Annotated in this window: 48 protein-coding genes, 4 tRNA genes and 1 pseudogene (1 of these 53 cut by a window edge); 32 read left to right on the top strand and 21 right to left on the bottom strand. The window is 65.0% G+C overall.

The window, feature by feature from the left end:
• A pseudogene (locus RUU78_RS01190) lies at positions 1 to 238 on the bottom strand (superoxide dismutase [Fe]); the annotation flags it as partial.
• A 173-nt stretch (positions 239 to 411) separates the two neighbouring features.
• On the opposite strand from RUU78_RS01190, the gene grxD reads away from it, so the two are divergent.
• From grxD to RUU78_RS01225, 7 genes are all read left to right on the top strand, one after another.
• The gene (gene grxD, locus RUU78_RS01195; protein WP_313913035.1) at positions 412 to 729 is read left to right on the top strand and encodes a Grx4 family monothiol glutaredoxin; all 318 of its coding nucleotides are present in this window, start codon (positions 412 to 414) and stop codon (positions 727 to 729) included.
• A complete protein-coding gene (locus RUU78_RS01200) occupies positions 729 to 1,487 on the top strand; it encodes an SDR family NAD(P)-dependent oxidoreductase (RefSeq protein ID WP_313912854.1) in 759 nt (252 codons plus the stop codon). Before grxD ends, RUU78_RS01200 begins: the two co-directional genes overlap by 1 nt.
• A 42-nt stretch (positions 1,488 to 1,529) precedes the next feature.
• Positions 1,530 to 2,129 (top strand): YhgN family NAAT transporter, encoded by a 600-nt coding sequence (locus RUU78_RS01205; RefSeq protein WP_313912857.1) that lies wholly within the window; start codon positions 1,530 to 1,532, stop codon positions 2,127 to 2,129.
• Between the two features lie 89 nt (positions 2,130 to 2,218).
• Complete coding sequence (locus tag RUU78_RS01210; protein ID WP_313912858.1) at positions 2,219 to 3,934, top strand: lysophospholipid acyltransferase family protein; 1,716 nt, start codon at positions 2,219 to 2,221, stop codon at positions 3,932 to 3,934.
• A 337-nt stretch (positions 3,935 to 4,271) separates the two neighbouring features.
• Entirely contained in the window at positions 4,272 to 7,382 is a 3,111-nt protein-coding gene (locus RUU78_RS01215; RefSeq protein WP_313912860.1) for a TonB-dependent receptor, read from the top strand.
• Positions 7,383 to 7,821: 439 nt separating this feature from the next.
• A complete protein-coding gene (gene ppnN / locus RUU78_RS01220; RefSeq protein WP_313912862.1) occupies positions 7,822 to 9,216 on the top strand; it encodes a nucleotide 5'-monophosphate nucleosidase PpnN in 1,395 nt (464 codons plus the stop codon).
• 80 nt (positions 9,217 to 9,296) lie between these two features.
• Positions 9,297 to 9,372, top strand: a tRNA-Asn gene (locus RUU78_RS01225).
• A gap of 453 nt (positions 9,373 to 9,825) precedes the next feature.
• On the opposite strand, the gene RUU78_RS01230 is transcribed toward RUU78_RS01225, so the two are convergent.
• The 3 genes from RUU78_RS01230 to RUU78_RS01240 form a co-directional block, all read right to left on the bottom strand.
• Positions 9,826 to 10,047 (bottom strand): hypothetical protein, encoded by a 222-nt coding sequence (locus tag RUU78_RS01230; protein ID WP_313912864.1) that lies wholly within the window; start codon positions 10,045 to 10,047, stop codon positions 9,826 to 9,828.
• A gap of 103 nt (positions 10,048 to 10,150) precedes the next feature.
• On the bottom strand, positions 10,151 to 10,402 hold the full coding sequence (locus RUU78_RS01235) for a hypothetical protein (RefSeq protein WP_313912866.1): 252 nt from the start codon (positions 10,400 to 10,402) through the stop codon (positions 10,151 to 10,153).
• Between the two features lie 184 nt (positions 10,403 to 10,586).
• Positions 10,587 to 11,135 (bottom strand): GspH/FimT family pseudopilin, encoded by a 549-nt coding sequence (locus RUU78_RS01240; protein WP_313912868.1) that lies wholly within the window; start codon positions 11,133 to 11,135, stop codon positions 10,587 to 10,589.
• A 178-nt stretch (positions 11,136 to 11,313) separates the two neighbouring features.
• Here RUU78_RS01240 and uvrB point away from each other — a divergent pair, with 178 nt between their 5' ends.
• On the top strand, positions 11,314 to 13,344 hold the full coding sequence (gene uvrB / locus RUU78_RS01245) for an excinuclease ABC subunit UvrB (RefSeq protein WP_313912870.1): 2,031 nt from the start codon (positions 11,314 to 11,316) through the stop codon (positions 13,342 to 13,344).
• A gap of 308 nt (positions 13,345 to 13,652) precedes the next feature.
• Here uvrB and RUU78_RS01250 read toward each other — a convergent pair.
• Positions 13,653 to 13,727 (bottom strand) — tRNA-Val (locus tag RUU78_RS01250).
• Positions 13,728 to 13,970: 243 nt separating this feature from the next.
• Here RUU78_RS01250 and RUU78_RS01255 point away from each other — a divergent pair.
• Together RUU78_RS01255 and RUU78_RS01260 are read left to right on the top strand one after the other, a co-directional pair.
• Complete coding sequence (locus RUU78_RS01255; RefSeq protein ID WP_313912872.1) at positions 13,971 to 14,522, top strand: NAD(P)H-dependent oxidoreductase; 552 nt, start codon at positions 13,971 to 13,973, stop codon at positions 14,520 to 14,522.
• Between the two features lie 412 nt (positions 14,523 to 14,934).
• Positions 14,935 to 17,061: a TonB-dependent receptor gene (locus RUU78_RS01260; RefSeq protein ID WP_313912874.1), complete on the top strand. Its 2,127-nt coding sequence runs from the start codon at positions 14,935 to 14,937 to the stop codon at positions 17,059 to 17,061.
• A 100-nt stretch (positions 17,062 to 17,161) separates the two neighbouring features.
• On the opposite strand, the gene RUU78_RS01265 is transcribed toward RUU78_RS01260, so the two are convergent.
• A complete protein-coding gene (locus RUU78_RS01265; RefSeq protein WP_313912876.1) occupies positions 17,162 to 18,328 on the bottom strand; it encodes an alpha/beta hydrolase-fold protein in 1,167 nt (388 codons plus the stop codon).
• 366 nt (positions 18,329 to 18,694) lie between these two features.
• On the opposite strand from RUU78_RS01265, the gene thrS reads away from it, so the two are divergent.
• From thrS to RUU78_RS01330, 13 genes are all read left to right on the top strand, one after another.
• Entirely contained in the window at positions 18,695 to 20,599 is a 1,905-nt protein-coding gene (gene thrS, locus RUU78_RS01270; protein WP_313912878.1) for a threonine--tRNA ligase, read from the top strand.
• Positions 20,600 to 20,644: 45 nt separating this feature from the next.
• Positions 20,645 to 21,178: a translation initiation factor IF-3 gene (gene infC / locus RUU78_RS01275; RefSeq protein WP_313913037.1), complete on the top strand. Its 534-nt coding sequence runs from the start codon at positions 20,645 to 20,647 to the stop codon at positions 21,176 to 21,178.
• Positions 21,179 to 21,364: 186 nt separating this feature from the next.
• A complete protein-coding gene (gene rpmI, locus RUU78_RS01280) occupies positions 21,365 to 21,562 on the top strand; it encodes a 50S ribosomal protein L35 (RefSeq protein WP_133819098.1) in 198 nt (65 codons plus the stop codon).
• Positions 21,563 to 21,577: 15 nt separating this feature from the next.
• Entirely contained in the window at positions 21,578 to 21,937 is a 360-nt protein-coding gene (rplT, locus tag RUU78_RS01285; protein ID WP_133819099.1) for a 50S ribosomal protein L20, read from the top strand.
• 195 nt (positions 21,938 to 22,132) lie between these two features.
• Positions 22,133 to 23,128 (top strand): phenylalanine--tRNA ligase subunit alpha, encoded by a 996-nt coding sequence (gene pheS, locus RUU78_RS01290; RefSeq protein WP_313912885.1) that lies wholly within the window; start codon positions 22,133 to 22,135, stop codon positions 23,126 to 23,128.
• A gap of 45 nt (positions 23,129 to 23,173) precedes the next feature.
• A complete protein-coding gene (pheT, locus tag RUU78_RS01295; RefSeq protein WP_313912887.1) occupies positions 23,174 to 25,552 on the top strand; it encodes a phenylalanine--tRNA ligase subunit beta in 2,379 nt (792 codons plus the stop codon).
• 1 nt (position 25,553) lies between these two features.
• The gene (locus RUU78_RS01300) at positions 25,554 to 25,859 is read left to right on the top strand and encodes an integration host factor subunit alpha (protein ID WP_133819102.1); all 306 of its coding nucleotides are present in this window, start codon (positions 25,554 to 25,556) and stop codon (positions 25,857 to 25,859) included.
• Positions 25,834 to 26,190 (top strand): MerR family transcriptional regulator, encoded by a 357-nt coding sequence (locus tag RUU78_RS01305; RefSeq protein WP_313912889.1) that lies wholly within the window; start codon positions 25,834 to 25,836, stop codon positions 26,188 to 26,190. The genes RUU78_RS01300 and RUU78_RS01305 overlap by 26 nt, the downstream gene beginning before the upstream one ends.
• Positions 26,191 to 26,331: 141 nt before the next feature.
• Positions 26,332 to 26,408, top strand: a tRNA-Pro gene (locus tag RUU78_RS01310).
• 371 nt (positions 26,409 to 26,779) lie between these two features.
• A complete protein-coding gene (locus tag RUU78_RS01315; RefSeq protein WP_313912891.1) occupies positions 26,780 to 27,724 on the top strand; it encodes an AraC family transcriptional regulator in 945 nt (314 codons plus the stop codon).
• Positions 27,721 to 28,335: a hypothetical protein gene (locus RUU78_RS01320; RefSeq protein ID WP_313912893.1), complete on the top strand. Its 615-nt coding sequence runs from the start codon at positions 27,721 to 27,723 to the stop codon at positions 28,333 to 28,335. Before RUU78_RS01315 ends, RUU78_RS01320 begins: the two co-directional genes overlap by 4 nt.
• 59 nt (positions 28,336 to 28,394) lie before the next feature.
• Complete coding sequence (gene pip, locus RUU78_RS01325) at positions 28,395 to 29,357, top strand: prolyl aminopeptidase (protein WP_313912895.1); 963 nt, start codon at positions 28,395 to 28,397, stop codon at positions 29,355 to 29,357.
• Between the two features lie 250 nt (positions 29,358 to 29,607).
• Entirely contained in the window at positions 29,608 to 31,830 is a 2,223-nt protein-coding gene (locus RUU78_RS01330; RefSeq protein WP_313912897.1) for a winged helix-turn-helix domain-containing protein, read from the top strand.
• 96 nt (positions 31,831 to 31,926) lie between these two features.
• On the opposite strand, the gene RUU78_RS01335 is transcribed toward RUU78_RS01330, so the two are convergent.
• Together RUU78_RS01335 and fabR are read right to left on the bottom strand one after the other, a co-directional pair.
• Positions 31,927 to 33,639, bottom strand: a complete 1,713-nt coding sequence (locus RUU78_RS01335; RefSeq protein ID WP_313912899.1) for a CehA/McbA family metallohydrolase — start codon at positions 33,637 to 33,639, stop codon at positions 31,927 to 31,929.
• Between the two features lie 406 nt (positions 33,640 to 34,045).
• A complete protein-coding gene (gene fabR / locus RUU78_RS01340; RefSeq protein WP_313912901.1) occupies positions 34,046 to 34,732 on the bottom strand; it encodes an HTH-type transcriptional repressor FabR in 687 nt (228 codons plus the stop codon).
• A gap of 83 nt (positions 34,733 to 34,815) precedes the next feature.
• Here fabR and RUU78_RS01345 point away from each other — a divergent pair, with 83 nt between their 5' ends.
• The 3 genes from RUU78_RS01345 to RUU78_RS01355 are packed head-to-tail and all read left to right on the top strand — an operon-like array spanning position 34,816 to position 37,776.
• Positions 34,816 to 35,922: a ferredoxin reductase gene (locus tag RUU78_RS01345; RefSeq protein WP_313912903.1), complete on the top strand. Its 1,107-nt coding sequence runs from the start codon at positions 34,816 to 34,818 to the stop codon at positions 35,920 to 35,922.
• A gap of 7 nt (positions 35,923 to 35,929) precedes the next feature.
• A complete protein-coding gene (locus RUU78_RS01350) occupies positions 35,930 to 37,090 on the top strand; it encodes an acyl-CoA desaturase (RefSeq protein WP_313912904.1) in 1,161 nt (386 codons plus the stop codon).
• 29 nt (positions 37,091 to 37,119) lie between these two features.
• On the top strand, positions 37,120 to 37,776 hold the full coding sequence (locus tag RUU78_RS01355; protein WP_313913039.1) for a hemolysin III family protein: 657 nt from the start codon (positions 37,120 to 37,122) through the stop codon (positions 37,774 to 37,776).
• A gap of 119 nt (positions 37,777 to 37,895) precedes the next feature.
• Here the strand turns inward: RUU78_RS01355 and RUU78_RS01360 are convergent.
• From RUU78_RS01360 to RUU78_RS01370, 3 genes are all read right to left on the bottom strand, one after another.
• Positions 37,896 to 37,982 (bottom strand) — tRNA-Leu (locus RUU78_RS01360).
• Positions 37,983 to 38,108: 126 nt separating this feature from the next.
• The gene (locus RUU78_RS01365) at positions 38,109 to 38,687 is read right to left on the bottom strand and encodes a cysteine dioxygenase family protein (protein WP_313912906.1); all 579 of its coding nucleotides are present in this window, start codon (positions 38,685 to 38,687) and stop codon (positions 38,109 to 38,111) included.
• A 30-nt stretch (positions 38,688 to 38,717) separates the two neighbouring features.
• On the bottom strand, positions 38,718 to 39,818 hold the full coding sequence (locus tag RUU78_RS01370) for a homoserine O-acetyltransferase (RefSeq protein ID WP_313912910.1): 1,101 nt from the start codon (positions 39,816 to 39,818) through the stop codon (positions 38,718 to 38,720).
• A 163-nt stretch (positions 39,819 to 39,981) separates the two neighbouring features.
• Between RUU78_RS01370 and RUU78_RS01375 the strand changes: the two genes are divergently transcribed.
• From RUU78_RS01375 to RUU78_RS01400, 6 genes are all read left to right on the top strand, one after another.
• Positions 39,982 to 40,602 carry a methyltransferase domain-containing protein gene (locus tag RUU78_RS01375; protein WP_313912911.1) on the top strand — a complete coding sequence of 207 codons (621 nt, stop codon included), beginning with the start codon at positions 39,982 to 39,984 and terminating at the stop codon, positions 40,600 to 40,602.
• Positions 40,603 to 40,785: 183 nt separating this feature from the next.
• On the top strand, positions 40,786 to 41,685 hold the full coding sequence (locus tag RUU78_RS01380; RefSeq protein WP_313912913.1) for a DUF6689 family protein: 900 nt from the start codon (positions 40,786 to 40,788) through the stop codon (positions 41,683 to 41,685).
• Between the two features lie 15 nt (positions 41,686 to 41,700).
• Positions 41,701 to 42,594 carry an FHA domain-containing protein gene (locus tag RUU78_RS01385; protein ID WP_313912915.1) on the top strand — a complete coding sequence of 298 codons (894 nt, stop codon included), beginning with the start codon at positions 41,701 to 41,703 and terminating at the stop codon, positions 42,592 to 42,594.
• Positions 42,595 to 42,642: 48 nt separating this feature from the next.
• Positions 42,643 to 45,999, top strand: a complete 3,357-nt coding sequence (locus RUU78_RS01390) for a protein kinase (protein ID WP_313912917.1) — start codon at positions 42,643 to 42,645, stop codon at positions 45,997 to 45,999.
• On the top strand, positions 45,989 to 46,765 hold the full coding sequence (locus RUU78_RS01395) for a sensor histidine kinase (protein ID WP_313912918.1): 777 nt from the start codon (positions 45,989 to 45,991) through the stop codon (positions 46,763 to 46,765). Before RUU78_RS01390 ends, RUU78_RS01395 begins: the two co-directional genes overlap by 11 nt.
• On the top strand, positions 46,762 to 47,400 hold the full coding sequence (locus RUU78_RS01400) for a response regulator transcription factor (protein ID WP_313912920.1): 639 nt from the start codon (positions 46,762 to 46,764) through the stop codon (positions 47,398 to 47,400). The genes RUU78_RS01395 and RUU78_RS01400 overlap by 4 nt, the downstream gene beginning before the upstream one ends.
• 254 nt (positions 47,401 to 47,654) lie before the next feature.
• Here RUU78_RS01400 and RUU78_RS01405 read toward each other — a convergent pair whose 3' ends face one another.
• The 10 genes from RUU78_RS01405 to RUU78_RS01450 all read right to left on the bottom strand — a co-directional run.
• On the bottom strand, positions 47,655 to 48,890 hold the full coding sequence (locus tag RUU78_RS01405; protein ID WP_313912922.1) for a cytochrome C biogenesis protein: 1,236 nt from the start codon (positions 48,888 to 48,890) through the stop codon (positions 47,655 to 47,657).
• A complete protein-coding gene (locus tag RUU78_RS01410) occupies positions 48,887 to 49,339 on the bottom strand; it encodes a cytochrome c-type biogenesis protein (RefSeq protein ID WP_313912924.1) in 453 nt (150 codons plus the stop codon). The genes RUU78_RS01405 and RUU78_RS01410 overlap by 4 nt, the downstream gene beginning before the upstream one ends.
• A gap of 11 nt (positions 49,340 to 49,350) precedes the next feature.
• Positions 49,351 to 49,905, bottom strand: a complete 555-nt coding sequence (locus RUU78_RS01415) for a DsbE family thiol:disulfide interchange protein (protein ID WP_313912926.1) — start codon at positions 49,903 to 49,905, stop codon at positions 49,351 to 49,353.
• A complete protein-coding gene (locus tag RUU78_RS01420; RefSeq protein WP_313912927.1) occupies positions 49,905 to 51,884 on the bottom strand; it encodes a heme lyase CcmF/NrfE family subunit in 1,980 nt (659 codons plus the stop codon). Before RUU78_RS01420 ends, RUU78_RS01415 begins: the two co-directional genes overlap by 1 nt.
• A 105-nt stretch (positions 51,885 to 51,989) precedes the next feature.
• Positions 51,990 to 52,451 (bottom strand): cytochrome c maturation protein CcmE, encoded by a 462-nt coding sequence (gene ccmE, locus RUU78_RS01425; protein WP_313912929.1) that lies wholly within the window; start codon positions 52,449 to 52,451, stop codon positions 51,990 to 51,992.
• Entirely contained in the window at positions 52,448 to 52,624 is a 177-nt protein-coding gene (ccmD, locus tag RUU78_RS01430; RefSeq protein WP_313912930.1) for a heme exporter protein CcmD, read from the bottom strand. The genes ccmE and ccmD overlap by 4 nt, the downstream gene beginning before the upstream one ends.
• On the bottom strand, positions 52,621 to 53,376 hold the full coding sequence (locus tag RUU78_RS01435) for a heme ABC transporter permease (protein ID WP_313912932.1): 756 nt from the start codon (positions 53,374 to 53,376) through the stop codon (positions 52,621 to 52,623). The genes ccmD and RUU78_RS01435 overlap by 4 nt, the downstream gene beginning before the upstream one ends.
• A gap of 43 nt (positions 53,377 to 53,419) precedes the next feature.
• Complete coding sequence (gene ccmB / locus RUU78_RS01440) at positions 53,420 to 54,103, bottom strand: heme exporter protein CcmB (protein ID WP_313912934.1); 684 nt, start codon at positions 54,101 to 54,103, stop codon at positions 53,420 to 53,422.
• The gene (ccmA, locus tag RUU78_RS01445) at positions 54,100 to 54,762 is read right to left on the bottom strand and encodes a cytochrome c biogenesis heme-transporting ATPase CcmA (protein WP_313912936.1); all 663 of its coding nucleotides are present in this window, start codon (positions 54,760 to 54,762) and stop codon (positions 54,100 to 54,102) included. The genes ccmB and ccmA overlap by 4 nt, the downstream gene beginning before the upstream one ends.
• An 87-nt stretch (positions 54,763 to 54,849) precedes the next feature.
• Positions 54,850 to 57,265: the 3' portion of a serine/threonine-protein kinase gene (locus RUU78_RS01450; protein ID WP_313912938.1), read on the bottom strand. 491 nt of this gene lie beyond the right edge of the window; the window shows 2,416 of its 2,907 coding nt (coding positions 492–2,907); its start codon lies beyond the right edge, outside the window; its stop codon occupies positions 54,850 to 54,852.

Raw genomic sequence — 57,265 nt, forward strand, 5'->3', positions numbered from 1 at the left:
AGTTCCAGTAGAAGGTGTGGTTCCAGACCTGCGCGGCGTTGTTGAACATGCCGCCACTGGCCTTCTTGATGATCTCTTCCAGCGGGAGGTTCTCGAACTCGGTGCCCTTGATCTGGTTATTCAGATTGGTCACATAGGTCTGGTGATGCTTGCCATAGTGGAAGTCGATGGTTTCGGCCGAGATGATCGGCGCCAGCGCGTCTTTCGCGTAGGGCAGGGGGGGCAGTTCAATCGCCATGGGGCAGTTCCTTGCTGGTGGGCTGGGATTTTCGATTATAGGTAGGTGAGCGGCGCGTGTGCGTGATCGATTCAAGCAGCGTGGCGGTGCGAGGGGCACCGCACCGGCTCAGGGAGTGGCTGATACAATCCGCGGTCTCGGCACACCGCCTACTCCTGCCTCAAGGTATTCCCGTGGACGTACTCGAACGCATCAAGACCGCCGTCGAAGGCAGCCCCATCGTGTTGTTCATGAAAGGGACGCCGCAGTTTCCGATGTGCGGCTTCTCCAGCCGCACGGCGCAGGCGTTGAAAGCGGTCAACGCCGACTATGTTTCGGTCAACGTGCTCGAAGATCCCGAAATCCGTGCCAACTTGCCGCGCTACTCCAACTGGCCGACCTTCCCCCAACTGTTCATCAACGGCGAACTGATCGGCGGTTGCGACATCACCCTCGAGCTGTATGAATCCGGCGAGCTCGAGCGCATCGTCCGCGATACCCGGAAAGGCTGATGGCGACGCTGCCGGCGGGCTGGACGCCTGCTGCGGCCGGATTGAAAGGCCGCACCATTCTGATCGTCGGCGCGACCGGAGGTCTCGGTCGTGCCAGCGCGCTGGCGTGTGCCGAAGCCGGCGCCAGCATCGTTCTACTCGGGCGCAAGGTACCGGCTCTGGAAAAACTCTACGATGAAATCGAGGCGCTAGGCGCTGCGGCGCCGGCCATCTATCCGTTGAACCTCGAAGGCGCGACTCCGGCCGACTACGAGGATCTCGCGGCCACGCTGGAGCGTGAATGCGGTGGCCTGGACGGCATCGTTCACGCTGCGGCGCATTTTGCTGGCCTGCAGCCGCTGCGCGAATTCAAGCCCGAGGAGTGGATGCGTGTGCTGCAGGTCAATCTCAACGGCCCGTTCCTGATGACGCAGGCGTTACTGCCGCTTCTGCAGCAGTCGCCGGATGCGAGCATCGTTTTCATCGAGGACGATCCGGCGCGTGTACTTAAGTCGTTCTGGGGCGCCTACGGCGTGGCCAAGGCCGCGATGACCGGTCTGGCGGCGATCCTGCACGACGAGACCGAAAACTCGCGCGTGCGTGTCGCCAGCCTGCTGCCGCCGCCCATGCGTTCGGCCTTGCGACGCATGGCCTATTTCGGCGAGAACACGCTCGGGCGGCCGGAACCCGCGAACTTTGCCGCGGCGGTCGTCTATCTGCTGAGCAGCGAAGGGCTTGCCGTCCGCGGCCAGACGCTGGATCTGCGCAACATGCATTGACGGCGTCGCCCACGCCGCAGGGGAGTAGCGATGGATAGCCAGATGAGCACGGTGTCGGCAGGCATCCTGCTGTTCCTTATCATGGATCCGCTCGGGAACATCCCCGTGTTTCTGAGTCTGCTCAAGGGGGTCGCGCCCGAACGTCGCCGCCTGGTGCTGTTGCGCGAACTGCTGATCGCACTGCTGGTGCTGTTCGCTTTCCTCCTGGGGGGGCAATACATCCTCAAGTTGCTGCAGCTCAAACAGGAGTCGGTCAGCATCGCTGGTGGCATCATCCTGTTCCTGATCGGCGTAAAGATGGTGTTCCCACCGAAGGAAGGTGGCATCTTCGGTCATGCGGAAGGCGGCGAGCCCTTTATCGTGCCGATGGCGATTCCAGGCGTGGCGGGACCGTCGGCCATGGCGGCGCTACTGCTGCTGACCAACACTCAGCCCGGCAAGTTGCCGCAATGGGCGCTGGCGCTGTTCGCGGCCTGGTTGGCGACCGCGCTCATCCTGTGGTCGGCCACGTATCTGTATCGCCTGCTCGGCGAGAGCGTTCTGACCGCGATCGAGCGGCTCATGGGCATGATTCTCATTGCTCTTTCAGTGCAGATGCTGCTCGACGGCATTGCCAAGTATCTCCACGTGGTGCCGCTTTGAGGCGATCTGTGCAGACTGAATAGAGGCTCGATTCAAACGCCTGTAACATCCGCCGTCGAGCATCGCTCGAACCGTGACGGAGATGGGTCGTGATCAGCGTCGAACGCAGCCTGTACGAAAAATTTCCGCGGCTGGCAGAAGGCGCGGCGCGCCGGTTTTCCCAGCCCATGGTCAGCCTGCTGCGCAAGGTGGTCTGCGAGGAGCAGGTCAATGCCACCCTGGCGGCGTTGGAAGGGCATACCGGTTTCGAATTCATCGAACACGCGCTCGAGCGGTTCGAGTTGAGCTATAGCGTCGCCAACACCGATAGGGAAAACATCCCCGTCGACGGACCGGTCGTGATCGTGGCCAACCATCCGCTCGGGGCGCTCGACGCGCTCAGCCTGTTGCAGCTCGTCGGCAGCGTGCGGCGTGACGTGCGTATCCTGGCCAATGACGTACTGATGCATCTCACGCCGCTGCGTTCGCTATTGCTGCCGATCAATGTCTTCGGCGGCGACGACAGCGCGCCTGGCGGCATGCGCGAGGCCTATCGCGCGCTCGACGCCGGCCAGGCTCTGATCGTGTTTCCGTCCGGCGAAGTGTCCCGCATGCGCCCCAACGGAGTGCGCGACGGACGTTGGTCGCCGGGGTTCCTGCGCATGGCGCGCAAAACCCAGGCGCCCGTCCTGCCGGTGCACATCGGCGCACACAATTCGCCGCTGTTCTATGGTGTGTCCATGCTCGCCAAGCCTCTGTCGGCGCTGCTGCTCGCTCGTGAGATGTTCGGCGCGCGCAAGATGCGGATCAACTTCACGATGGGTCAGGCGATTCCGCCGCAGGCGCTGGAGCGCGAGGGCGCCAGGCCCGAGCAACTGGCCAAGGCCATGCGTCGCCACGTCTACCAATTGGCGAAGCGCCGACCGAACCAGTTCACGACCTCGACGGCGATCGCGCACCCGGAATCGCCCTTGGCCGTCCGCAAGGCCTTGAAGGAACGTTCTGAAGTGCTGGGCGCAACGACCGACGGCAAGCGCATCCTGCTGCTCGACGCGCAGCCCGATTGCCCGGTCATGCGCGAGATCGGCCGCCTGCGCGAGCTGGCTTTTCGTCGCGTCGGCGAAGGTACCGGCAACCGGCGCGATCTTGATCGCTTCGATGCGCACTACCGGCATATCGTGCTCTGGGACGAGGAAGCCCTTGCCGTCGTCGGCGCCTACCGTCTGGGCGAATCCCGTACGATTCTGCGCGAGCACGGTATGGACGGCCTGTATTCGGCTTCACTGTTCGATTACGCACCCGCGGCGGAAACGTTCCTGCAGGATGCGGTGGAACTAGGCCGCAGCTTCATCCAGCCGGCCTACTGGGGGTCTCGCAGCCTGGATTACCTGTGGCAGGGGATCGGCGCGTTTTTGCGCAAGCGCCCAGAGATACGTTATCTGTTCGGTCCGGTCAGCCTTTCAGCCAGCCTGCCACTGCCCGTGCGCGAGCTCATCGTGCACACGCATGGTCGGTTCTTCACTGATCCCGATCAGCTTGCCAAGGCCAAGAACCCGTTCCAGATCTCGCCGTCTATTGCGCGCGAAGCCGATGCAGCACTGGAAGGCAAGGACGCGAGGGAGGCGCTGTCGATGCTCAAGCAGCAACTCGCCGTATCGGACCAGTCCATACCGACGCTCTATCGCCAGTACGTCGACCTCTGCGAACCGGACGGCGTGCGTTTTCTCGCATTCGGCGTCGATCCGCAGTTTGGCGGCTGCGTGGATGGATTGATCCGCCTCGATCTGACGCGGCTCAAGGGTGCCAAACGCGCGCGGTACCTGTGAACGCGCTATCTCAGTAATTCGGATACGTCAAGCGAATAAGTGCGGGAGCCTTTGCCAATCTGTAATGTATTGCTGTTAAACTGCCGTTAATGGGGTCGTCGGCGTACGGATTCGCCGGGTCAGGCTCCTGGGGAAGTTGAATTCAAGGTCACCCGCGAACCGCGCACGACGATGGGATCATCGCCGCGCGGTTTCCGTTTGACCAACGACTGTAACAATTTGCACGCAACCCAAGGGTGAAACGATGAACAAGCGACTCCGTGTCAGAGTCCTCCCGCTGGTGCTCGCATCGCTCCTGGCTTCCTCGCCGGGCTTTGCTCAGAACACGTCAGCGGGTATGTCGGGCCGTATTACCGACAACTCCGGCAATCCGGTAGCAGGCGCGACCGTGGAAATCGTCCACGTTCCTTCCAACACGACGAAGACGGTCACGACCGATGCCGATGGCCGCTTCGTGGCGCGCGGCCTGCGTGTCGGCGGCCCGTTCGTGGTCGACGCCGAGAAGAGCGGCCTGAGCAAGGCTGAACGCGGCGATGTCTACCTGAAGCTGGCCGAAGATACGACGATCGACCTGACCCTCGGCGCGGATGCGGCGACGCTGGAAGCGGTCGAAGTCACGGCAACCACCATGTCGTCGACCTTCCTGGCCGACAACAAGGGGCTGTCCACCAACGTCACCAATCAGCAGATCCAGGCGTTCCCGTCGATTTCGCGCTCGATCCAGGACTATGTCCGCATTGATCCGCGCATCGTTCAGACGGACAAGGAGCGCGGCAAAATCTCCGCCGTCGGCCAGAACTCGCGCTACAACAACATCAAGATCGACGCGGTTTCGACCAATGACGAATTTGGCCTGGAATCGACCGGCCTGCCGTCGCAGACCGGCAGCCAGCCGATCTCGATCGATACGATTGAAGAGTTCAACATTTCCACCGCGAACTACGACGTGACCAATTCGCGCGCGGTCGGCGCGTCGATCAACGCCGTTACGAAGAGCGGTACGAATGAGTTCAAGGGATCGGTCTACTTCACCTACCGCGATCCGGACCTGGTCGGCGACAACGAGGCCGGCACCGCGTTCACGGGCTTTGGCAAGCAGACCAACAAGGGCTTCACCCTTGGCGGACCGATCCTCAAGGACACGCTGTTCTTCTTCATCAACTACGAAGAATTCGAACGTACCAACGTGGCGCCGGACGTCGGCGTGCGTGGTTCGGGCGCGACCAACGAAGCCGGCATCACCCAGGGCCAGATCGACGACATCGTGCGCATCGCCCGCGAGCGCTACGGATTCGACGCCGGTTCGTTGAGCCCGTCGGGCGACCTGACCGACAAGAAGTACCTTGCCAAGTTCGACTGGAACATCAACGACTATCACCGCGCGAGCTTCCGCTACAACAAGACGGAATCCTCGGTGCCGGTGCTGGAGCGCCTGACCGGCGGACAGGTGTCGCTGTCGTCGTGGTGGTACGACAAGACCTACGACTTCGAAAACTATGCGCTGAACATCTATAACGACTGGAGCGAGAATTTCTCCTCCGAAGCGTCGTTCTCGTACAGCAAGTACACCAACGAATCGCTGCGTACGTCCAACCTGCCGGCCATGGCCATCGCGGTCGCTGGCCTCAACGGCGCGCCGAACACCACGGTGTTCATCGGTTCCGAGCGCTCCCGCCAGGCCAATGCCCTCGACGTCAAGACCGTCAGCGCGTTCTGGGCCGGCGATTGGTTCATCGGCGACCATGACATCAAGTTCGGCCTGGACTACAAGAAGAACGACACGTTCAACCTGTTCCTGCAGGACTTCTACGGCAATTACGCGTTTGCGAGCATTGCCGACTTCCAGACTGGCCGCTATTCGCCGCTGCCGTCGGGCTTCACCGGCGGCCTCCTGCCGTCACAGGTCGGTTATCAGCTCAACGCGCCGATTGGTGGCGACGCGAACAACGCCGCAGCCGACTGGGCACTGCAGCAGTGGGGCTTCTTTGCGCAGGACACCTGGCAGGTCACCAACAACCTGTCCTGGCAGTTCGGCGTGCGCCTCGACCGCTTCGTGACCGATGACTTCCCGCTGTACAACGCAGGTGTCGAGCCGGTCTTCAACTATCGCAACGACGCTACGGTCAACGGCCTCGAAGTGTGGCAGCCGCGCACGAGCTTCAACTACACGTTCGACACCTCCCGTCCGACGCAGTTGCGTGGGGGCGTCGGCCTGTTCCAGGGCGGCAGCCCTGGCGTGTGGCTGTCGAACTCCTACAGCAACAACGGCCTGCTGTTCTCGACCTTCCGCGCCAATTCGGGTACGGATTTCTCGGCCGATCCGTTCAACCAGCCGCGTCCGGCCGGTTCGCCGGTACTGCAGACGATCTCGCTGATGACGCCGAACTTTCACGCGCCGTCGGTGTGGAAGAGCTCGCTCGCGCTTGATCACGAACTGCCGTGGATGGGCCTGATCGCGTCCGCCGAGTATCTGTACCTCGACGTGCGTGACGGCGTGCAGTTCAATCACCTCAACCTTGGTCCGTCGACCGGCATGCTCCCGGATGGTCGTGACGCGTTCTGGCAGAATCCGACAACCGGAAACGGCCGCAATCGTGCGCGTAACAATGGTCAGTTTGCCGACGTCCTGTTGCTGCGCAATACGCATGACGGCAAGGCCAGCAACCTGACCCTGTCGCTGGAAAAGCCGTTCTCCAACGGCTGGGCCGGCAAGATCGGCTATTCCTACGGCAACTCGACCGACACCAATGTCGGTTCGTCGTCCGTCGCGCTGTCGAACTGGAACTCGCTGGCGGTCTACAACGCCAATGAAGACGTGGCCTCGACGGCTGCCTCGGAAATCCAGCAGCGTTTCAGCACGGTGCTGAGCTGGCGTCACGCGTTCTTCGGCGACTACAACACCACTGTGTCGGGCTTCTACGAAGCGCGTTCGGGCCGTCCGTACAGCTACACCTTCTCCAACGACGCCAACGGCGACGGCAACGCGGGGAACGACCTGTTCTACGTGCCGGTCGACGCGAACGACGTGATCTTCGCCGACCAGGCCCAGGCAACGGCGTTCTGGAACTACGTGCAGAGCAACGAGTTCCTCAACAGCCATCGCGGACAGGTCATCAGCCGTAACAGCGCGCGCAGCAAGTGGATCAACCAGGTCGACCTGCGCTTCTCGCAGGAAGTCCCGGGCTTCTTCAAGGGCAACAAGGGTGAACTCTGGATCGACATCCTGAACTTCACCAACCTGCTCAACAAGAAGTGGGGCCACATCGAGGAAGCGCCGTTCAACTCCAATGGTGGCCAGCGCCTCGGCGTCGCGGAGTTCGGCGGCATCGACCCGGCGACCGGCAAGTACATCTACCGCTACCCACGTGCGGCGCAGGACTACGTGACCAAGGACAACATCGGCGAATCCCGCTGGGCGGTCCAGGTCGGTCTGCGCTACTCGTTCTAAGCGATGCTTCGACGCGGCGCCGTCGTATCGGTGCTGCGCAAAAACCAAACCTCCGGCAGCGATGCCGGAGGTTTTGTTTTGTGCGAAATTCGCCGGCTCGGGGACTCGGCGAGCGCGGCATGATTGTGTAATGTATAGTTATATTTTTTGTAGCTAAGAATATTTTCGGCAATTCATCCGCGCGGTGCCTCGCCTTCGGAATTCCCGCCTGCGAAGGATGGGGTCTAAATGGAGGTCTGGCTGGGTGCAGTTGACGCGCGGTTAAGCTTGCGGAATGCTGGGGAGACGCATAGAGAGCCCTCCGGGGCGCGGGACACGGAGTCCCGCAATCTTTCAGAGGCCAACGCCCGGCAGGGCTCCGATCTGCCGACGGCGGGCTCGCTGCTGATCCCCGCGGCCGCCGCGAAGGCGTGGTGGCCGCCCGACACGATGGAAGTCCATGAGCCCAGACAGCAAGACCCAGAACCGCCCGACCACCGTGTCGGCCCGCATTTCCCCGGCCGCCGGCCTGGATGTGCTTTCTCGCAACGAAGTAACCCGCTTGCGCGATGCATCCCACGGCGGCGTGCGCGCTCTGCTGCGTCGCTGCGCCCTGGCCGTACTGACTCAGGGTGTCGAGACCGACGACGCGCGAGCCTTGCTCGACCGCTATCCGGATTTCGACATCCAGGTGCTTCAGCAGGATCGCGGCATCAAGATCGAGCTGAGCCATGCGCCGGCCCAGGCCTTCGTCGACGGCCGCATCATCCGCGGCGTCAACGAACTGCTGTTCGCCGTAATACGTGACATTGTATACGTCGCGACTCAGATGGAAGCGGGCGGCTTCGATCTGAACGATTCCACCGGCATTACCCATGCCGTGTTCGAGATCCTGCGCAACGCCCGGGTTCTACGCCCGCACAACGATCCCAATCTCGTCGTCTGCTGGGGCGGCCATTCGATTGCGCGGCACGAGTACGAATACACCAAGCAGGTTGGCTACCAGCTCGGCCTGCGCGGCCTGGATATCGTTACGGGCTGCGGTCCGGGTGCGATGAAGGGGCCAATGAAGGGCGCGATCATCGGCCACGGCAAGCAGCGGCGGAAGAACAATCGCTATATCGGCATCACCGAACCCGGCATCATCGCGGCCGAGTCGCCGAACCCGTCGGTCAATCACCTCATCATCATGCCCGACATCGAGAAGCGCCTCGAAGCGTTCGTTCGCGTCGGTCACGGCATCATCGTGTTCCCGGGCGGCGTCGGCACGGCCGAGGAAATTCTCTACATGCTCGGCATCCTGTTGCATCCGGACAACGCCGGTATTCCGTTCCCGCTGATCTTCACCGGGCCGCGCGAATCGGCTGCCTATTTCGAGCAGATCGACAAATTCCTGCGCCTGACCCTGGGCGAAGACGTCGCCAAGCGCTACCACGTCATCGTCGACGATCCGGCAGAAGTGGCCAAGCTCATGGTCAAAGGCATCGACAAGGTGCGCGACTACCGCCTGGACACCAAGGACGCGTTCTTCTTCAACTGGGCGTTGCGCATCCCGCACGAGTTGCAGGTGCCTTTCAAGCCGACGCACGAGAACATGGCCGGCCTCAAACTCGATCGTGATCAGCCGTCATATCGACTCGCTGCTGACCTGCGTCGCGCATTTTCCGGCATCGTCGCCGGCAACGTGAAGGAAGAGGGCATCCGCGCGATCGAACAGTTCGGCCTGTTCGAAATCCACGGCGAGGCGGAAATCATGCGTGCGCTGGACGCGTTGCTGCAGAGTTTCGTTGCTCAGCACCGCATGAAGCTTCCGGGCGGCAGCGCATACAAACCGTGCTATCGGGTCGTTGTGTAGGCGCCATTGCTGTTGCGCATAAGCGCGAAAAGGGCTTGACGGGGCACCGGCGTATCGGCAAAATCCCGCGCCTTACATATTCCCCGATAGCTCAGTCGGTAGAGCAAGTGACTGTTAATCACTGGGTCGGCGGTTCGAGTCCGTCTCGGGGAGCCAGATGTAGAAAAAGGCCTGCAGAAATGCAGGCCTTTTGTTTTTCGTGATCGCGACAGTCGTTGTTTTCGCGATGCGATCGCTCGTCGCGGATCTCTGGTGTCGTGCTCTGGCGCGCGCGACACTGCGTCGCAATGCAGGACTCGGTCTACACGATGGAAACGCCGCGCGCGAACCGGCGATTCGACGGTCGATGACCGTAGATCATTCGAGGCCGGCGGGAAAAGCCCGTACGTCCGGGTATCGGCGACTGAAGACAGGTTCGCGCGTTACTGGTGGCTGCGTCGCATCGCAGGTGTTTTGCGTTCGTGCTCACGCGGGGCGGGCGCGGGACGCGACTGTTGCGCTAGGCATGCCTGGCAGCCGAAACATCCGAGCGTTCTTCCGCGAACAAGCGGACACCAGCCAACGAACGGTTTTCGCGATTCTGAGCATATAAGGATGGCCGAGCTGGGCTCAGCGCTCGTAGTCGAGGCTGGCCTGATGCTGCGAGATGTAAGCGGACAAACCCGCACCATCGCGCGCACGCTTCTTCATCTCAGCAAGATGGCGTGCGCCAACGCTGGCGCGCGTGTAGCGATAGGTGCCGCCATCGACGAAGCGCACGATGATGGCGTCATCATGGATGGCATAGGCAGAAACGCCCGAGTTGCCGGATAGGTTGCGGTAGTTCTGCATCTGCGTGGATACACTGTCTGCGCCGTTGTCCGCATTCCATTGCGCCGATGGCTTGCAACGGCGCCGACAGTGTATTGCTCCGCAATCGATTGCGCCGTGAAGCTCAAGCAGCGCTCAGCAGGCGCGCGCGCTCCTCGCGAATCAGCGTCTCGTTGAGGCGGATGAATTCGCGCAACAGCTCATCCTGGGGATTGCTGGCCAGTTCCGCGCGGGCGCAGCGTACATAAGACTCCAGGCGCTGGATGGTGCGGATGTCGGCCAGGGTCTGGCGGGCTGCGGCTTGCATGGGCGGGTCCTCTGGCGGTGGAAAAGCCTTGGCGCGCTGCAGCGCGCCGGCCATTGGCTCTATCGTCATGGGCTCTTCATCCGGTCCGTATTGCGGGCTTCCTTGTGCCCATGAGCCCACATCCTCGGAGCGACGCCAGAATGCCGGCTTCCATCTGTCTGCGAATCAGGAAATTGCCGCGTTCATGTCTAGGAAATTTCCGAGAGTGCACGGGCCGCCCGCTTTTCAAAGGCTGTCACGCCGTTTGGCGGACTCAGCCAGTGGCGCAGACCAATGCGGCCTGTGCCGGCGTGGCGCCACCCGTACGGGCGCGGCCGGCGTTGCTGAGTACGATGGTCCTGGCCTTTTCGGCGCCGCGCCGGTCGCAGAACGTCACCGTGACGTTGCTGCCTTCGCTGCTGCCGTCCGGCCGGTAGAGGATGCGCTGGCGCCCGCTGCTGCTGCCGATACGTACCTCGCTGCTCGGCGGCGTGGTCATCAGCAGCGGTTCGTAGGCGTCATGCTGGCCGTCCTGATCCGTGTCCTCGAACAGGATCCAGCCGTTGTGCCAGAACAGCGTTGCTTCGCAGCGTTCGCCGGCCGAGGGGCACGCGACGACCGTGCGGCCACGTTCGACGGCGCTGATACGCGCCTCGGCGAGTACGCTCATCCAATGATTGAGGCTGGCGCGCAGTTGTATGCCGGCACGCAGGTCGGTGAACAGCGGCAGGCTCGCGGTGAGTGCGACAGCGGCCACGGTAAGGGCCATGACAAGTTCGACGAGGCTGAGGCCGCGTTGCGGTGACGGAACTGAGCAGTGCATGAGATGTCGTCCGGTGCAAAGGAGGCGACAGGCTAGGCAGCCGTGGAAGTCGGCGGCAGCGGCAAAAGCCGCGGCGGAAGCTAAGAAAAATCCGAATCGGAACCTTTCGAGTCAGGACAGGCTTGATCGCTACCCCTACTGGCCCCCACCTATACTGCTCGATCGAACGGAGTAGCTCATGACCGATCAGTTTCAACTGGTAGCCCCGTATCAGCCGGCCGGTGACCAGCCGGCGGCCATCGCGCGTCTCGTCGAAGGGTTCCAGTCGGGCGTTGCACACCAGACGCTGCTGGGCGTCACCGGGTCGGGCAAGACCTACACAATTGCCAATGTGGTCCAGCAGGTCCAGAAGCCGACGCTGGTGCTGGCTCCGAACAAGACCCTGGCGGCGCAGCTCTACGGCGAGTTCAAGGAGTTCTTCCCGCACAACTCGGTCGAGTATTTCGTGAGCTACTACGACTACTTCCAGCCGGAGGCCTACGTACCGTCGAGTGACACGTACATCGAGAAGGACTCCTCGATCAACGACCACATCGAGCAGATGCGCCTCTCGGCGACCAAGGCGCTGCTGTCGCGGCGGGATTCGCTGATCGTCGCGACGGTCTCGGCCATCTACGGTCTCGGTGACCCCGACCAGTATCTCAAGATGCGCATGCACCTGATGCGTGGCGAGCATACCGACCAGCGTGAACTCATCCGCCACCTGACCGAACTGCAATACACGCGCGGCGACTACGAACTCAAGCGTGGCAGCTACCGCGTACGCGGAGACGTCATCGACGTTTTCCCGGCCGAGAGCGAAGTCGAGGCACTGCGCATCGAACTGTTTGACGGCGACATCGAGAACCTCTCGATTTTCGATCCGCTGACCGGTGCGCTGCTGCGCAAGGTGCCACGGTTCACTATCTATCCCAAGACGCATTACGCGACGACGCGCGAAAACGTGCTGCACGCAGTGGAGACGATCAAGGAGGAGTTGCGTGAAAGGCTGGACTACCTGCACAAGGCGAACAAGCTGCTCGAGGCTCAGCGCCTGCAGCAGCGGACGCAGTTCGACCTGGAGATGATGGTCGAGATCGGCTATTGCCAAGGCATCGAGAATTACTCGCGCCACCTGACGCGCGGTGTTCCGGGTGATCCGCCGCCGACGCTGTTTGACTATCTGCCGCCGGATGCGTTGCTGGTCGTGGACGAATCGCATGTGACCGTGCCGCAGCTGGGCGGCATGTACAAGGGCGATCGTTCACGCAAGGAAACCCTGGTCGAATTCGGCTTCCGCCTGCCGTCGGCGCTGGACAACCGGCCGCTGCGTTTCGAGGAGTGGGAGGCGCGCGCGCCGCGTTCCGTCTTCGTCTCGGCCACGCCGGCCAGGTACGAACTCGATAAGTCCCAGGGCAGCGTGGTGGAACTCCTCGTGCGGCCGACCGGGCTGATCGATCCCGAGGTCGAGATACGTCCGGTATCGACCCAGGTCGACGATCTGCTCAGCGAGGCGCGTGCGCGCATCGAGCTCGGCGACCGCGTGCTCGTCACGACATTGACCAAGCGCATGGCGGAAAACCTGACCGAATATCTGGCCGACAACGGGGTGCGGGTGCGCTACCTGCATTCGGACATCGAGACCGTGGAGCGCGTCGAGATCATCCGCGATCTGCGCCTTGGCGTGTTCGACGTGCTTGTCGGGATCAACTTGCTGCGCGAGGGCCTGGACATGCCCGAAGTGTCGCTGGTCGCGATCCTCGACGCGGACAAGGAAGGCTTCCTGCGCTCCGAGCGATCGTTGGTGCAGACCATTGGCCGCGCCGCCCGCAACCTGCGCGGCAAGGCGATCCTCTACGCTGACCGGATCACCGATTCCATCAAGGCGGCGATGGGGGAAACCGATCGGCGCCGTGCCAAGCAGGTCGAATACAACCTCGAGCACGGCATCACGCCACGGTCGGTCGTGCGCAAGGTTTCCGACATCATGGAAGGCGCGCGTTTCGATGCCGCGAGCGAGAAGACGCGCGGGAGCGGGCGTGGCAAGTCCGAACGCAAGGTCGCTGAAACGCCGGTGGACTATTCGCTGCTGTCGCCGGACCAGGTCGCTGCGCGCATCAAGAAGCTTGAGACGCAGATGTACAAGCATGCGCAGGATCTGGAATTCGAGCAGGCAGCGCGAGTGCGCGACGAGATCCACAAGTTGCGCAGCGAAGGACTTATCGGTTAGCCCCGCGGCCGCCTTGGCTGCGGTTCTGCCGGGGTCGAGGCGGCGCTGAATGGTTCGGATCGTCACGCGCGACGCGCGCCGCCGGTGCGCTCCATCACAAGCGCGGGAGGCATCCGCACCGCATCGCGGGAGCGAATGCGCGGCTGCGCCCGGATGCGGGCGCACACGCAAATCTGAAGGGCGATCTCGACAGCGGCGGGCGCGAATCAGCGGGTGGCGAACCAGATAGGGGGCGAAAGCCACCACGGCAGGAAAACCGAACAAACAAAAACGGCGCGAGTCCAGGACTCACGCCGTTTTGCTGGAACTGGTGGGCGCGACAGGGATCGAACCTGTGACCCCTACCATGTCAAGGTAGTGCTCTACCGCTGAGCTACGCGCCCGATGAAGGGGCGCGAAATATAGCGGAGTCGTTGCGACGGCACAACCCCTCGAGCATTGTCACCGGAACAGAGACGGTGTGCGCCGGAATTGACGCTGATCGCACGCCGTCGCGGGCATACAGTAAGGCGCGGTCGCGCCACTCCTCAGTGTCCGATCCTGCCCCGCCGAGGAATGCCGGTGTTCGCCGTTCAAGGCGAAGCACGCTGCATCCGGTCCCAAATTACAGTCGCTAAGGAGTTGCCATGAGCCAGTATCGCATCGCCGTGATCGTCGGAAGCCTGCGCAAGGATTCATTCAACAAGAAGCTGGCGACCGCGCTGAGCCGTCTCGGTCCGGCCGATTTCAGCTTCGAGACCTCGCGCATCGACGACCTGCCGCTTTATAACCAGGACGACGACGCCAACCCGGCGGATTCGGTCAAGCGCCTCAAGGGTGAAATCACCTCGGCGCACGGTCTGCTGTTCGTCACGCCCGAGTACAACCGGTCCATCCCAGGCGTGCTCAAGAACGCGCTGGATCACGGCTCTCGCCCGTATGGCAAAAGCGTCTGGAACAACAAGCCGGCGGGAGTCATTGGCGCATCGATCGGCGCAATGGGCACGGCACTGGCGCAGCAGCACTTGCGCAATGTCCTGGCATATCTGAATACGCCGGTGCTGGGGCAACCCGAAGCCTTCGTCCATGCGAAGGAGGGGCTGTTCGACACCGACGGCAACATCGGTTCCGCCAGCCGCGACTTTCTGCAGGGCTGGATGGATCGCTATGCCGATTGGATCCGTCAGCACGCCGCCTGACTCACGGCCACTGCAATCGGGGTGGGTTCCGGTTCGAGCGGCGGGGGCTGGATCTCAGGGCGCGGCCTGCACCGATGCGGCGCCGTTTCCGCACGTCTCAGCGTCTTCAGCAAGCCGGGGGAGCATGCCCGTCGCTGACGGAGCAACGTTCGGCGCGTTTGGCGCAGGTCGGACAGGCATTCCTGTTCGCGTCTCGACGCAATTTGTTACGTTCTGATCGTCGATCTTCGCGATGGCGTGAGTGGCTCCAGGAACGCATGGATCCAGACGAGCAGGCAGGAGCTGGATCCGGCATTTATTGCGATAAGCCGGAAGAATGATTCCATCTAAGTCTCTCGGCTGATGATATCGCTCGCGAACTGAGGACAATCCCGCTTTCCCGGTCTTAACGACTCGCTAACAGGGCTCCTCCATGCGTTCTTCCGCTCTATTGGGTGCGATTCTTCTCGCCTTGGCCACGCCGGTGCTTGCCGAGGCGACGATTGAAGCGGAGGCAAGTGCTGCCGCGTATGCCGCCGAAACCACCGGGGCGAATGAGTCCGCAGGCGGAGGCGGCGAGCAGCCCCTGGAGCAGATCCAGGTCACCGCGACGCGCGCGGCGAAGTCCAACTTCGATGTGGCAACGGCCGTGACCGTCATTGGCCAGGACGAGATCCGCGAGAAGCCGGCGCTGACCATTGCGGATTACCTGCGTGCCCAGCCGGGTGCCTTTATCCAGTCGACCACGCCGGGCCAGGCCATTCCCATCGTACGCGGCCTCAAGGGTTCAGAAGTGCTTCACATGGTCGATGGGTTCCGCATGAACACCGCGTTCTTCCGCAACTCGCCGAACCAATATTTCGCGCTTGCCGATTCGCAGAACGTGCAGCAGATCGAGCTGGTGCGAGGCGCGCAGTCGAGTTTGTACGGATCCGACGCGATGGGTGGCGTCGTACATATCCTGACGCCGGAAGAACGCTTCGAGGGCAGTTCCTGGGATAGCCGCGGCCGTTTCCGCGCGCAGTACACGAGCGGTGATCTGTCGAGTCTCGGCCGCATCGCCGGTGCGGCTGGCAAGGACGGCATTTCGATTTCCGGTGGTGTGACGGTGCAGGACGTGGGCCAGCGCAAGCTCGGCGGTGACGGCGGCCGGCTGCCGTATACCGATTTCAGTTCCTGGGCGGCGGATACGAAGCTGCTCTGGAGTCCGGCGGCAGGGCACGAGCTCATGCTGTCGGCCGCATACCTCAAGCAGCCAAAGACCGCACGCGTAGATGAACTGTTGACGAGTTTCCACCAGACCCGGCCGAGCTCGTCCGAATTCTATTTCCAGCCGCAGGACCGCCTGTTCGTGCAGGCGCGCTATGTGATCGAACAGGACGCCAGCTGGTTCGACCGCGCAGAATTCCATGCGGGCTACCAGGAAATCAACGACGACCGCCGCTCGCGCGATTTCGGGTCGGCGAACCGCGAGCTGGAACAGAACGCGAGCCGGCTGCGCGGCGTCACGGCGACGTTCAACAAGGAAGCGGGCAACCACGCCATCGTCTACGGCGCGGAAGCCTATTACGACACGATCGACAGCTTCCGCGAGCGTCTGAACATCAATACCAACGTCGTCAGTGCGCGCCCGTCGCGGTTTCCGGACGGCTCGACCATGGACAGTTACGCGCTGTTCGTGAACGACAGCATCACGCTCTCGCCCCAGTGGCAGCTCGATCTGGGTGGGCGCTATTCCAGCTTCGACATCGAACTGGCGCCCAACGCGCAGGGCGCCGGCGTAAAGCTCAGTCCTGACGATTTGACCGGCAACGCAGGACTGACCTTCAAGGCCAGCGAAACCGTGCATGTCGTAAGCAATATCGGCCGTGGCTTTCGCGCGCCGAACATTTTCGACCTCGGTGTGTTCGGCAGCCGCCCGAGCAATCGCTTTGCGATACCGAACACCGACCTGAAACCCGAAACGGTGATTACCTACGACCTGGGCCTGAAGTGGGACAACCCGCGCTGGCAGGCCGAGGCTTTCGTCTGGAAGTCGAATTACAAGGACAAGATCACCACGATCGAAACCGGCGATCTGACCGATACCGGCGCGATCATTGTCACGAACGCGAACGTCACGGAACTGGATCTCTGGGGTCTGGAAACGGGAGGTCGCTGGTTCTTCAGCGAGGCGAGCCAGTTCTACGGCGTGCTCAATTTCACGCGCGGCGAGGAGGCGTATCTCGGTGACAGCTACGATGCGGATCGCGTACCACCGCTAAGCGGACGGCTGGGCCTGCTGCACTATTTCTCGCCGGAGCTGAGCCTCGACGTGAATGCGGTCTATGCCATGCGCCAGGATCGCCTGAGCCCGCGCGACCTGACCGACCCGCGCATCAATCCCGAGGGCACTGCCGGCTGGAACACCTGGAATACGCGTCTGGCCTGGGAATTTGCGCCGGAAACCACGCTCACTCTGCTGCTCGACAACATCGCTGACCGCCGCTATCGCGAACATGGTTCGGGTTCGGACGAGATGGGCCGCAGCGCCAGCGTGATCTTCGACTGGACATTCTGACGGCTTGGTCATGCGACCAAGAAAGAGAGAGTAGCGAGGAACGAGTAAGAGCTGCTGCGGGTGCTGCTCTTACTCTGTTCTCATTCTTCTTGTCTGTTTCCTACTTCGTGCTTTTCTTCTTGGGGCCTTCCTTGATCCGGGCGGCCTTGTCCCGGTAGTAGCCTTGCGCGGTGGCCGGCAGCTGGTACTCGGCGGCCAGCGCGACCGCGCGGTCGGCTTCGCGTGCAGCATCTTTCCATTTTGCGTTTCTGGCCAATGCCTCGGCCATGCCCAGATGAGCGTCGGTCGAATTCGGGTTCTCGTCGAGATTGCGCTGGAACAGCTTCAGGGCATCCTTCGGCTTGCTGTCGAGCAGTGCATAGGCGACGCCGGCCAGCGCTTCTTCCGTAATCGGCAACGGCATGCCGACGATGCGCGATACTTTGGAGAAATGCTCTTCGGCGTTGGCCAGTCCCTTCGCGTAGTCATCCGAGGGGAACCGGTAACCCGGGTACAGCCGGCGCAGCGCATCGATTTGCGCGAGCAACGGCACACTCACATGGGTTTCTTCCGGAAACGCAGCGGCCTGCCAGCGTAGACCCGGCGGCGCCTTGTTCTTGAAGGTGTCGGCGACGGACTCGAAATCCGCGAGCGCCGGGCCGGCGTCATCGGCGCGGGCGATATAGGCGAAACCCTTGATAGTGCTGTCCACCTCGAAGGTCTTTTGCAGCGCGCGCTGGGCCAGCTGCTTGTCCCAGTCGAGGCTAGGCGCGATCGCCATGTAGCCCTGGAACAGGGCGGGTTCGGCAGTCAGGCAGTGCAGCACGAACAGTCCGCCGAGCGAGTGGCCGGATAGCACGCGGAAGCCGTTGGTACGGTATTCCTTATCAATCGACGGCAACAGTTCGGTCGAGAGGAAACTCTTGAACTTGTCGGCGCCGCCGCCGCCGGGCGTCGCTTCCCAGTTCGTCGGCGTGAAATCGCGTGTGCGCTGTGTGCTGTCGATGCCGACGACGATCATTTCCGGTATGTCGCCGCTGGCGGCCAACGTGTCGACCGAGGTCGCGCCATGGCCGAAACGCGTCTGACCGTCGAGCAGAAACAGCACCGGATAGCGGCGGTTCGTTGCCCAGCGATACGTGGCCGGCAGGTAAACGCGATAGCTGCGGTCCTCCTCAAGCACCTGGGAGCGCAGCTGATAGTGCTGTCCGATGGCAACGGGCTCTGCGGCATGGATGCTGGCGCAGCACAGCAGAAGAAGCAGTAGGGCGATCAGGGGGCGGAACATGGAACTCTCCTCTGGGCGAGCGCGACGGCAAGGCGCGCGATCTTGAAGCAAATTGCGCCAGTTTCAACTCTCGCCGTCGTCTCGCCGGTCGCGCCTGTCCGGCTCCAGCTGCGGGTCGCATGGCGCCGTCGATGGCGTTGACAGCGCCTGCTGCAGTGCACTAGTTTCCGTTTATCTGCGTCGCCGTCCGCGACGCACCGACTCTGGTGGCCCGCGCCAACGCGCCGGTCGAGGGTGTGACATGAGCACGCGAACTGTCGTCCTGCACTGAAATCCGCGCAGAGCCACCCGAACAAGGGCGCTCGGCGCCCTTTTTTATTGGCCGCGTCTCCCTACGCAACGACGCGGCAATCCGAGGCATAACCCATGATCCGCATCACGCTACCTGACGGCAGCCAGCGCGAGTTCGAGCACGCGGTTTCGGTGCAGGACGTCGCGCTTTCCATCGGGCCTGGCCTGGCCAAGTCGGCCCTCGCCGGAAAGGTCGACGGCAAGCTCGTCGACACCAGTCATCGCATCGACGCCGACGCCGGCCTCGAAATCGTCACGGAGAAACATCCGGACGCACTCGAGGTGATCCGGCACTCCACCGCGCATCTGCTGGCTCAGGCCGCTCAGCGCCTGTTCCCCGACACCCAGGTGACGATAGGCCCCGTCATCGACAACGGCTTCTTCTACGATTTCGCGCGCAAGAATCCGTTCACGCCGGAAGACCTGGAGAAGATCGAAGCCGAGATGAAGAAGATCGTGGCCGAGGGCCTGCCGGTGACGCGTTCGGAGATGGAGCGCGATGCCGCGGTCGACTTCTTCAAGAACAAAGGTGAGATCTACAAGGCCGAGATCATCGCCTCGATCCCGGCCAACGAAGCGTTGTCTCTGTATTCGCAGGGCGACTTCATCGACCTGTGTCGCGGTCCGCACGTACCCAACACAAACAAGCTCAAGGCCTTCAAGCTCATGAAGGTCGCCGGCGCGTATTGGCGCGGCGATGCCAAGAACGAGATGTTGCAGCGTGTCTATGGTACGGCCTGGCTCAATGAGAAGGATCTCAAGGCCTACCTGACCCAGCTTGAGGAAGCCGAGAAGCGCGACCACCGCAAGATTGGCAAGGCGCTGGAGCTTTTCCATCTGCAGGAAGAGGCTCCGGGCCTGGTGTTCTGGCATCCCAAAGGCTGGGCGATATGGCAGGTCGTCGAGCAGTACATGCGCAAGGTCTACCGCGCCAGCGGCTACCAGGAAGTGCGCTGTCCGCAGATCCTCGATCAGACCCTGTGGCAGAAGACGGGTCACTGGGAGAATTATCGCGAGAACATGTTCACGACGGGCTCTGAAAATCGCGACTACGCACTCAAGCCCATGAACTGTCCGGGTCACGTACAGATCTACAACCACGGGCTGCATTCGTACAAGGAATTGCCGATCCGCTACGGGGAGTTCGGTGCCTGCCACCGCAACGAGCCTTCCGGCGCGTTGCACGGCATCATGCGTGTGCGCGGTTTCACCCAGGACGACGGTCATATCTTCTGCATGGAGTCGCAGATCGAGTCCGAGGTCACGGCGTTCCATCGCCAGGCCATGCAGGTCTATGCCGATTTCGGGTTCTCCGATATCGCGCTCAAGATCGCGCTGCGGCCGGACAAGCGCATCGGTTCGGACGACGTCTGGGACAAGGCTGAGGAAACGCTGCGCACGGCGTTGCGCGCCAGCGGCGTGGAATGGCAGGAACTGCCTGGCGAAGGCGCGTTCTACGGCCCGAAGATCGAATACCACATGAAGGACTCGATCGGTCGCGCCTGGCAGGTCGGCACCATGCAGGTCGACTTCTCCATGCCGGGTCGCCTCGGCGCGGAATATGTCGGCGAGGATTCGGCGCGGCACACGCCGGTCATGCTCCACCGTGCGATCGTCGGATCGCTGGAACGGTTCATCGGCGTACTGATCGAGCATCACGCCGGCAACTTCCCTTCCTGGCTTGCTCCGATCCAGGCGGTCGTGATGAATATCACGGATGCTCAGTCCGATGCCGTGGCCGAGGCGGTGCAAACCCTTGTCGCGCAAGGCTTCCGGGTAGAGGCGGATTTGCGCAACGAGAAGATCGGCTATAAAATCCGCGAGCACACGCTCCAGAAGGTTCCGTATCTCCTCGTGATCGGTGATCGCGAAAAGGAAAACGGGACCGTTTCTGTGCGTATTCGTTCGGGCGAGGATCTGGGTTCGATGTCGGTAGCCCAGTTCATGGATCGTCTAAAGGGCGAACAGATCGGGGCTTAAGCCATTGATCGTTCGATAGTTATTGATTTCTGGGAGGACGCGCGTATCGCCGCCACTGCTGAAAAAGCCAACCGCCGCAATCTCGAGATCCGCGTCCCGCGGGTACGCGTGATCGGCGCAGACGGGGAACAGGTCGGGGTCTTGTCGCGCGATGACGCGCTGCGCATGGCTCAGGATCTGGAGCTGGATCTCGTCGAGATCCAGCCCAACGCAGACCCGCCCGTCTGCCGCATCATGGACTTCGGCAAGTTCAAGTTCGAGATGCAGAAGAAGGCCCACGCGGCCAAGAAGAAGCAGAAACAGGTCGAGATCAAGGAACTGAAGTTCCGCCCGACCACCGACGACGGCGACTACGAAGTCAAGATGCGCAACATGAAGCGCTTCCTGGCCGAAGGTGACAAGGTCAAGGTCGTTATCCGCTTCAAGGGCCGTGAAATGGCGCATGTGGAACTCGGCGACGCGATGGTCAAGCGCATCGCTGCGGAGATCACCGAAGAAGCGGTGGTTGAGCAGTGGCCGCGTCTGGAAGGCCGCCTCATGGTCATGATGGTCGCGCCGAAGAAGAAGCAACCGCAGTAAGCGCGCAAGCGTGATGCAGAAATTTCCCGGCGCGGATTGCACCGGGATCTTGTGCCCCGTCGAACCGGGCACTCGTGGAACCCGCCTACGCGTGCGTGGGCTTATTAGCCGATTCGAGCAGGACGGAAAGCGTGGCATCTCGCCACCGCTCGGATCAGTAACGAAAAACCTAAACGGAGCAGTTCCATGCCCAAGATGAAAACCAACCGGGCCGCTGCCAAGCGGTTCCGCAAGACGGCGTCCGGCAAATTCAAGTGCGGCCACGCCTTCAAGAGCCACATCCTCACCAAGAAGTCGACCAAGCGTAAGCGCAACCTGCGCGGCACGAACCATGTTCGGGCCGAGGACGCAGGCCGCGTCGCACGCATGCTGCCGTATCTTTGAGTGGAGGATTGAACAATGGCACGAGTTAAGAAAGGTGTAACGGCGCGTCGTCGCCACAAGAAGATCCTGGCCAAGGCGAAGGGCTACTACAACGCCCGCCGCAAAGTATTTCGCGTAGCCAAGCAGGCCGTGACCAAGGCGCACCAGTACGCCTACATCGGCCGCAAGCAGCGCAAGCGCCAGTTCCGTCGCCTGTGGATCGTGCGTATCAACGCCGGTGCGCGTCAGTTCGGTCTGTCCTACAGCCGCCTGATGAATGGTCTGAAGAAGGCCAGCATCACGGTTGATCGCAAGGTGCTGGCCGACATCGCGGTGCACGATATCGCGGCGTTTGGTGCGCTGGCGGAGAAGGCGAAGACCGCCCTGGCCGCGTAACAGCAGCGTTATATCCTCGGCGATGCGGTGCATCGCCGGCTGCAAACGTGGGGAGCGCGGGCCTAGTCGCCTCGCTCCCCATTTTTTTGTGCGTCCGGAATATTTTTTGTTGCGCCGACTGGCGCGGCGTATTGCTGGACACGAACGATGTTTGCGGCGTACCGCAAGCGAGACCGAAATTTCTGTGGGGTTTGCATGGACGTGTTGCAGACGCAGGTCGACGAATCGCTGGCGCGCATCGGCGAAGCTGCGTCGATCGACCATCTGGAAAGCCTGCGCGTTGGCCTGCTCGGCAAAAGCGGGCTTGTCACTGAACAACTCAAGGCGCTGGGCAAGCTGGCGCCGGACGAGCGCAAGGTCGCGGGCGAGCGCGTCAATCGCGCCAAGGAAAGCCTGCAGAGCGCGATCGCCGCGCGCCGTGTGGTGCTGGAGGAGGCCGCGTTCGCCGAGCGGCTCGCGCGCGAGCGCATCGACATCAGCCTGCCGGGCCGTGTATCCGATCTCGGCGCCGTGCACCCCGTGTCGCGCACGCTCGCGCGCATCACCGATATCTTTGCGCGACTTGGTTATCAGGTCGCCGAAGGGCCGGAGATCGAAGACGACCATCACAATTTCGAGGCGCTGAACTTCCCGCCGCACCATCCGGCTCGCGCCATGCACGATACGTTCTATTTTTCCGACGGCCGCCTGCTGCGTACGCATACCTCGCCGGTGCAGATCCGCGCGATGAGTGCGCAGCAACCGCCAATCCGCATCATCGCGCCCGGCAAGGTCTATCGCAGCGATTCGGACCAGACCCACACCCCCATGTTCCATCAGGTCGAAGGCCTGCTGATCGATGAAACCTCGAGTTTCGCCGACCTCAAGGGCACGTTGGCCGAGTTCGTCCGCGCGTTCTTCGAACGCGATTTCGACATGCGTTTCCGACCGAGCTATTTCCCGTTCACCGAGCCGTCCGCCGAAGTCGACATCCGCTGGGACCAGGAAGACGGCAGCGAGCGCTGGCTGGAAGTCCTGGGCTGCGGCATGGTGCATCCGAATGTACTGCGCAACTGCGGCATCGACCCAGAGCGCTACACCGGTTTCGCGTTTGGCCTGGGTGTCGAGCGATTCGCCATGCTGCGGTACGGCGTCAAGGATCTACGCCAGTTCTTCGAGAACGACCTGCGTTTCCTGCGCCAGTTTGCGTGATGCGGCATCCGCTCTCCTGCCTCCACTTTTTGTGAACGTCCACACATGAAATTCAGCGAAAACTGGTTGCGCGATCTCGTCGACCCGGCGGCCGATAGAAAAGAGTTGTGTCATCGCCTGACCATGGCCGGGCTCGAAGTCGAGGGCGTGGAAGCGCTTGGCGAAGGACTGGACGGGGTGTTCGTCGGCGAGATCGTGGCGTGCGAAAAGCATCCGAATGCCGACAAGCTGCGCGTTTGCAGCGTGTCGATCGGCAATGGCGAGGATCTGCAGATCGTCTGCGGCGCGCCCAACGCACGCCTGGGCCTCAAGGCGCCCGTCGCGACCCTCGGTGCGAGTCTGCCCAACGGCATGACTATCAGGCAGGCGGCGCTGCGCGGTGTCGACTCCTTCGGCATGCTCTGTTCGGCCAAGGAACTGGGGCTCGATGCCGATGCCTCCGGCCTCATGGAGCTGCCGGCCGATGCGCCGACCGGAGCCGCGCTGGCTGGCTACCTCGCGCTGCCCGACGCGAGCATCGAACTGAAGATGACGCCGAACCGGCCGGACTGCCTTGGCCTACGCGGACTGGCCTATGACGTGGCTGCGCTGTTCGGCGTTCCGTTGAAGGACGTCTCGGGCGATGCGGTCGCCACGACATCGGAATCGACGCGCGCGGTACGACTCGACGCCGATGCGGACTGCCCGCGCTACCTCGGTCGTGTCGTCGACGACATCGATCCGGCGGCGCCGTCGCCGCTGTGGCTCAAGGAGCGTCTGCGCCGTGCAGGGCTGCGTCCGATCAGTGCCGTGGTCGACGTCACCGCCTACGTGATGCTCGAACTCGGCCAGCCCATGCATGCATTCGACAATGCGAAGCTCGCTGGCGACGTCGTCGTGCGTCGCGCGACGGCGGGCGAAAAGCTGACCTTGCTCGACGGCGGCGAAGCGACGCTCGATCCGCAGTTCCTCGTCATTGCCGATAAGGCACGTGCGATTGCCTTGGCCGGCATCATGGGCGGCCTGGACACGCGAGTCACCGAATCGACCACCAGCGTCTTCCTCGAAAGCGCGCACTTTGCGCCGGCATCGATCATGGGTCGCGCGCGCAAACTGGGCATGCATACGGATGCATCGCACCGCTTCGAGCGTGGCGTCGATCCGGAACTGCCGCGCGCCGCGCTCGAGCGTGCGACTGGCTTGCTGTTGCAGATCGCTGGTGGCCGCGCGGGGCCGGTCGTCGAGGCGGTCGCGACCGCGCACCTGCCGCAGCGACATGCTGTAGCCCTGCGCCGTCTGCGCCTGGGTCGCGTGCTCGGCATGGACGTGGCGGATGCGGAAGTCGAACGCATCCTGAGTGCCCTGGGTATGGACCTCCAATCGACCGGACAAGGCTGGTCGGTCACGCCGCCGTCGCGCCGTTTCGACATCGAGATCGAAGAAGACCTGATCGAAGAAGTCGTCCGTGTGCATGGCTACGAACGTGTGCCGACGCGTGCGCCCAGTGGCCAACTGCGGCTGAATCTTGCCGCCGAGTCGGAGGTACCGGCCGAGCGAGCACGCGCACAACTGGTCGCGAGTGGCTATTACGAAGCCGTCTGCTACAGCTTTGTCGCGCGCGAGTGGTTGCAGCGCTGGTCGTGCGAGGACGGCGCGGTTGCCCTGGCCAATCCGCTGAGTGCGGATCTCGCGGTCATGCGCACCTCGCTGTTGCCTGGCCTGGTCGAAGCGCTCAAGCACAACGCCAACCGCCAGCAGGAGCGCATCCGTCTTTTCGAGATCGCGCGCGTGTTCGCTGCTGGCAGCGACGGCCCGAAGGAAACCCGCCGCATCGCCGTCGTCGCCTGTGGCCGCGCAGCGCCCGAGCACTGGGGCGGTGACAAGCGCGCGATCGACTATTACGACCTGAAGGCCGACCTCGAAAGCCTGATCGGGCTGGCCGGGGGGCAGCGTCGTGCCGAGTTTCACTCAGTAGACCGACCGGACTTTCACCCAGGCCGCAGCGCAGAAGTCTCCGTCGACGGGACAGTGCTGGGCCATATCGGTGCTTTGCACCCGCGCCTGTTGAAGGCGTTGGACCTCGATCACGACGTTTATGCTTTTGAACTCGATTTCGACGGGCTCACCGCCGGTCGGCTGCCCATGGCCACTGAACTGTCGCGCTTCCCCCAGGTGCGCCGCGATATCGCGGTCGCGCTGCCTGAAGCGGTGTCATGGACTCAGGTTGAAAGCGTGTTGCGCGCGGTCGGTGGAACGGCTTTGCGCGAACTTGTGGTATTTGATCGATACAGCGGCGGGGCGTTAGGTTCAGGTCTAAAGAGCCTCGCTATTGGCTTGATTTTGCAGGACAGTTACCGCACTCTTACGGATCAGGAAGCAGACCATTTTGTGGCCTCGGCTTTGGCTGCCCTGGAACGCGAATGCGGCGGTAGACTGCGGGGGTAGCATGGCGCTGACCAAGGCGGAAATGGCGGAGCGACTGTTCCTCGATGTCGGCCTCAACAAACGAGAGGCCAAGGAATTCGTCGACGCCTTCTTTGACGTAGTGCGTGAAGCTCTGGAAAAAGGGGAACAGGTCAAATTGTCGGGGTTTGGCAATTTCGATCTGCGCAAGAAGAATCAGCGTCCCGGACGTAATCCCAAGACCGGCGAGGAAATTCCGATTTCCGCGCGGCGTGTGGTCACGTTCCGGCCGGGTCAGAAGCTGAAGGTCAGAGTCGAGGCCTATGCTGGATCAGGGCAGCAACAGTGAGCTTCCGGTAATCCCGGCAAAGCGCTACTTCACAATTGGTGAGGTCAGTGAGCTATGCGGCGTCAAGCCGCATGTGCTGCGCTATTGGGAGCAGGAGTTCACTAACCTCAAGCCGGTCAAGCGACGCGGCAACCGCAGGTATTACCAGCGCCATGACGTGCTGATGATCCGGCAGATCCGTTCGCTGCTCTATGACCAGGGCTTCACCATCACGGGCGCTCGGCAGCGTCTGGACGGTCAGCAGCAACGCAACGAAGTCAGCCTGTCGAGCCAGATCGTGCGTCAGGTGCGCATGGAGCTGGAAGAAGTGCTGCAGATCCTGCGCCGCTGATCGGTCCGGCTTCGCCAATCGGTGGATTTGGGGCGGTTGCCTGCGCATTGATCGACTCAGGATCACATGCGTGCGTTTGCGTTGCAGCATTTGTTGTGCGCCGGCTATACTCGGCGGCTCTTGCATCACCGGTTTCCGTGTCGGGGCGTAGCGCAGCCTGGTAGCGCATCTGCCTGGGGGGCAGAGGGTCGTGGGTTCAAATCCCGCCGTCCCGACCAATCGCCGGTTTTGACTGCATGCATCGGGCTATTCAGCCCCGATCGTCTGGGCTCATGAGCCCAATTCCTCTCTCGCCTGAATCTCGTCGCGCCCCCGTGTCGCGCGCGAGAGCCTTGTCATGACTTTCTCGACGTTGCCGAAACGCGCAGCCGCGCTTTCCCACAAGCCTTGCACTACCTCGTTTCGCGCGCATTTGTCTGGACAGCTACGCAAATGTCCGGTCAAGTCGTTGATTTTGTGCGACCTCGCCGAGATTTCGCCGAAACCTCGCCTGCCAATGTTGCGGAATTCGCCCCGAACTCGCCCTGCACTCGGGACTCGCTGGAGGCCTCTTCCTAGTGTCGAGCCGTCCCAACGAGGAGGGTGAGGCATGAACTGCGTGCACTGGCGTCATGAAGGTAATGCGGCGTTTCCGTCCTGGCGCGACCGCGACGACTATCTGGAACGATTCGGCCCGCGAGCCCTGCTCTGGGTCGGCGATCTGCGCGATGCCCAGTCCTGGGGTTGGACGCCCCCGGCGCTGTGCATCGCGTTGCGCGGTCGTGTCCAGGTCGATAGCCGCGGTTGCGGCGTAGAACTCGGCGCGTCTGATGTTGTGCTGACCGAGGGGGGCAACGGCCTGCGCGTAGAGCCGGTTAGCGGCGGTGAAATTCGTATTGCAGTGCTCTGGCTGGCGCCGGCCAGTCTGCGTGGCCGCGCCAGCGTCGATCCGCTGCCGGCCTTCTTCGCCCAGGACGCCGAACTCGCCCTGGCGCTAGGGCGCCTGGCGCAGTCCGCGCACGATCTGTCGGTCGATACGCACGCGGCACTGGACCAGGTGCTCACCCTGCTGTCGCGGCGCCAGCAGAATCTGGCCCAGGCGCTCACCCAGTGTCCTGGGCGGAGTGAGCGCCATCGGCGGCAGCTCTATGCCCGCCTGTTGCGCGCCAAGCACGTGATCGACCACGGCCAAGCCGTGCCGATGGATCTGGCTGCGCTGGCCCAGGTCGCGAGCCTGTCGCCCTCGCATTTCCTGCGCCTGTTCCACCGCGTGTTTGGTGCGTCGCCGCATCGCTATCTCGTGCAGCAACGCATGTTGCGCGCGCGGCGCATGGTGGTCGAGACCAGTGTGCCTATTGGTACCATTGCCCAGCGCATGGGCTTCATCAACCGCTGCGCATTCGCACGGCTGTTCAAACAACAATTCGGTACGCCGGCCACTCGGCTGCGCCGGATGGCCTTGATGCAGGCACGCGCCAGCGTCACGCGGGCGTTCGGAATGATGGGTAGCGGCAGCGCACGAATCGCGTACAGTCATCAGCCGGAGGCGGCATGAGTCAACGCGTGGCATTCATGAAGATATCGCACTGCGCGCGGGGCATGGTCCTGCGCGGGGGACTGCTGATCCTGCTGCTGTCGGCCGCCGGGATCTCGGGCGCGGTCGATCCCCGCGTGGCGCAGGATTCGCGCCAGGCGTTCAAATCGTTCGCGCAGCCGTTGATCGGCAGCTGGGAGTGCAGCTTGCGTACCTGGGATGACCGCTTCCACGAACGCATGGTGGAAACCGTGCAAAAGCGGCGCTTCGAATGGGTGCTCAAGGGCAACTTCCTGCAGGAATCGGTGCACGCCGTGCTGCGCGGCGGCGACACCGTGCATGTCGGTATCAATCTGCTCAGCGTCGATCCGGAAACCATGCATGTGCTGGGCAGCGGCTTCGACGCGATCACGCCCGACCGTCGCATGACGCTGGACGCGGAGCTCGCACCGGATCTGCGCCATCTCAGCGGCAAGGTGCAGATCGTTCCAAAGAACGAGGCCGCCCAGGCGGAGCGCCTGGACTGGCAGTGGCTCGACGAGGGCCGCACCCGTTCACGCCTCTATTCGCGCGCGTCCAACGGCCGTGAATTCCTCAACCAGGAATTGATCTGCAAGCGCGCCGCCGACTGAGCTGCGCGCTGGCTCGCGCGCCGGCTAAACTCGCGGAATTGTCCCGCCAGGATCCGGTCATGAGTTCCGCAAACGGTGTGCGCCGAACGTTGTATCCCGAGATCGAGCCGTTCGACAGCGGCCGCCTGCAAGTTTCCGACCTGCACTGTGTTTACTACGAGCAATGTGGAAACCCGCACGGCAAGCCGGTGGTGTTCCTGCACGGCGGGCCCGGCGCCGGCTGCAATGCGAACTCGCGCCGTTTCTTCGATCCGGCGCACTACCGCATCGTGCTGTTCGATCAACGTGGCTGCGGTCGCTCCACCCCGCACGCCGAGTTGCGCGACAACACCACTTGGCATCTCGTCGCCGACATCGAGCGCCTGCGCGAGCACCTGGGAGTCGACCGCTGGCAGGTATTCGGCGGTTCCTGGGGTTCCACGCTGGCGCTGGCCTACGCGCAGAGCCATCCCGGGCGTGTGACCGAACTCGTGCTGCGCGGTATTTTCATGCTGCGGCGCTGGGAGCTGGAATGGTTCTACCAGCGCGGTTGCGATGCAATCTTCCCGGACGCCTGGGAGTCCTATCTTGCCGCGGTTCCCGAAGTCGAGCGCGGCGACCTGATGAGTGCCTATTACCGACGTCTGACCAGCAGCGACCCGGCGGTGCGTGCGGCCGCGGCCAAGGCCTGGTCGGTGTGGGAAGGCGCCACCAGCTTCCTGTTCCAGGATCCGTCCCACATCGCGGCGACCGGTGAAGACCAGTTCGCCCTGGCCTTCGCCCGTATCGAATGCCATTACTTCGTGCACGGCGGCTTTTTCGAGCACGACGACCAACTGCTGCGCAACGCGCGCCGCCTGCGTGAGATCCCTGCCGTCATCGTGCAGGGACGCTATGACGTGGTGTGTCCGGCGCGTTCTGCCTGGGACTTGCACCGTGCATGGCCCGAGGCGGATCTGCGCATCGTCGCCGATGCCGGCCATTCGGCGATGGAGCCCGGCATCACCCACGAACTGATTGAAGCGACCGACCGGTTCCGCTGAAACGTTCCGCTGAGCCTGCATGTTGCAGCGCTTGCGGGTAGGCTGCGTGAGGACGGACGGAATAGCGCGTTCGCACAGCGGCGGTTGACCGCGCGCCAGTCAGTGCCGACAGTGGCCGTGCGGGCTCCGATCGGCACTGCCTCGACGCAGGTCCGGCGCCGCACGAATGCAGGGAAGTGACGGCGGTCTTCGGCGGCGACATGCGCGAATGCCACGCCGGGTCGGTAATCATGGGTTTCGGGGGTCTTGGGTGAGCTCCAACGTTCGCGTGCTACGACCACAGGAACAGACACGATTTGCCCGCGTCGGCGACTGGTTCGTCGACCTGGCCAGCAATCGCCTGTTGCGTGGCGAGCGTGAGCTGCGTCCCACGCCCAAGGCCATGGCTGTACTGCGCCAGCTCATGCTTGCCAACGGCGCGCCGCAGACGCGCACAGAGCTGCTGGACACGGTCTGGCGCGACGCGTTCCCGACTGACGACGTGCTGACACATGCCATCACCGAATTGCGCCGCGCGATCGAAGAAGATCCGAAACTGCCGCGGCATATCGAGACGATTCCCAAGGTCGGCTATCGGCTGCTGACGTCGGTCGAATGGCTGGAACACCTTCCTGGCGCTACGGTCGAACCATCCGTCGAGGCCGCCGCGGCCGCATCGTTCGCGCCGGAAGATCCGCCCAAGCGGCCGCACGGCCTCTGGATCGTAGCCGCCGTCATCGTCGTGACGTGTGCACTGCTGTCGGTGTTCGGCCGCGCACCGCCGCCCTCACGGGTGGATCTGCGCAATCCGCTGTTCGCTCAGAGCGGTTTCCCGCTGCGCCCGGTAACGGCCGAGTCCGACAGTGAGACCTTCCCGAGCATCTCGCCTGACGGCACGTCGGTCGCCTATACCGCACGTTACCCTGGCGACGAAAGTCCGCATATTTATCTGCGCGGCCTGTCTGGCTCGCCGCCGATCCGATTGAGCCGCAGCGAGGCGAGCGAGGAGACCTATCCGGTCTGGTCGCCTGATGGCACGCAGATCGCGTTCGTGCGCATGCGCGGTGACGAGTGTCGCATCGTCGTCGTCGCCGCACTCGGTGGTCGCGAGCGCGAGGCGTCCAGCTGCGAGCCGCATTTCATCGACTATTTCGACTGGACCCGCGACGGCCGCTCACTGCTGATTTCGCGTCTGCGCCAATTGCCCGATGTCGACGGCAAGCCGCGCGCGGAAGCCGTCAAGAGCCTTCACCTGCTCGCGCTGGAGGACGGCCGCGTGACGCCGCTCGACTACCAGCGTGACGTCGGACAACCCGACATACAGCCGCGCGCCTCGCCCGACGGCACGCGCATCGCCTTTCGTCGTGGTGCCGTGCCTTACAGCGATATCTTCGTCGTCGGCGCAAGCGGCGGCGCGGCGCGCCAGTTGACGCGCCTGCGCGCACGCATTCGCGGCTACGACTGGCTGCCGGACAACCGGCACATCTTGCTGTCCTCCGATCACGGCGGCACGCAAAGCCTGTATCTGCTCGACACCGAATCCGGCGACCTGGCCAATCTCGGCATCGCCGGCGGAAGCTATCCGGCGGTCAGTCGCAGCCGTGGTCTGGCGGTGTTCCAGCAGGACAATGCCGACGTGAACCTGCAGAGTTTCCGATTCGACGCCGCCGTCGATGCAGCCGGCGAGGGCATTGCCTCCTCGACACGCAGCGAAAGCTGGCCGGCGTTCGCGCCGAACGATGACCGTCTGGCCTTCGTCTCCAACCGCGGCGGCGATTCGCAGCTCTGGCTGTCGGAGCCCGGCGCGCGCACGTCGTACCAGATCACGCACCACGACAACGTCGAGCTCAGCGCACCTAACTGGTCCCCCGACGGACGCCGCGTGCTCTACGTCGCGCGCGGCAACGGCCAGAGCCGGCTGTATTCCGTCGAGGTCGACTCGGGCCAGACCCGCCTCGAAAGTGCAGAGGGCGACAACGTCCGCCATGGCAGCTACTCCTGGGACGGCCACAGCATCTTCTACGTGTCCGACCGCGACGGCGCCTGGCACATGTGGCAGCGCGACCTCATCAAGCGCAGCAGCCGGCGCCTGTCGGACTCCTCGGCCTATAGCGTCAGCGATGGCGCCGGAAACGGAAAACTGTACTTCGCCAACATGAGCGAGGGTGGCCTGTATTCGATCGACCTCGCCAGCGGCAGCGAAGAGCGGGTCAACAGCAATGTTCAGTTCTGGAACATGAACGCCTGGCGCGTGGACCCGACCGGCTTGTATTACCTCTACAGCGGCGAGGACATGAAACCGCAGTTGTTCGTACAGCCCTGGGACGGCAGTCCGCCGCGGCTGCTGCGCAAGGTCGAATGGGCGCTGGCCGAAGGCGGCCTTGCGCTGGATCGCGCCGCTACGCGAGCGGTGCTGCCCGTGGTGGCGCGCGATGACACCGACGTGATGCTGCTGGATCTGTCGGCGGTGGTCGGCCCCGATGCCGGTCCTTGACCCGCGGCATTCGTGGCGGCGGAAGAGTCGCCTTGTCGCCACGGCGGTCAGGTCCTAACGCCGACGCTTCAGCGCAGCGGTTCGTTTCGCATTTGGCTAGAAGAAGTCGCTTTGGAATATCACGTCGCCCGCTGCCAGCTGCGTCACCCAGATCGGGGCCGACCACAGCAGCCTGCCGTCGTCCTGAGTAATCTTTGCATAGTAGAAATGTTCCCCGGCTGACGGGTTCAGCGTGGTCAGTGCCGTGCCCGCGGCCAGCGTGACGGTGCCGTTGCGGCCGGGGACGCCTTCGTAGATCTGCACCTGGCTCGCGACACGACCGCTGCCGCTGGCGTAGTCGACGCGCAGCGTCAGCGCGCCGTCGTTGGCGAAACGGCTTCCCATCACGTGTTCGCGGCTGCTCAGCAGGATCTGCCCGGTTTTATCGGTTGTGGCGAACACGCGCCGGGCGCGCAGCGCGTCGTGGAAGCTCTGTGCATTCAGAGGCAGCCCGGCGGGAATCAGCACAGCGGTGCGATTGCCGTAGGACGCTCCCCAGTTGGCGCAGTGATTGTCCTGGTTGCTCGCTGGCGCGACGTGGTAGCCGCGCTCCAGGAGTTTTTTCCAGACGCTTTCGTAACTCGTGCGGCTGGTTTCCTCTTCGGTCGTGCTGATCGAGAACGCGGAGCTGTTCAACACCTCGGCCAGCACCATGACGTCGTCGCCGTCGGCGGTTTGGGCAAGTGCGACGCCGTCGATGACGAACTGACCCGAACTGGCCGGGTGGTTGAATTGTCCCAGGACCTGCTGGCCGCGCATGAAGGTATATAACGAAGCATAGTCACTTTTTGGAGTGTAGAAGCTGCCGATCAGCTGGTTTCCCACGTTGTATTCCCAGCCGTACAGCGCATCGGCGCCGATGATGTTGAGGTGTCCGCCGTTGGTCGTGACGCCCCATTCCATGCCGTAGATGGCGAGGAAATCCGGGTGCGCCGTATTGAAACCCGTGGTCAGGTCCAGCCCGGACTGGTACAGGTCCAGGGCCGCCTGCTGCAGCGCGTTCGCGTTCGTGCCATTCGAGCCGTCGTACATGTGGTTGTGTTCGCTGGCCATGAGGAAATCCAGGCCGTGTCCGCGTGCGTAGGCAAACGCATCGGCCGGGCCGAACGCCCCGTCCTGCGGCGCTTCCGCGTTGTTGCAGGTGCTGAGATCGCCGCCGCCGTCGCTGTGGTTGGTCTGGCTGTGCAGGTTGCCGTAGTAGATCGTGTACGCCGGCCCGCTGCCGTTGGAGCGCCGTATCAGCGGCTGGGCGGCGACCGGCAGCGGTACAAATGTCGGCATCCGCACCGGCGGCGGCGTGCCGACCGCGACGTCCCATTCCTGCAGCAATGGCCGTTCGACCGGATTGGCTAGATGCTCGCCCGCCGCCAGCGCCGCCAGGCCCTGTTCCAGCCGTTTGGCGTCGCCGTCGATCGCGGCGAACTGCAGCCGGTATATCCCGAGTGGCAGGGGCAAGCCGTCATCGTCGCGACCGTCCCAGGTCAGCGACAGTCGATTCACCCGGTCGCCGGCCTGGGCGTTGCCGTTCCAGCGCCGCAGCACGCCGCTGTCCGAGACGATTTCCAGTTGCCAAGCGACCGGTACGGCGGCCGCGCCGGGATAGAGCAGTTCGATCCCGAATACACGGGCGCCATGATCGTCGCCGCGAAACGGCGCATCGATGCTGGCTTCGAGTTCTTCGTGCTCGGCCGGCACTCCGGCAGCCATGGCCACAGACGCGCAAAACAGCAGCACGGCGGATGCAATCCGCCGTAGCGAGAACAAGGACATGCTGAAATCCCCCCTTAGGATTTCGCGCGCGCAAAGGCGCCGGTCGGCCCGCATGCCATCCCGGCGCGGGGCCAACATTCATCGTCGAAAGTGGTGACGCGGCCTCCGCGTCTCCTGCGCCGCCGCGGTCCTCCGGGCGATGCCGCAGGGGGCCAGCCCTTGCGTGCATGGATCATAGCCTGCGATCCGACAGGTTTTATGGCACCGACGTGTCAGCAGTTCGTAAAGTTGGGCAGCGCGCGCTTCCGGATCGCCGTGCAGGCGGCGCTACTCACGCAACCTACCTGCGCCGGAGTCTGGTCGGGTCCGCCGTGGCTGCGACGGCTCAATCGGCTCGGACCGGATCGGAGCCAGGGCGCGGGACAGGAGCGGCAGGACCGAGGTGCGCACGGGCGGCGCAGCCCCGCTATTTTTTCTGCGCTGGGGAAGGTGTGCCTGCTGCCACCGCGCGCGATCCCGCGATGATCATTCGCACCATTTCGGTGAGCTGACGGATCAGTTCCGCATCGCGTTCCGTCGGCAGATCCATCGCGGTGGCACCGATGGCGAACACCAGTCGCGTGATGGCTCGCGCGACGAGGGCAGGCTCGTGCAGCGCGGCGTTGTCCGCTGCGGCGAGGCGGACCAGGTCGATCCTCAACTCTTCCTCGAAGAACGTGAGCTCGCGATCCACGGCCTGCTTGAAGGCGTCCGAGCCCACCGTACCTTCGCGCAGCAGCACGTGCAGCAGCTTGTCGTCGTCGCGCAGTTGCTGCATGAACGCTTCGACCGAACCGCGCACGATGCTGCGATCGGTCGCCGCCCGGTGGCGCGCCGCCCCGACGATCTTGCGCAGAGAGCGCCCGGCGAGATCGATCAGGGCGACCGCGAGCTCGTCCATGTCGCGGAACTGACGATAGAAACTGTTCGGCGCGATCCCGGCTTCGCGGGTGACTTCGCGCAGGCTCAGGCTCGATACGCTGCGATGGGGCCCGAGCAGCCGCAGCGCGGCAGCGAGCAGATCGTCGCGGGATATCGTCGCGCGGCGACCGGGTGATGCGTGTTCGATGCTGGCGTCGGCGGATACGGGGTTCTGGGTCACGGCGTCAGGCATGGCGGCAGGGTGCGGGCAATCATAGCGCCCTATTTAATATACATGCGTATAGACAATCGTGCGCTCATCCGTATACTGCCGGCATGACTACCGCAACCCATGCCCATGTTCCGCGCTATCGACGCGCCTTGCGTCAACTGGCTCAGGCCGTCGTTGTGCCGGCCACGGTCGACTTCTGGGCGTCCCGGCTACATCCGACCTTGTCGTGGGCGCGTCCGCTCGCGCGAATCGTGGCGCGAACGCGTGCATCGAGCGACGCCGTGACCTTGCTGTTGCGACCCAATCGCCACTGGCAGGGTTTTACCGCAGGCCAGCACGTCAACATCAGCGCCGAAATCGACGGCATCCGGGTGACCCGCAGTTACAGCCTGAGCGACATGCCGCGCGCAGACGGTCGCATCGCCATCACGGTCAAGGCGGTCGATGGTGGCCGGCTCAGTCGGCATTTGTGCGAGGGCGCCCGTGTCGGCGACGTAGTCGAGCTCGGACCGGCCTTTGGCGAAATGACCTTGCCTGGTACCGGAAACGGTCCGCTGTTGTTTCTTGCCGCCGGCAGCGGCATCACACCGCTGATGGCGATGCTCCGCAGCGTCGCCGCGCAGGGTATGCCGCGGCCGCTGACGCTGGTGTACTGGGCGCGGACGCGCGAGGAGTTCTGTTTCACCGAGGAACTGCGCGACCTGGCTGCGCGGCATGCGGACTTTCAGGTCCGCTTCGTGCTGACTCGCGGTGACGCACTGGCATCTGACGAAAGCCAGGGCCGTGTCAGCGAACAGCAGTTGTCCATCATCGTGCCCGATGCCGCGCAGCGGCATGTCTACGCCTGCGGGTCGGGCGGCTTTGTCGAAAGCGTGCGCGCGCTACTCGCGTCGCGTACGCCGAGCTTCCACTCCGAAGCGTTCACGCCGCCCACGCGCATTGTGGAGGAAGGTGGAACCGTGCGGGTGACGCTCGTGCGGCGCGGCGAGACACTCGTCGTGCCGCGCGGCCAGTCCCTGCTGACCGCGCTGGAGGAGGCAGGTCTGAATCCGGCCTCGGGCTGCCGCATGGGCATCTGCAACACGTGCGCCTGCGGCAAGCGTTCCGGCACGACGCGACACCTGTATACCGACGCCACGCAACGCGAACCGGTGTCAGCGCTGCGGCTGTGCGTGAGCAGCGCCGCCAGCGATCTCGTCCTCGACCTGTGATCACCACATGACTGCCAAGCCCGTCAATCGACCGCTGACCCTCGCACAGCTCGAGCGCTTCGGCGCCGAACTCGATGCGCTGCGCGCCACTACCGTCGCGACCCTCGGGCAGCGCGACGCCGACTACATCCGCGCCATCGTCGCGGCCGTCCGCTACACCGGTTTCGGCGGGCGCGCGCTGCTGTTCGTCGGTGCCATCGGCGGCGCTTTCCTTCCTGTCCTGTTCTGGCCGGCCTGCATAGCGGGCACGCTGCTGCTGGCCCTGTCCAAGATTCTCGAGAACATGGAGCTGGGTCACAACGTGATGCACGGCCAGTACGACTGGATGCGCGACCCGCACCTGGACGGAAAGACCTACGAATGGGATATCGCCGGTACCGGCGACAATTGGCGCAAGACGCACAATTTCCAGCATCACACATGGACCAACGTACGCGGCATGGACGACGACATCGGCTATGGTCTGCTCCGCTTGTTCCCGGAGCAGCGCTGGAAGCCGTTCTATCTGCTGCAGCCGCTGGTCGCAGCGGTCTTTGCGATCCTGTTCGAATGGGGCGTGGCGATCCAGGAACTGCGGCTGGGCCGCTGGTTTGCCGGGAAGGTCAGCACGGCGACGCTGCGCGAGCAGTTTCGCCCGGTGGGTCGCAAGATGGCACGCCAGGTGGTAAAGGACTACGTGCTGTTCCCGCTCCTGGCCGGCCCGTTCTTCCTGCCGGTGCTGCTCGGCAACGTGGTAGCCAACGTTCTGCGCAACCTGTGGACCTATACGATCATCTTCTGCGGCCATTTCACTGCGGACGCAGAAACCTTTCCGAAGGCGTCCGTGGTCGGCGAATCGCGCGGGCAGTGGTATCTGCGTCAGCTGCGCGGTTCCTCCAATCTGGCCGGCGGCAAATTGCTGAACCTGCTGTCGGGAAATCTGAGCCACCAGATCGAGCACCACTTCTTTCCCGATCTGCCGGCCAATCGCTACGCGGCAATGTCCGGACCGGTGCGCGAAATCTGCGACCGTTACGGCCAGCACTACAACACGGGTTCGCTGCCACGTCAGTTCGGACAGGTGATCTGGCGTATCCTTCGGCACGCGTTTCCCAGCCGTCCTGCGCAATCTCCGTCCGGGTCTGACGTTGGTTCGCCAGTGACGAACGCGCATTCCGGTACCGCATGACTGCGCTCGCAACGATCGACGAGGTGGCAATGAGCGACGCGCATTCGCTTCGCGAGGAAATCGCCAACGCCCTGACGCATGGCCTCGGCGCGGTCGTCGCGCTGGGCGCGGGCGCTGTCCTGATCACGCTGACAGCGTTGTGGGGGGACGGCTGGCAACTGGCAGGCGCCATCGTGTTCTGCGTCGCCCTGGTGCTGCTGTACGTCGCCTCGACGCTGTATCACGCGATCAGCCATACCGGCGCAAAGGCGCGCCTGAAGGTGTTCGACCACTGCGCGATCTATTTGCTGATCGCCGGCACCTATACGCCGTTCACCCTGATCAGCCTGCGCGGCTCGATGGGGTGGGCCTTGTTCGCGGCGATATGGACGCTGGCATTTGCCGGCATCCTGTTCAAACTTTTCTTCACCGGCCGCTTCAAGCTCGTCTCCACACTGATGTACATCGCGATGGGCTGGTTGTCGGTACCGGCTATCGGGCCGATGCTGCGGCAGCTCGATCCCTGGACGCTGGGTTGGCTCTTCGCGGGTGGTATTTCCTACACCGCCGGAACCCTGTTCTATCTGAACCAGCGCATTCGCTATTCCCATGCGATCTGGCATGCCTTCGTGATCGCCGGCAGCGTCTGCCATTTCGTCGCCGTGTCACTGCAGGTGCTGTCGCCCGCATCGCCGCCGCCGATCTAGCCGTTTTCGGCGATGGAGCACACGTCAGTGGACACCAGCGGACGTTGACTGTGAGAAGGGCGGGAAGTGAGGCTCTAAGCGGGTTTCAGGACGTTGGCGGATGCCGCCGGACGTGCTGATGGTGCCGGTGGAGGGAATCGAACCCCCACTCTGTTGCCAGAAACAGATTTTGAGTCTGCCGCGTCTACCAATTCCGCCACACCGGCACTGGTGCGAGCCGGCATGAGGCCGGCGCGGGTAGGGCCGCGAGTATAGCGAAAAGCACAGACGAGGAAAGAGCAGCGGCGGCGTTGCGCAGGCCGCGCGAGCCGCCGCGGTTGCATGTGTTGTGCTCAGTGCGCGTGGTCGAGCGACAGCTGGCGCTGGTCGCGCTCGTACCAGGTGTTCTCCAACGGGCGGAACACGCTGCAGCAGGTCATCGCACCGCGATAGATGTGCAGCGACACGGCAACGTCGTTGTCGCTGGGATTCGTGATCGTGTGGTACTCGTGCGGCGGTATAAGACTGCCCGCGGAGCCGACGCCGGCCATCATCGTGCCGCGCGATTCGAAGCGGTAGCGGTTGTCGTCCTGGCCGGTCATTTCGTACGGCGTGATCTCGAGCAGGCCGTACCAGACGCCTTCGACGCACCACATGCCGGCGTGGTCATGGATCGGCGTGCCCTGGCCAGGGCCCCAGGTCATCGCGATGACGCTGTAGCCGTGTGCCTCGCTGCGGTAGAGCTCGCGCCGCGCGTAGTGGTCGCCGACGGGTTCGAACACGCAATCGGGCAGCTTGACCTCGGGGTCGCGGATCAGGCGGCAAAGCGTATGGCGCAGCTGATCGGTGATTTCGGTGGGGCAGTCGCGACAGATCGCGGCATCAAGGGCATCGACCAGGCGCTGGGCGCCAGGGAAGGGCAGGGTGAGCATGTGGGAGTCCGTAGCGAAAGCGCGGGAATCTTACCGCTGTGCCAGGAACTGCGCGATGGCTGCGCCGAAACGGGCAATGTCGACGAGGAAGGCGTCGTGTCCCTGCGGGCTGTCCAGCGCGACGAACTCGACGGTGGCTCCGCCGGCGCGCAGGCCGTCGGCGATTTCCTGCTGCTGGCTCAGCGGAAAAAGGATGTCCGTATCCACGCCGATGATCAGCGCGCGGTCCAGGTGGATGCGCGCGAGCGCGTCGGCCACGCCGCCCTGGCCGTACTCGCCAATGTCGAACCAGTCGCTCGCGCGGGACAGGTAGAGATAGCTGTTCGGGTCAAAGTTGCGCACGAAGCGGCGTGCGTGGCCGATCAGGTAGGACTCGATCTGGAATTCCGCCGCGAACGGCTCTTCCTCGCGCTGCTCGGAGTCGAGCCGGATGCGGGCGAAGCGGCCGACCCATTCCATGGCCGAGCGATACGTGATCACGCCGAGCTTGCGCGCGATGGACATGCCGGCTTCCGGATAGCTGTCCTCGGAATAATGGCCGTTGTTCCATTGTGGATCCAGGCGGATCGCCTCGCGTTGCAGCGAGCGGATCGCGATGGCGAACGGCTGCGCCTGCGGCGCGGTGGAAATGCTGATGTGGCTGCGCACGCTGCCGGGATGCAGCGCGAGGTAGGCCAGGGCGGTCATGCCGCCCATCGAATTGCCGAGCAGGCAGGCCAGTTGACTGATGCCCAGGCCGCGCACGAGTTCGTAGGCGGCGTTGGCGGCGTCCTCGAGGGTCAGGTCGGGGAACTCTAGGCGGTAGGGCTGGCCCGTGGCCGGATCGATGGACTCCGCGCCGGTGGAGCCCTTGCAACTGCCCAGCGTGTTCACGCAGATCACGAACCAGCGCTGCGTATCGATGTACTTGCCCGGGCCGAGCATGTCTTCCCACCAGCCAGGACTGGGGTCGTCCGGACTCGATGCCGCATGCGCGCTCGGCGAAAGTCCGGTGAAGATCAGCAGCGCGTTGTCTTTCGCGGGGCTGAGTTCACCCCAGGTTTCGTAGGCGAGGCGGGCGTGGTGCAGCTGGCCGCCGCGCTTCATCGCGAAGGGCGTCGGCAGGTCGAAATAACGGCGGGCGTCGCCCATGGTGGCGTGGTCAGGCTGCGGCGATGCGCGGAGGCAGGGAATGTAAACTCATGCCCCGGCCAATCCAAGGCTTGTCACACAGCGTTTTCGTCTATCGATGTTCGCCAACTCCCGACTAGTCGACAGCCGCCAGGACGGGGTGCATGGGCGCCTGGATGCCATCGTGCGGCGTCACCTGGAGCATCCGTTCCGTCGGCCGGTCGGCGAGCGGGCGCGGGCGCAGTTTGCGGCTCTCGCCGCAGCACTCGAACACGACGCACGGCCGCGCGTGCTCGACGCGGGCTGCGGCACCGGCGCGAGCACGTTGTGCCTGGCGCGACGGCATCCCGACGCACTGGTCATCGGCGTGGACAAATCCGCGCATCGGTTGCAGTCGGGACAGCGTGCGCTCGGCGCGGCCGATGCGCCTCCGAATGCGTTGCTGCTGCGTTGCGATGTAGTGGACTTCTGGCTGCTCGCTGCCGCTGCGGACTGGCGGTTCGCGGCGCAGTACCTGCTGTATCCGAATCCGTGGCCCAAGCCCGAACATGTACAGCGGCGCTGGCCGGGGCATCCGGTGCTGCCGGCCTTGCTGGCGTGCGGCGGGCGACTGGAGTTGCGTACCAACTGGAAAACCTACGCCGATGAGTGGTGTCGGGCATTGCAGCTGGCCAACGTACCCTGGCAGGTCGATTGCTCGAACGAGCCGCAGCCCATTTCGCCGTTCGAATCCAAGTACCGCGCGTCGGGTCATCTGCTGTGGCGTGTGCAAGCGGACTCGGCATTCAGGTCGGCGACCGGGTGATACCCGGGAAACTCCTCAGGAAAAACTGGAAATATCGCTCAAGTGCCTGTGTTGCAAACGTTCTCCACCGCTTTTCGCTGTTCAACGATGTCGCGCACCGATAGATTGTGACGCACGACCGCAGCAACTGTGCGGCAGGCCAGGGACGCAGGGCGACCAATGAACAAACCAGCGCCTAGACCCGTGTCTTCCCGATTTGCTCTGTTCCTGCTCGCCACGTTCGCGCTGGTCGGGCTCCTGACCTTGCCTGCAGCCCAGGCCCAGGTCATCGTCACCGTCAACGGCAACGTCGCGCATGCCGACATCAGCCTGGTCAGCGGTATCCACACCTACGACGGCGAAGTCACGATCACCTTCGATTCGCCGGTCAACCTGACCGCGCAAAGCCTGAACCTGACGGCCCAGGTCGTCAGTCCGTCCGACCCCAATCTGGTCGGACGTTTGCCCGGAGGTACCGTAGTCGATCCGGCCTTCCCGATATTGATCACGGTGGAGCCGGTCACGATCGATCGCATCTTCGCCTCCGGCATGCAGCTCAACGAAACCGGCGACGGAAACCTGCGTTTTGTCAACGCCTACGACATGGAAATTCATACCCATGAGCTCATCTACGTGCCGGGCACGCCGTATCGCGTGTTCAAGGCGCCGCTGAACGGCGCGTTCTTCGATATCACGGCCGATGTGACCAACGGCAGCGTGCGCGGTCGCGGACGCAGCGGAGGCTTCTCGCAGTTCCTGCTGGTCAAGGACACACGCCCGGAAACGGTGCTCGGTCTTCCGGTCCTGGCGCTGGGCAAGCTCGTGGACCTCGAGCTTCGTCTCGTGGGCGCGATAGTGAGCAACCTCCTGCAGCTGGAACTCGGTGGCCTGCTGACCAACGTGCAGCTGGCGCTGCTGTCGCTCAACTACGCGGCGGCCATCGTGCAGATCGATCTGTTCATCTTGCGTGTCGACGAGGAAGCCGGCACCGGCATCCAGAATGTATGGCGTTCGCAGCGCGACCTGGTCAACGACGCGGGTGATCTTGATGGTCTGGCGCGTTCGCTGCGCTTTAGCCTGGTCCGCCTCAACGGCGGTCCCTGAGGCAGTCGGGGGCTCATGCCGGCGCGCTTCAATGCCTACCCCCCGGATCGCGCGGTCGTCGTGCGGGTGCTCGACGACACCCAGCGCTATAGCGTCGGGCGCGCGGAGGCCTGTGAATTGCAGCTTGACCATGGCTCGGTGTCGCGCGTGCATGCGGAGATCTTCAGTGCCGACGGCGGCTGGCGCCTGACCGATCTCGGCAGCAAGAACGGCCTGCGCGTCGACGGGCGTCTCGTCTCCGAAGCCAGCCTGAATTCACCGAGCTGGTTTGCGATCGGGGACGTGTATTGCTGGCTGGAACCGCTCAGCGCGCAGACGGCGCGCGATGCGGCTGCCTTCGCCGACGTCCGGCTCACTACCTCGCGCGCGCTTTCGCAGCAGCTGCACCAGGTCAACGGTGTCGAGCCGCTGCTGCGTCACGCGCTGGATGCAGTGCTGGAACTTTCCCAGCTCGAGCGTGGCTTCATGCTCTACGGCGCGAACGTCGCCGATCTGCGCGTCCGCGCCGTGCAGGGCCTGCGCAACGAGGATCTCGCCCGACGCGCGTTCGCCGGCAGCGCCGGGTCACTGGAACGCTGCCTGGCCGATCGGCGCAGCGTGATCTGCTGCGACACGTCCGATTCACCGTGGCTCGGTGCGCGCCCGAGTGTCGTGCTCGGCGGCATACGCGCGCTGGTATGCGTGCCCGTCGAGTTCGGAGCCGAGCTGCTCGGCGCGATCTACGCCGACAGCCGCAATCCCGGTCCGCTGCTCACGGAGTTCGATCTGGAACTCATCGAGGGCGTCACACAGCAGGCCGGCGCGGCGCTGGCCGCCGCGCGTCTGCGCGGCGCAGTGGACGACCTGCGCGACGCGGCCAGTCAGGTCGGCTTGGCGGCACCGCTGTGGAGCGACCTGCGCCCGCGCTGATACGCGACGCGTTGATCAGGAACAGGGGTTCTGCGCTATCGTCGGCCCATGAGCGACCTCGCGGCAGGACTGCCCGGCGTAGACGCCCAGGCCACGATGACCGGTCTGATCGTCGCGCACGAATTGCGTACCGGCGAGGTGGTGGCGGGACGGTTCCGCGTCGAGCAACTGCTGGGCATCGGCGGTATGGGCGTGGTCTATCGCGCGCGCGACCTGTCGCTCGACATCGAGGTCGCCATCAAGCTGCTGCGGCCCGAACTCGCACGCAAGCCCGAAGCCTTCGAGCGCTTCCGCAACGAACTGCTGCTCGCCCGCCAGGTGTCCAGTCCGCACGTCGTGCGTATCCACGACATCGCCCAGCACGGCGAGCGCTGGCTCATCAGCATGGACTACATCAACGGCGAGTCGCTGGAGCGTCGTCTCGAGCGAAACGGGCCGCTGCCGGTCGATGCGGCGATCGCGTTGGCGCGAGGGCTGCTCTCGGGGCTGTCGGCGGCGCATCTGTGCGGTGTGGTGCACCGCGACCTCAAGCCGGCGAACATCCTGTTCGACCAGAACGACAGACCCTACATCAGCGATTTCGGCATTGCCCGCAGCCTCGGCGCGACCGGCGTGACCCAGACCGGTCTGATCATCGGCACGCCCGAATACCTGTCGCCGGAGCAGGCACGCGGCGAAGTCGTCGACGGCCGCAGTGATTTGTATACCGTGGGACTGATCCTCTATGAGGCACTCAGCGGCACCTTGCCGTTCGCCGGTGGCACGCCCGCGGAAACCGTGATGCGCCGGCTGTTGCGGCCGCCCCCGTCGATCGCGACGGTGCGCCCGGGGCTGCCGCGCTGGCTGCAGGATTTCAATGAACGCCTGCTACGGCTCACGCCGGCACACCGCTTCGCCACTGCCGACGACGCGCTGCGCGCGCTGGAACAGCAGCGCGTGCCGCGGCCGCCACGCAACCGGCGCACCTTGCTGCTGACTGTGCTGATCGCCGTTGCCGCCCTCGGGCTGGTCGAACTTGGCCGGCGCCAGTTGCCGGCTTTGCTCATGCCGCCATCAGCGGCCGTTGCGAGCGTGGTGCGGGTGGCTGTGTTGCCGCTGCAGGTCGACCCCGCTGACGCGGCGCTCGTCGCCACCGCGCGCGCGATCGAGGAGCACGCCCGCGTCTGGCTGCGCGGCGAAGCCGGTCAGGCCGTGGCGACGCGCGAGCGCGTGCTCGGCGCAATTGCCCGTGCTGCGCCCGATCTTGATGGCGAGGCGCTGTTGCGGCGCCTCCCGGAGGTGGCCCAGGCAGCGGGTACCGGCGAGTGGTTGCGTGGCGATCTGCGCCGCAGCGCCGACGGGCTAGTGCTGACGCTGCAACGCGATCGCGCCGCGGGCGGCGCCGCGACACCGCCGCTGCAGGCTCGCGGCGTCGATGCGGCGACCGTGTTCGCCGACTACCGGCACCAGTTCGCCGGCCTGAGTTCCGCTCCGGCGCCGGCGCTGCCCGACAACGCAGTCGAGTCGTACGGCAAAGCCTTGCTCGCGCTGGATGCGCAAAAGCCCGCCGCCGCGGCCGAAAGCCTGCAGGCGCTGCCGCTTGCGGACCTGGCCGCCAGTGCGTTGCTGCAGGGCAGCTTGCTGCAGGCGCAGCTCGACGCACACCAGGAGGTGTCGGCGGAGGCGACGCGCGAACAGATACGCCAGGCCCAGGCCAAGGCGATGGACCTGCCGGGGCAGCTCGCCTTGGCGCGGTCGTTGGAGAATGCCGGCGCTCGCGCCAGGCTGTTCGAACAGGCTCTGACTGTCTACGCGCACGATGCGGAATTGATCCAGGACACGGCGCGGGCCTACGCCGATGGCGGCCAGGGCGAGCGCGCGCTGCAGTTGCTCGAAGCGCTGGTCGAGGATGACAGCCAGGACGCGCGCGCATGGTTCCTGCTCGGTCGCATCGCGATACAGCAGGGCCAGGCGCGCCGCGCCGTCGACGACTACCTGCTGCGCGCGCTGGTGCTATGGACGCGTGCCGGTGACAGCCGGTCCGAGGCCGAGGCGCGCAACGCGCTGGGCGTCGGCTATGAGCGCCTGGGCCAGCTCGACGCGGCGGTGGAGCAGTACACCCGCGCCGCGGACATGCGCGCGCGCGCCGGCGATGGGCGCGGCCAGGCTACGAGCCTGCGTAATCTTGCCATCGTCCAGGCCATACGCGGCGAACGCGCGGCGGCCGAGGCCAGCCTCGATCAGGCGCGCGGTGTACTGGAGACGCTCGGCGACCGCGCCAGCATGGCCGACCTGCACAACGATCGCGGCGTCGTGGCCGAAGAGCGCGGCGATTTCCGCGCCGCCCTGGCCGCATTCCGCGAAGCGCTGGCCGTGCGCCAGCAGCTCAACCAGCCCACTTTGCTGGCGCAAAGTTTAAACAACGTCGCATTCTGCTATTTTCAGCGCGGCGAAACGGACAACGCGGCCGTGTACTGGCAGCAGGCGCTGGCGTCCTACCAGCAGATCGACGATCGCGAGGGAGCTTTGCAGGTGATACAGAGCATGGGTCTGCTCGAACTCAGCCGCGGCCACTATGCCGACGCGGGTCAGCGTCTGGACGCTTCGCTGCGCGAAGCGCAGGACCTGCAACTGCCCGAGGAGATCGACGTCGCCCAGGTCTATCGCGGCGAACTGGCGCTCGCGCAGGGCCGCTCCGCCGACGCGCTGGCCGCGGCCACGGCCGGCGCCAGCGGCTTCGAGCGACGTAGCGACCGCCGCGGACTTGCCGAAGCACGCCTGCTGCTTGCGCGCACCGCGGTGTTCCTCGGTGACGTGGTCGGCGCGCGAAGCGTGCTGCAGACCATCGTAGAGGCAGAGCTGAGTCCGGAACAGCACGCCCAGTTTCTGCTGACCCGGTCGCGTCTGGCCCTGTTGTCCGGCGGCGCGACCGCGGCCGCCGGCAATGATCTGGCTGCCGCCGAGCGCGTCGCCGGCGAGGCGAACAACGCCACGCTGCTGCTCGAAATCCGAATCGAACGCGCCCAGCGCGGGTTGCGCGCAGCGTCGCAAGCCACCCATGCGCTGATCGCAGAACTCGTAGCCGATAGTGCGCGGCGCGGCCAGGCGCCGTTGCGGCTGGCCGTAATCGCGCTCGAACTGCAGCGCGGCCTGGATGGCGACGCCACCGCGGCCATCGCACGCTATCGCGAGGCGCAGAATCTGCTGCGCCAGCTCGGCCGCTGGCACGGCGAGGCGCGCCTCCATGAACTCGGCGCCGACCTGTTGCGGCGTGCGGGCCAGAACGCCGAGGCCGACGCGGCGCGACGCGCGGCCGAACGCGCACGGGCGCAGTTGCTCGATGCCGCGCCCGCCGCGCTGCGCGACGGCTTTTCCCAGTTGCTGTCCCGGCATGACAGTGCCGCCGGACCCGCCGATGGAAGCTGATTCGCCCGCGGTGCAGGCGCTGAACCGACGCATCGACGAGCTGATGCGTCAGCACGCGGCACTGCTGACACAACTGCAGCAGGACCAGCGCCGTACGCGGCACCTCGCACGGTCGGTGTGGCGCATCGAGGAAGAAGCGCGCCGGCGCATCGCGCGCGAACTGCACGACGGCGTCGGCCAGAACCTGGTCGCCCTGATGCGCCAGCTGGATACGATTACGGCGCAGCTGCCGCAATCCGCTGGTGAGGGGCGGGACGGCCTGCGCCGCGCGCGCGAACTCGTGCAGACGACGCTCGACGATACGCGTTCGCTGTCGCGCCTCCTGCGGCCGCAGATCCTCGACGACCTGGGCCTGGAAGCCGCGCTGCGCTGGCTTGCGCGCAGCGTCGACGGGGTGCAGGTCGACCTGTCGCTGCCGGCGGAAATGCCGGCACTGGACGATGAGATTTCCACTTTGCTGTTCCGCGTCACCCAGGAAGCGCTGTCGAACGCGCTGCGCCACTCTGGAGCACGTCGCATCGCCATCGGCATCGAGATCCGTCCCCGCGCCCAGTCGCTGCGCATGGATATCCGCGACGACGGCCGTGGCTGCGATATTGCGGCGGCGCTGGCCGCCGGGCGCGATAGTCAGGGCAGTGGCCTGGGCGGCATGCGCGACCGGGTCGACTTGTTCGATGGCAAGTTGGATTTACACTCTGTAGCCGGTAAAGGTTTCAACATCTGCATCGAGCTGCCCCTACGCAAGACCGCCAGGAGCGAACCATGATCCGCGTGCTGGTTGCCGACGATCACACCATCGTGCGCGAGACCCTGGTGGCCGCCCTGGATGCCAGCGGCGAATGCCTCGTCGTCGGCCAGGCGAAGGACGGCATCGACGCGATCGAACACTGCCTGCGTCTGCAGCCCGATATCGCGATCATCGACATTTCCATGCCGCGCCTCAACGGTATCGAAGTCGTGCGCCGGCTGCGGGTGGAGTTGCCGCAGATGCGCATCCTCGTGCTGACGATGCACCAGGAAGAGGAGTACGTGCTGCATATGCTGCGCGCCGGGGCCTCCGGCTATCTGCGCAAGGACGCGGCCATGGCCGAGCTGATCGAAGCCGTGCGCAGCCTCGGCGGCGGCGGCCTGCATTTCGGCGCGCACGCAACGCGCGCGATGGCCTTGCAGGTGCAGCAGGCGCGTCCGATACCGACCGATCCGTACCGCGATCTTTCGCCGCGCGAACGGGAGGTGTTCCATCTGATCGTCGACGGTCTGACGACAAAGGAAATCGCGTTGCGCCTGGACATCGGCATCAAGACCGCGGAAAACCACCGCCAGCGCGTGTTCGCCAAGCTCGATGTGCGCAACGCCGCCGAACTCGTGCGCTATGCGGCGCGCCATCATCTGATCGATTGAGTCGATACGGCGTGGCCGTCACCTCGAGCTCCCGGGTTTCCAGGAAGCTTTCACGCCGCGGTTGACCGGGAACCTGGGATTCTGGCGGTGAGGCGGCGCGTGCGCACCCGTCGAACAGGCCGCGCCACGGCCAGTCATCGTCTTCGAAGCCGAGGCACCATCCACCGCCACCTCCATCCGGCATAAAGCGATTTGCCGGTCGGGAACCGTTTTCCGGTTGTCCCGGCTGCATTCGGCGACAGAGCGGGTCGCTGTCAGGGCACGACCTGGTCGATGACGAGAACGACCGGTGTCTTGCTCGCGACGTCCAGCGGCGCCGACAGCTTCTGCAGATCGCCGCTCTGCGCCTTGGCATTGCCGCTTGCAGAAATGCGCGCACCGACGACGACCTGCGGAAACTGCGACAGCTTCATCGTCGGCATCATGCTCATGGCTTCGGTCAGCACGACCTTGGCCGGGAGGTCGGCCATGGTCAGGCGCTGTACCGCCAGTGGCATCGGCGGACCGTTCGCGGCGCGCGCGAACACGAATACGCTCGCGCTGGCGGGGACCTTGTCGCGCAGCGTCGGGTCCAGCGAAACCTCAACGGTGAGTTGCGGTCCTGCGGATGCGGCGGGATCGCCTGCCGTAGCGGCGGCGGGCGCAGCCGGCACTGGCGACGGCGGCGTGGTCGGCGCAGACGCATCGAGGCCGCCGCGCTGGCGCGCATCGGCGATCTGGCGGTCGAGCGAGCCGCGCGCGTCGGATTCCGGTGGCATCAACGCGCGCAGCTGCTCCCAGCGCGCGGCGGCCGCCGCGTAGTTCTGCTGCTGGTAGTCGGCGATGCCGAGCAGCCACAGGGCGCGCTGGTGGTTGGGATCCGTCTTGATCGCCGCATCCAGCAGTTCGCGTGCGCGTCCGTCAATCCGGCGTCCTTCGCCCGACAGCGCCAGTGCCTCGGCATAGTCGACCTGTACGTCAGGATTGTCCTTGGCGCGGTCGTAGGCGTTCTTCAGCGCGTCGCGCGCTTCCGGAAACCGCTCCATCGACTTGTAGGCGCGGCCCAGCAGCATCCACCCTTCGATGTCGTCGGGATTCTTGGCGAGCTTGTCGACGAGGCCCTTGACTGCCGCGTCCATGTCGGGTCCCGGCGTGCCGCTGGCGGCAGCGGCGGCGGCCGTCGCGGCCGGGTCCATTGCCCTTACGTTGCCCAGGTGCAGATACAGTCCGATGGCCAGCGCCGGCAGCAGCAGCAAGGTGCCCAGCGCGCTGTTGAATGCGCTGCGCGTACGCGGCGCAGTCCCTTTGACGGATACCTGCTGCTCCAGCGCGGCGAGCTTGGCCAGATGCTCCTCGGCGGTGATCACGCCGGCGGCCAGCGCATCGTCGAGCGCGCGGCGCCGCGCCGCGGGCGGCGCGCCCGTGCGGCCGTGGCGCAGCAGCGGCGGCAGCACGAAGGCGAGTGCGCCCAGCAGCATCAGTCCGGCCAGCAGCACGAAAGCGATAGTCACCAGTCTTCCTCCTCACGCGACGCGGCCGCAGCGGCCGGCGTCTGGTTGGCGAGCGACGCGGCGCGCCGGCGCACGATGATGGTCACGACACCGGCGCCCAGCAGCAGCGCGAGCAGCGGTCCGAACCACAGCAGCCAGGTAGAGCCACTCAGCGGCGGGTCGTACAGCACGAACTTCGAATAGCGCGCGACCAGGTACTGCTTGATCTGCTCATCGGTCTTGCCGGTGCGCATCTGGTCGAACACTTCGCGGCGCAGGTCGCCGGCGAGCCCGGCGTCGGAATCGGCCAGGTTCTGGTTCTGGCAGACCAGGCAGCGCAGCTCGCGGGTCAGCGCCTGGAAGCGCTTCTCCTCGGCGCCGTCCTTGAAGTCCAGCGGCTGCACCGCGTGTGCGGCGAGCGGCAGCAGCAGGCAAAGCACGGCGACACGGGCGGCACGGACGATACGCATGACAAGCCGGCTCATTTCGCTGCGCTCCCCGCGCCGGGGCGCAATGCGGCAATGGCGGGTTTGAGCTGTTTTTCAACATACTCCGGTGTCAGCGCGCCGATACGCTTGAGCCGGATCATGCCGTCGGCGTCGACGAGAAAGGTTTCCGGCGCGCCGTAGACGCCGAAGTCGATCGCGGTGCGGCCGACCGTGTCCGCGACGATGACATCGTAGGGATTGCCGAAGCGCGCGAGCCATGCCGTCGCATCGGCCGGATCGTCTTTCCAGTTGTAGCCGATCAGCGGCAGGTCGAGTTGTTTCGCATAGCGCACCAGCACCGGATGCTCGTCCACGCAGGTCGGGCACCAGCTGCCGAAGACGTTGAGCAGATACGGCTTGCCCTTGAGGTCTTCGCTGCCGAACTGGCGCGTTTCCTGATTGAGCACCGGCAGCGAGAAGGCCGGCGCGGCCTTGCCGATCAGCGGCGACGGCACCTCGCGCTGGTCGTGCTTCATGTTCCAGCGCAGGCCGAAACCGAGCAGGGCGACGAGCAGGATGAAGGCGAGCAGCGGAAGCAGGCGTGCCATCAGGCGTGTGCCTCCGTGACTGCGGCTGGCGCCGGTGGAGGTGTCGGCTGCGCATCGCGCGACAGGGCCAGGCTGCGGAAGCGTCGGTCGGCCGCGGCGATGAAACCGCCGAGCATCATCAGCAGCGCACCGAGCCAGATCCAGCGTATGAAGGGCTTGACGTAGACGCGGATCGACCACGCGCCATCGCTGCCGACCGGTTCGCCGAGCGCGACGTAGATGTCCCGCGTGAAACCCGGGTCGATCGCCGACTCGGTCTGCACCTGGCCGCGCAGATAGCGCCGCTTCTGTGGCACCAGCGTGGCCAGCGTCGTACCGTCGCGGCTGACCACGACGGTGCCGGCATCGGCTTCGTAGTTCGGCCCCTGCGCATGACGCGCGCCGTCGAAGCGGAAATCGTAGGCGCCGATGTGCACGCTCTCGCCGGGTGCGAAGCGCAGATCGCGCTCGATACCGGTGGACTCGGTCAAGAGCACGCCCGCGACGAACACGCCGACACCGAAGTGCGCGCAGATCATGCCCATCATCTCGGGCGTGAAGCGGCGTCCCGGCGGCGCATGGCGCCAGCGCGACAGCGCGTACAGCATGATGCCGATGCCGACCCAAAGTCCCAGCCCCACGCCGGCGACCGCCTTGAACGGCAGGCCGCCGACCAGCAGCCAGGCCAGCGCCGCGGCAAGCAGCGCAACCGTCAGCGCCGGCAGCAGCGAACGCAGCACGGCACCGAGATCGGCCTGGCGCCATTTCAGGAACGGCCCGAACGGCAGCAGCAGCACGACCGGCGCCATCAGCAGCGCAAACATGAAGCCGAAATACGGTGGTCCGACCGAGATGCGGCCCGCATCGAGCGCTTCGCCGAGCAGCGGGAACAGCGTTCCGAGCAACACCATCAGCGCAGCGATCGAAAACAGCAGATTGTTGATCAGCAACAGCGTGTCGCGACTCACCCCGGCGAACGGTTCGCCGCCGGCGACCTTCGGTGCGCGCAGCGCGTAGATCACCAGCGAGCCGCCGACCACGATGACCAGAAAGGCCAGCACGAACAGGCCGCGCTGCGGATCGCTCGCGAACGAATGCACCGAGGTCAGCACGCCCGAGCGCACGAGGAAGGTGCCCAGCAGCGACAGCGAGAACGCGGCGATCGCAAGCAGCAGCGTCCAGGCGCGGAACGAGCCGCGCTTTTCCGTGACCGCCTGCGAGTGGATCAGCGCGGTACCGACGAGCCAGGGCATGAACGACGCGTTCTCGACCGGATCCCAGAACCACCAGCCGCCCCAGCCGAGTTCGTAATAGGCCCACCACGAACCCAGCGCGATGCCGAGCGTCAGGAAGGCCCAGGCGACATTGGTCCACGGGCGCGCCCAGCGCACCCAGGCCACGTCGAGCGCGCCGCCGAGCAGTGCAGCGATGGCGAACGCGAAGGCGACCGAGAAACCGACATAGCCCATGTAGAGCATCGGCGGATGCACGATGAGGCCGAAGTCCTGCAGCAGCGGATTGAGATCGTTGCCGTCGGCCAGCGCCGGCACGTGGCGCAGGAACGGGTTCGACGTCAGCAGCGTGAACAGCAGGAAGCCCAGGCTCACGAATCCGAGCACACCGAGCACGCGTGCCATGAACACATCGGGCAGGCGCCGGCTGAACGCCGCGACCGCAACGGTCCACACGTTGAGGATCAGTATCCACAACACCAGCGAGCCTTCGTGCGCGCCCCAGACGGCGGAGAAACGGTAGTACCACGGCAATGCGGCGTTGGAATTCTGCGCCACGTAGGCGACCGAGAAATCCTGATCGACAAAGGCGACCGTCAGCAGCGCGAATGCGATCGCGACGAAGACCGCCTGGCCCGCGGCGGCGGGGCGCGCCGTCGCGATCAGTGCCGCGTTGTTGCGCCAGGCGCCGACCAGCGGGAGCGCGGTCTGCACCAGAGCCAGCAGCAGGGCGAGGATCAGGGCGAATTGGCCGAGTTCAGGCAGCATGGCGGTGGCGGCGGCTCCGTGGGTGCCGTCGCGAGCGGGCTCGCGGCGGCGGTTCTGCGTAGGGGAAATCGAGAGGGTTACATCGATGGAGCGTGAGCGGAGCAGCTACTGCGCCCTGGGTTTGCTTTCCGGTACATCGTGCTTCTTGTGCGCGTTGGCCATCGCTTCGGCGACGTCGCGCGGCACGTAGTTCTCGTCGTGTTTGGCCAGCACCTCGCTCGCGACGAAGCGGCCGTTCTCCATTCTGCCGGTTGCGATCACCGACTGCTTCTCGCGGAACAGATCGGGCAGGATGCCGGTGTATTCCACCGCCATGTCCGCATCGCCGTCGGTGACGGTGAAGCCGGTCCTGAGCGAATCCCCGGCGCGCTGGATCGAGCCGGCCTTGACCATGCCGCCGAGGCGGAAGCGCGCATCCGCCGGCACCTTGCCGGCAAGCACTTCGACCGGCGTGTGCAGGTACGTGATGTTCTGCTGCAGCGCGAACACGGTCAGCGTCGCGGCGACGCCGACGGCGCCGAGGATCAGCGAGATCACGACGAGGCGGCGTTTGCGGGTCGGGTTCATACGGATTCCTCGTTGCGTTTCTGCGCCCGTCGCACGCGGGCGCGCAATTCGCGCAGCACGCGGCGGCGCTTGATCAGCGGGGCAACGGCGTCGAGCGCGAGTACGCCGATGAAGATGGCCATCGCGCTCCAGACATAGCTGCCGTAGCCGCCCATGTGGAAGAACTCGCTCATGCGCGCTCCCCGCTCAGCGCGACCTGTCGAGCCCAGTCCTTGCCGGCTTCCAGTTCCAGGAGATCGACGCGCGCGCGCGACAGCAGGCTTGCGGCGAACAGGAACTTGGTTGCGAGCGCCATGATCAGCAGCGGCCAGAGCATGCGTCCGTCGATCAGTGAGGGACCGAACAGCTTCACGGTCGAGCCCTGGTGCAGGGTGTTCCACCACTTGACCGAGAAATGCACGATCGGCAGGTTGACGATGCCGATCAGGGCGAGGAACGCGGCGGCGCGCGACGCCTGACGGCGGTCTTCGATGGCGTGGTACAGGCCGATCACGCCGAGATAGAGAAACAACAGTACGAGTTCGGAGGTCAGGCGCGCGTCCCAGGTCCACCAGGTACCCCACATCGGCTTGCCCCAGATCGAGCCGGTGGCCAGGCAGATCGCGGTGAACGCAGCGCCGATCGGCGCCGCGGCCATGGCCAGCGTTTCCGACAGCTTGATGCGCCAGACCAGCGCGACGAAACCGTTCGCGGCCATGAACGCGTAGATGAACATGCTCATCCAGGCGCTGGGCACATGCACGTAGATGATGCGGAACGCGTCGCTCTGCTGGTAGTCCGCCGGCGCCAGCACGAGTCCGCCGTACAGGCCCGCGACGAGGCCGATCAGGGCCAGGCCCCACAGCCACGGCAGCAGGCGGCCGGCAAACCGGTAGAAATACGGCGGCGAGCCTAATTTGTGGAACCAGAGCAGGAGTGGATTCATGGATTCGTAGACAAAAGGTCGTGCCGTCGACGCGCCATCGCCGTCAGCTCAGCGAAATCCGCAGTGCTGCGGCGCAGGCCAGAGGCGCCAGCACGAGGGCCAGCGCCAGGGCCGCGCCGAGCCACAACAACGGCGCCAGGACGGGCAAACCCTGTTGCGCCGCATTGCAGGCGCCGGCGGCGAAGATCAGCACCGGCACATACAAGGGCAGCACCAACAGCGCCAAGAGCATACCAGAGCGACGCATGCCGACCGTCAGCGCCACGCAGACTGCGCCGATCAGGCTCAGCAACGGCGTGGAAAGGGCCAGCGCCGCCATCAGCACGGGCAGCACGTCGCGTGGCAGGTAGAGCAGTTCGCCAAGCACCGGCGCCGCGACGATCAGCGGCAGCGCCGTGGTCAGCCAGTGCACGAGGATCTTGCAGGCCAGCAGCAGCGGCAGCGGATGCGGCGACAGGACCAGTTGCTCTAGCGAGCCGTCCTCGAGGTCCGAACGGAACAGCGCGTCGAGCGACAGCAGGCCGGCCAGCAGCAGCGCGACGAGTACAGTGCCGGCGGAGATGCGCGCGAGCACCGCAGCCTCGGGGCCGAGCGCGAACGGAAACAGCATCACGACCATGACCGCGAACAGCACCGGGTTCAGCGCGTCGCCGCGGCGGCGCCAGACCAGGCTGAAGTCGCGCACGAGCAGGGCGCGGCAGGCGGAAGCGCTGCTGCCGTAGCTCATGCGCATTCCTCGGCCACGGTGTCGCGCAGGTCGATGCGGCGTGGCGTGCCCGAGGTGTAGGCATAAGCGCCGTGCGAGGTGATCAGTGCCGCGCCGCCGCGCAGCGCATGCAGTTCGAGCAGGCGGTTGACGAGCGCGATGCCTTCGCGATCGAGGTTGGCATACGGCTCGTCGAGCAGCCACAGTGCCGCCGGCACGAGAAGCAGCCGCGCCAGTGCCACGCGCTTCTTCTGCCCGGCGGACAGCTGGCGTAGCGGCACGTCCTCGTAGCCTTCCAGGCCGACGCTCTTGAGCGCCTGATGCGGCGTGATGCCGGGACGCAGTCCGCCGAGCCCGATCGCGAAGCGCAGATTTTGCAAAGGGGACAAATCCCCTTTGATGCCGAGCAGGTGACCGAGCAGCGAGACCTGATGCGACAGCCGCGCCAGCGTCAGCGGTTCGCCGTTGAGCAGCACCGCGCCGGCGCTGGGCTCGAGCAGGCCGGACAGCACCTTGAGCAGCGTCGTCTTGCCGCTGCCGTTGTCGCCTTCCATGAGCACGACGTCGCCGGCGTGAAGGCGGAAGCTCAACGGGCCGAAGATGGGCTCGTCGTTGCGCAGATAGGCCAGCCCGCGCGCCTGGAGCAGCGGCGGTGCCTCGTGGGGAATCGGGGAATTCATGCGGGCGCCATCCTAACCGCGTGCGCAGGCGCTTGCCATCGGCCGTGGCATTGCGCCGCATGCGGCGCGCGCCGAACCGCCGGCGCGTCAGCGCGCCGCGGTACGAAGATAGGTCTGAATCTGGCGCAGGACTTCGGGATCGGGATTGGTCCATTCGGGCAGCAGGGACTCGGCTTGGGTCTGTGCGGCCCGGACCTGCGCCGGTTGTCCCTGTGCCTGCGCCGCCGCGGCGACGATGGCCCAGGCCAGCGCGCGTGGCCCGGCGCTGCCGGCGCCGACCTCAGCGCCGCCGTCGATGACCCGGCGGGCCAGTTGCCCGGCCGCGGCCGGCTCGCCCAGCGCCAGTGCGGCGCGCGCCTGACCGAGCAGCGCCGCGGCGTAGCGCAGGTCCTTGCGCGCGTCCAGCTTTTCAAGCGCGGCCATGGTGATGCGGTAATTCTCGCGCGCGGCAGCCTCATGGCCGTTGATGAGCTGCGCTGCGGCCAGGCTCTGGCGCATGGCTGCGTTGTCGCGGCTCTCGGCCAGGAGCTTGTCGGCAATGGCCACGCCTTCGGCCGCGAGCGCTTCGGCCTCGGCGCCGTTGCCGCGGCGGCGCTGCAGCTGGCTCAGGCCGTTGAGGCTCGACATCACGAGCGGGTGCATGTTACCGACGTTGGCGCGGTGGCGCGCGAGCGCCGCACGCAGCAGCGGTTCGGCTTCGTCGAAGCGCTCCAGCCGGGTCAGGCCAACGCCGAGATTGCTCTGGATGGTCAGGCCCTGCGCCGAGTCGAGCAGATGGTTCTCCTCGAAGATACCGCGCGCTTCGGTCAGCAGATCCACCATGCGACCGAAATCCTGCCGCGACATTGCCAGCGTCGCGAGCGAATTGAGTGTCGACGCGATGTTGGGATGCCGCGGTCCGAGCGACTCGCGCTGGATTGCGAGGGCCTCGTCCAGCGCGGCGGCGCATTCGTCGATTCGCCCCTGCTGGCGCAGCGTGATGCCCAGTATCTGCAGGCTTTCGCCAACCGCGGCATGCCGCGGGCCGAAGCGCTTGCGGCGAATGTCGAGCGCGATGCGCAGTTCGCGTTCCGCATCCGCGCTGCGCTGGCGGTCGACCAGCATGGTGGCGTAGTCGTTGCGCACTTCGGCGACCTGGGAATGTTCGGGCCCGAACACACGTTCGGCGCGCGTGATCGCATCGCGGAACGCGGCGTCGGCATCGTCGTAGCGGGCCACGCGACTCAGCAGCAGCGCTTCGATATGACGGTCGCGCGCCTGTTCGGTCACGCCGGCCTGGCCGAGTCCCGCGCTCAGCGCCGCGGCCGCCTGGATGGCCTGCAGGCCTTCGGCGAAGCGGCCCTGGCGATCGTTCACCAGCGCGCGTTCGGCGAGCAGGACGGCGCGGCGGGCCGGATCGCTCGCGGTCTTTTCCGCTTCGTCGATCAGTGCCAGCGCCTCGGTGAACTCGGCGCGTTCGCGGTGGGTGCGCGCAAGCTCAACGGCATTGTCAACAATGCGATCTTTGTCGTCCTGGGCGAGGAAGCCCACGCGCGCGCTCGTGAGCAGCGTGGCGGCCTGGTCGAACTGGCCGAGCTGGCGGTAGAGCGTGCCTAGCGTCTGGCGCATCTGTGCCTGCAGTGCGGGTTGGCCGGCCAGCTCCTGGTCGATACGCGCGACACCCTGGTCGAGCAGTTCGCGCGCGGTGATGCGTGCGCCGGTGGCGGCATCGGGCGCGGAGGCGTCGAAAACGCCGGTCAGGAAGCGCTGTGCGGCCTGTGCGAGTTCGGCTTCGCGCGCGGCGCGGCGCGCCTGCGACAGGGCCAGCGCGCTTCCGGCGAAGATCGCGAGCAGGGCCAGCAGCAGTGCTGCCGAGGCGATGCGGTGGCGCGCGACGTAGCGTTTCAGGCGGTACCAGCCGCTGTCACGACGCGCGAGGATCGGCGCGCCGCGCAGATAGCGACGCACGTCGTCGGCCAGGGCCTGCGCGGTCACGTAGCGGCGTGCCTGATCGGTGTTGGTCGCGCGCGCGACAATGATGCCGAGGTCGCCGCGCAGCTGGCGCGGCGCCACCCCGCCGCTGGCGGCCGCGGCCGCATTGCTCAGGCGGTCGCTCGGCGCGCCGGCCTGCGCGGCCGGGTTGTCGTGGAAGCGCGCGCCGCTGAGCAGTTCGAACAGCAGCACGCCGAGTGCATAGACGTCGACAGCGGTGCCGACGTGTTCGCCGCGGACCTGTTCCGGCGCCGCATAGGCGCGGCTCATGAAGCGCGCACCGGTTTGCGTCTGCGCGCCGCCCTCGTCTTCCTCCAGCACCTTGGCTACGCCGAAATCGAGCAGGTGCGGCTGCCCGCTCGCATCGACGAGCACGTTGCCCGGCTTGAGATCGCGATGCACGACGAGCTGGCCATGGGCGTAGGCGACCGCCTCCGTCAGCCGCACGAACAGGTCCAGGCGCTGGGTCAGCGTGACGCGCGCTCCGGCGGCCCATTCGTTCAGGCTCACGCCGGCGACGTATTCCATGACA

Origin of the sequence: Tahibacter sp. (genome assembly GCF_032229445.1) — a bacterium.
Taxonomy (GTDB): domain Bacteria; phylum Pseudomonadota; class Gammaproteobacteria; order Xanthomonadales; family Rhodanobacteraceae; genus Tahibacter.

What these genes read in the sequence shown, in the direction of transcription:
- RUU78_RS01200 (WP_313912854.1), top strand. Translation starts at nt 729, where the DNA reads ATGGCGACGCTGCCGGCGGGCTGGACGCCTGCTGCGGCCGGATTGAAA.
- RUU78_RS01205 (WP_313912857.1), top strand. Translation starts at nt 1,530, where the DNA reads ATGAGCACGGTGTCGGCAGGCATCCTGCTGTTCCTTATCATGGATCCG.
- RUU78_RS01215 (WP_313912860.1), top strand. Translation starts at nt 4,272, where the DNA reads ATGTCGGGCCGTATTACCGACAACTCCGGCAATCCGGTAGCAGGCGCG.
- ppnN (WP_313912862.1), top strand. Translation starts at nt 7,822, where the DNA reads ATGAGCCCAGACAGCAAGACCCAGAACCGCCCGACCACCGTGTCGGCC.
- RUU78_RS01230 (WP_313912864.1), bottom strand. Translation starts at nt 10,047, where the DNA reads ATGCAGAACTACCGCAACCTATCCGGCAACTCGGGCGTTTCTGCCTAT.
- RUU78_RS01235 (WP_313912866.1), bottom strand. Translation starts at nt 10,402, where the DNA reads ATGACGATAGAGCCAATGGCCGGCGCGCTGCAGCGCGCCAAGGCTTTT.
- RUU78_RS01240 (WP_313912868.1), bottom strand. Translation starts at nt 11,135, where the DNA reads ATGCACTGCTCAGTTCCGTCACCGCAACGCGGCCTCAGCCTCGTCGAA.
- uvrB (WP_313912870.1), top strand. Translation starts at nt 11,314, where the DNA reads ATGACCGATCAGTTTCAACTGGTAGCCCCGTATCAGCCGGCCGGTGAC.
- RUU78_RS01255 (WP_313912872.1), top strand. Translation starts at nt 13,971, where the DNA reads ATGAGCCAGTATCGCATCGCCGTGATCGTCGGAAGCCTGCGCAAGGAT.
- RUU78_RS01260 (WP_313912874.1), top strand. Translation starts at nt 14,935, where the DNA reads ATGCGTTCTTCCGCTCTATTGGGTGCGATTCTTCTCGCCTTGGCCACG.
- RUU78_RS01265 (WP_313912876.1), bottom strand. Translation starts at nt 18,328, where the DNA reads ATGTTCCGCCCCCTGATCGCCCTACTGCTTCTTCTGCTGTGCTGCGCC.
- thrS (WP_313912878.1), top strand. Translation starts at nt 18,695, where the DNA reads ATGATCCGCATCACGCTACCTGACGGCAGCCAGCGCGAGTTCGAGCAC.
- rpmI (WP_133819098.1), top strand. Translation starts at nt 21,365, where the DNA reads ATGCCCAAGATGAAAACCAACCGGGCCGCTGCCAAGCGGTTCCGCAAG.
- rplT (WP_133819099.1), top strand. Translation starts at nt 21,578, where the DNA reads ATGGCACGAGTTAAGAAAGGTGTAACGGCGCGTCGTCGCCACAAGAAG.
- pheS (WP_313912885.1), top strand. Translation starts at nt 22,133, where the DNA reads ATGGACGTGTTGCAGACGCAGGTCGACGAATCGCTGGCGCGCATCGGC.
- pheT (WP_313912887.1), top strand. Translation starts at nt 23,174, where the DNA reads ATGAAATTCAGCGAAAACTGGTTGCGCGATCTCGTCGACCCGGCGGCC.
- RUU78_RS01300 (WP_133819102.1), top strand. Translation starts at nt 25,554, where the DNA reads ATGGCGCTGACCAAGGCGGAAATGGCGGAGCGACTGTTCCTCGATGTC.
- RUU78_RS01305 (WP_313912889.1), top strand. Translation starts at nt 25,834, where the DNA reads ATGCTGGATCAGGGCAGCAACAGTGAGCTTCCGGTAATCCCGGCAAAG.
- RUU78_RS01315 (WP_313912891.1), top strand. Translation starts at nt 26,780, where the DNA reads ATGAACTGCGTGCACTGGCGTCATGAAGGTAATGCGGCGTTTCCGTCC.
- RUU78_RS01320 (WP_313912893.1), top strand. Translation starts at nt 27,721, where the DNA reads ATGAGTCAACGCGTGGCATTCATGAAGATATCGCACTGCGCGCGGGGC.
- pip (WP_313912895.1), top strand. Translation starts at nt 28,395, where the DNA reads ATGAGTTCCGCAAACGGTGTGCGCCGAACGTTGTATCCCGAGATCGAG.
- RUU78_RS01335 (WP_313912899.1), bottom strand. Translation starts at nt 33,639, where the DNA reads ATGTCCTTGTTCTCGCTACGGCGGATTGCATCCGCCGTGCTGCTGTTT.
- fabR (WP_313912901.1), bottom strand. Translation starts at nt 34,732, where the DNA reads ATGCCTGACGCCGTGACCCAGAACCCCGTATCCGCCGACGCCAGCATC.
- RUU78_RS01345 (WP_313912903.1), top strand. Translation starts at nt 34,816, where the DNA reads ATGACTACCGCAACCCATGCCCATGTTCCGCGCTATCGACGCGCCTTG.
- RUU78_RS01350 (WP_313912904.1), top strand. Translation starts at nt 35,930, where the DNA reads ATGACTGCCAAGCCCGTCAATCGACCGCTGACCCTCGCACAGCTCGAG.
- RUU78_RS01355 (WP_313913039.1), top strand. Translation starts at nt 37,120, where the DNA reads ATGAGCGACGCGCATTCGCTTCGCGAGGAAATCGCCAACGCCCTGACG.
- RUU78_RS01365 (WP_313912906.1), bottom strand. Translation starts at nt 38,687, where the DNA reads ATGCTCACCCTGCCCTTCCCTGGCGCCCAGCGCCTGGTCGATGCCCTT.
- RUU78_RS01370 (WP_313912910.1), bottom strand. Translation starts at nt 39,818, where the DNA reads ATGGGCGACGCCCGCCGTTATTTCGACCTGCCGACGCCCTTCGCGATG.
- RUU78_RS01385 (WP_313912915.1), top strand. Translation starts at nt 41,701, where the DNA reads ATGCCGGCGCGCTTCAATGCCTACCCCCCGGATCGCGCGGTCGTCGTG.
- RUU78_RS01390 (WP_313912917.1), top strand. Translation starts at nt 42,643, where the DNA reads ATGAGCGACCTCGCGGCAGGACTGCCCGGCGTAGACGCCCAGGCCACG.
- RUU78_RS01395 (WP_313912918.1), top strand. Translation starts at nt 45,989, where the DNA reads ATGGAAGCTGATTCGCCCGCGGTGCAGGCGCTGAACCGACGCATCGAC.
- RUU78_RS01400 (WP_313912920.1), top strand. Translation starts at nt 46,762, where the DNA reads ATGATCCGCGTGCTGGTTGCCGACGATCACACCATCGTGCGCGAGACC.
- RUU78_RS01410 (WP_313912924.1), bottom strand. Translation starts at nt 49,339, where the DNA reads ATGCGTATCGTCCGTGCCGCCCGTGTCGCCGTGCTTTGCCTGCTGCTG.
- RUU78_RS01415 (WP_313912926.1), bottom strand. Translation starts at nt 49,905, where the DNA reads ATGGCACGCCTGCTTCCGCTGCTCGCCTTCATCCTGCTCGTCGCCCTG.
- RUU78_RS01420 (WP_313912927.1), bottom strand. Translation starts at nt 51,884, where the DNA reads ATGCTGCCTGAACTCGGCCAATTCGCCCTGATCCTCGCCCTGCTGCTG.
- ccmE (WP_313912929.1), bottom strand. Translation starts at nt 52,451, where the DNA reads ATGAACCCGACCCGCAAACGCCGCCTCGTCGTGATCTCGCTGATCCTC.
- ccmD (WP_313912930.1), bottom strand. Translation starts at nt 52,624, where the DNA reads ATGAGCGAGTTCTTCCACATGGGCGGCTACGGCAGCTATGTCTGGAGC.
- RUU78_RS01435 (WP_313912932.1), bottom strand. Translation starts at nt 53,376, where the DNA reads ATGAATCCACTCCTGCTCTGGTTCCACAAATTAGGCTCGCCGCCGTAT.
- ccmB (WP_313912934.1), bottom strand. Translation starts at nt 54,103, where the DNA reads ATGAGCTACGGCAGCAGCGCTTCCGCCTGCCGCGCCCTGCTCGTGCGC.
- ccmA (WP_313912936.1), bottom strand. Translation starts at nt 54,762, where the DNA reads ATGAATTCCCCGATTCCCCACGAGGCACCGCCGCTGCTCCAGGCGCGC.